The following is a 56,641-nucleotide window of genomic DNA, read 5'->3' on the forward strand; positions in this document are numbered from 1 at the left end:
TTGGCGTCATCAATATATGTGATAATTTCGGTCTCTTCACCAGTGTCTAATGAGAATGCAAACATTTTATTTGTGTAAGTTTTTAATAATTTCTGTAATCAATTTCAAAACCTTCGTCGATTTCTTCCGGTTTGTGAAATTGAGTTCCTTTTACCCATATCCCATCGATGCCGCGATAAGTGGGAATTCCGCTGTCTGATGAAATTCCAGCACCGGTAAGAAAAGTGAAAAGATTTCGTTTTTCTTTATGATAAATCTGATGGATGATTTCTTCTAATTGCTCTTTCATAGCTTTATAAAGTTTAAAACTAATAAATTTCTCCACAACAAAAAAGCCCCGAAACAATTCCGGAGCTTTTTTTAATCAACTAAATAATATATTCTACTTTACAATTACTCTTTTTAAGTGTCCTTCCGAAGTTTTTACCAGATAAACTCCTGTAGAAAGCTTCGAAGTTTCGATTGTTAAAGCGTTTTTCTCTTTTCCGATTAATTTTCCGGACATATCATACAATTCATAATCCTGAGCTCTGTTGAAGTACAGCGTATTTCCTTTTGTAACCGGATTCGGGAATACATTGAAGGTCGCTTTTTCAGCTTTTACTTCACCGGTTGCCAGCGTTGTAGAAGCGATTTCGTACATCGATAATGTTCCGCTGATTTCGTTGGCGATTACTACATATCCTTTTCCTGTCGTCGTATTTTCAGGAGCGATGTAGATGATACCTTCCGGGCCGTTATCACCACCATAAGCCGAGGTCATTCGGGAATTTTTGTAATCCGTGAAAGTCGGGTTATTCGGATCTGTCACGTTGTAGACCATCACACCTCCGGTTCTTTCCAATGTTACGAAGGCGTACGTTTGCCCATTGATAGTTCCTAAAGCTATACCTTCCGGTTCAGGACCTTTGGCGCGGCTTCTGTTTTTGGCTCCGTTGGATTCATTATCAGCATTAAAAATCAATGGATGATTGGCGGCAAGATATCTTTCAAACCTGTCACCACTGTCGTAAACGATCTGTTTGGTATCGGCATTGAAAATGGAGAACGAACGAGCTCCCAATGCTGCAATTTCCTCAAATTCCGCATCTCCGTCTGTATTTCCTGTCGCATTAGAAACCCTGAATCTTCCTAAGTTATAGGATGCTTTTAAAATAGATGATTGTGGGAAAAGTGTGGCATCCAAAGTATAATTATTTGCCCCTACCGTTGTTCTTTCGCTGAAGCCTGAAAGATCTTTTTCGTCACCTTCGTTAGCAGTTATCACATAATTTGTGCCTCCTGTTTTAAAATTCTGAACGGCATCAGGCATATAATAAGCTTTCACGGGCCAGTTGGCGATTAAAACTTCACCATTGTTATCAGAAGCATCAAAACCGTTTCCTGGAAGGCTCATATCTTTTTTGCCCAGCCCCCAAATGCTTGTAATTGTTTTAGTGGCTAAATTAATTTCCGCAACGGCATTATTTTCCTGAAGTGTAACCCAGGCTTTCTGGCTGTCTGCGCTGATGGTAACATATTCTGGCTCCAAATCCTGAGACAAGGTATTATTGGTTCTTACTTTTCTTAAACCTGTCGCCGCCAATGTTGCAACCTGAGAATCAAAAGCATTGAAATTAAGCGTTGTTACGTTGCTTTGAGAAAGGTTGTTAATTCCTCCCGAAATATCAATAATACTAATGGTTCCTTCCGGATCTACCGTATAAGCGTCGTTGGGTTCGCCTTCGTTGGCTGTGATCACTTTTGTTCCGTCCGGAGAGAATGTCACCATATCCGGTAACGCACCTACCGTAACTTGCTTCAGGAAATTTCCGTTAATATCAAAGAAAACCACAGAACCGTTTTGTTGCGGATTGGCATTCGGAGAAGCAGCTGCAATGATTCCGTTTTTCACGGCGATGCTAGTAATTCCGCCGTAAGGAGCCATATTAATGGTATTTACAACCGTTGGCGTATTTGGATTACTGAAATTAATAATGTCAAAAACATCGGTAATTGAACTGATCGTAAATAGTCTTTGGGTTGAAGGATCATGAACTACAATTTCCGTAGAACTGTTATTGTTTCCAGAAGGATCGAAGCTTCCGATATAATTTAATGAAATTTGATTGGATGGAACAGGCGCTGGTTTGTCATTGTCAACAATATACACTGTTGCATTGTTGTCACCCGAAATCGTTGCACCAACCGGATTTTCAAGGCTTACTACAAAATATTCCGCTTGTTGCTCTTCTAAAGCATCATCGTTGATTGGAATATTGACCGTATAATCTGTCGTTGAAGGAGTAAGGGTAATGGTTTGATTGGCCAAAGTAAAATCATTACTGTCCGCAGTACCGAACGGAGCCGGTTTTACCACCAAATTTACCGATGAAGCAGATGGATTATTAACATTGATTTTAAATGCTAAAGTCCCCGCATTCTCATTGACTTTAATGAAATTTTTATCTAAAGAAATAGAAGTTCCCGCTGTTGTAAACGTTGCAGACGTTGAAGTTGTCACGGCATTATCACTCGTATCTTCCACCATATTCGGTTTTAATGCTAAATAATAAGCCTGATTCGGAACTAGCCCTGAAGTCGGGATAACCGTGATTTTATTGTTAGCGAAAGTCGTCATGAAGGGAACCTGAGCTCCTGAAGAATTTCCAAGACGGAAATCTACAAGATTTTGTGCATTAGAATCGTTGATCGCAGAATTGTCGGCTAATCTTATATTTTCATTGAAAGAAATCGTAGGATTTGCGGTAGTTGAGGCATTATTTGTGTTGTTGGCAGGAAGATAAGTTACGGTGGGTGGAGTAGTGTCGGCTCCTCCAGCTGCTGTTGCATCGACTGTAAAATTGTCGAAACGGTTGTTCCCGACAGTTCCTCCCGAACCTGCTGAGAACTCAACTTTTAGTTTAAAATTCGGATTGTTGGCCACGCCCGCAATGGCAGAAAAATCAAAAGTTACCAGTTGCGGATTGGCGTCTAGCGGAGAAACCGTCTGGTAAGTCTGGAAAGTTGTTCCATCCGTAGAATAAGACCAGGTCTGGGTTCCTGCTCCTGAACCTGATCTTCTGGTCGTAAATTTTACAACAACATTGTTATAGCCTGTTGTCGGCAAATTAAACTGTAAATTCCCGTTAATAGGGAAGTTATATCTCAAATGCGTTCCTGAAGCGTCGCCGTTTCTGGCATTTAAATTTTCTACATTGAAGTTTTGTCCCGTTCCTCCCGCGAAATCGATCTCGGTGGTTCCGCTTGTCACGACAGCCATGGAACCTCCAACCAAAGTGGATGTAGGCGTTATGATGGTAGCTGCGGAAGCATTGTTATTAAAATTCCAGTAATGGATAAGGTTTGTCTGTCCGAAAACTGCACCCTGAAGAAAGAATGCGGCTACTACAGAGCCTTTTAATAAGTAGTTGTTAATCATTTTTTACTTACATTAAATTTATGCAAAAATGAACCTTCTACTTTGTAACTATTTTAATGGAATCTTAAGAAATGTTTAATATTATGTAATGATTTGTAAAAAAGGCTGAAAATGAAGCAGGGTGAAAGGGCAAAATGGCTAAAGCAATTCTGCGAACCTTTGGTCTTTACGATCTTACTTATTTAGTAACCTTTCCGGAAAAATTCAGGTTTTTTCCTGTTGATTTTTTTCCGTCCAATGGGTGTTTTTGCATATAGAAAAACCCCGAAATTGCAACTAAAACGAGTAATATAAAGGCAACCAGAAAAATTCTTTTTAACATTTCTTTCATATCGCCAGATTTTTAATGTCCTTAATTTCTAATGTAGAGGTTGGGTACCCTTTTTTCACTGCATTGATCATTGCCTTGCCAACGTCGTGCAAAGTTAGTGATTTTGAAGGTAATAGCACAGGAAAAAACCAGATAAAAGGTTTAAAAAACCATTTTACATTCACCTGACCTTCAACGGGTTTCATAAAACCGGGACGGAAATTGTACTCCGAACGGAAGCCCAATTTTCTTAAGGCATTTTCTGTTCTGCCTTTTACTCTTGCCCACATCAGTTTTCCGCTTTCGGTTTTGTCGGTATGTGCCCCGGAAACATAGTTGAAAACCATATCCGGATTTTGGTTTAAAACAGCTTTTGCAAAATGTAGGGTTGTGCCGTAAGTAATTTTGGTATAATCTTCTTCATTCATTCCTACACTGCTGATTCCGGCGCAGAAGAAACATGCGTCGTAGCCTTTAAGATTTTCGTCATTCAGGCCGATGTTCAGGAAATCCGGGATGATGTATTCTTTTAGTTTGGCGTGCTTTTTTCCGCAAGGCTTTCTGCTTACGCTTAAAACTTCGGAAACATTCGGATTTTCAAGACATTCCATTAAAACGCCTTCTCCTACCATTCCTGTTGCACCTGTGAGAATTATTTTAATTGAGTTCATTTTTTTAATGTTGTTATTTTGATGACGTTTTAGAAATTCACTTTACTTTAAAAAATAGCAAAAATTATACAGATTTTTTTTAGGTCATTGCGTAGAATGAAGCAAACCTATAAATGAAAAGAATATTTTGCACATCGTTTGTTATGTCATTCAGGAAGGATCTCAACGGTAGAAAGAGAAAGGAAAGTTTTTAATCAGATTAGAGTTATTTTAAAATAGTGCAGAGATCCTTCCAGGATGAGAAAGGTGTGCTGAAATCGTGAGCCTTGTCAAGGTTTAGACTATTGAAATAACGACAAATACCCTAGCCCCGATTGAAACGACATCCTTTTGGGTTGCGGCTGAAGCGAAGCGGAAGCCGTAACCCAAAAGATATAGAGGAAAGCGGGAAACAGCTCCTAAAAAAATAAAAACCGATCTTATCGACCGGTTTTTATTTTGTGAATTATCTTTTATGCTGCAGTTTACTGTAAATATTGTGGATGAGCCCGTCTGCAACAGAAATCTTCGGAACAAAAATCCGGTTGATCTCCGACCAGGTCATCACATTGTTGAAAATTTTTAAGGCATGAACCAAAACATCCGCTCTATCTTCACGCATATTGTATTTTGTCATTCTTTCTTCCACAGAAAGTCCGTCGAATTCTTTGTAGACTTTTCTCAGGTGGGAAAGCGACATCGGTTTGCCGTCTTTGGTTTTGCTCATCGAGAAAACTTTGTTGATGTTTCCTCCCGAACCGATGGCTACGATAGGTCTTTTGCTGTTGATATTTTTCCTGATTTCTTCTTTCATATCTTTCCAGTTATCGGGCGTTACCAAATTATTCAGCAAACGGATGGTTCCGATGTTGAAAGATTTTTCGTAGATCATTTTCCCGTTTTCGTAGAAAGTAAGCTCGGTAGAACCGCCGCCTACGTCGATATATAAATAAGCAAAGTCTTTATCCAAGCCTTCTGCAACGTGATTTTCAAAAACTAAAGTTGCTTCTTCATCTCCGGAAATAATTTCGATATCGATTCCCGAAGTTTCCTTTACTTCGCGGATGATGTCTTGTCCGTTCGTAGCATCACGCATCGCGCTGGTAGCACAGGCTCTGTAATGTTCCACTTTGTAGATTTTCATCAGGTCGCTGAAAATTTTCATCGAATCGATCACCATTTTTTCTCTTTCTGGGCCGATTTTTCCCAATGTGAAAACATCCATCCCTAATCGTAAAGGGATTCTTAAAAGATTAAGCTTAATGAATTCCGGCTCTTTGTTGTTGAATTTTACTTCATTAATTAAGAGTCTGGCCGCATTACTACCGATGTCTATGGCTGCAATCTTCATTTTTTGTCTGTTTTTGCTTTTAAATATTTATACGTTTCTATCTGAGAACGACATTCTTCTTTGTTGTTGCTGATGTATTCGTTGCCCAATTTTTTGTCTAAAATACGAGCTTTTACATTATCTTTCAACTGAATATCCAGAATATCTTTCAGTTCTTTCTTCAGATTCTTGTCTGTGATCTTTGCCGCAGCTTCGATTCTGTAATCGAGATTTCGCGTCATCCAGTCTGCGGAAGAAATATAAATGTCTTCTGAGCCTTTGTTGTAAAAATACATGACTCTCGCGTGTTCCAGATACTCGTCTACGATGCTTATCGCTTTTATTTTTTCTTTAAAATCTTTTTGATTGATCGCGCAATAGATTCCTCTTACAATCATTCTGATAACCACTCCGGCCTGCGCTGCTTCGTATAATTTTTCAATTAAAGCTCTGTCGCTTACCGAATTGGCTTTGATGATCATTTCGGCTCTTCTCCCTGCTTTTGCTTCCTCGATTTCCTTATCTATATGATGCACAATTTTTTCCCGCATAAATTGTGGACAAACCAACAGATTTTTACAGGTTTTAAGGACAGGTAAAAAGTCGTCTTTAGGCTTTTTCAGGATATTAAATACTTTATTAATATCTGCCATTACGCCTCGGTCTGCGGTCATTACCAGATGATCTCCGTAAATTCTTGCCGTTTTCTCATTGAAATTACCGGTACTAATGAAACCGTACTGAATGGTTTTGTTGTGCGCTCTTTTTTTGATGACACATAATTTGGCGTGTACTTTTTTATTCGGAAGCCCTACCAGAACGGTAATTCCTTCCGGTTCCAGCATTTCTTTCCATTCCAGGTTGGATTCTTCATCGAATCTTGCCTGAAGTTCCAGCATCACCGTTACTTCTTTTCCATTTCTGGCTGCATAGATCAAAGCATTAATGATTTTTGAGCTGCTCGCCAAACGATACGCCGTAATCTGAATCGATTTTACATCCGGATCCATTGCGGCTTCACGAAGAAGGTCGATCACCGGATTGTATTTATGGTAAGGGAAGGTAAGGAGCACATCATGTTTTAGAATAACATCGGTCACTCTTTCGCCATGTTCAAAAGCGGGATGGGTGAAGGAAGTTCTCTCGACAGGTCTTGCATAGGTTTCAAAAACATCAGGGAAATCCATAAAATGTTTGAAATTATGAATCTTTCCACCTGGGATGATGCTGTCTTTTTTGGTTAGGTTCAATTTTCGGATCAGCATTTCAAGAAGTGCCTTATCCATATCTTTATCAAAGACAAAACGGGTCGGTTTTCCTTTTCTCCTGTTTTTTAATCCTTTTTCGATTTTCTCAGCAAAGTTGGTGCGGATGTCATTATCCAGATCCAGCTCGGCATCTTTTGTTACTTTAAAGGCATTTGCCGCAAATTCGTCATATCCGAAATAGGAGAAAATATGGGGTAAGTTGAAGGTAATAACATCTTCCAGCAACATCACATCTTTTTCCTCCGGATCTTCTGTCGGAAGCAAAACGAATCTTCCCACAAAACGAGAAGGAATTTCAATAATGGCATAATTACTCGAATACTGCCAGTCTTTTTTTCTCATTGCAACGCCCAGATAAAGACTTTTGTCTCTCATGTAAGGCATCGGCGTATTTTCGTGAAGAAGGATGGGAATTACGTTTGATTCCACCACTTCATCAAAATAGGTTCTGACAAATTCTTTTTGCTTGGCCGTTAAATTCTTTGAAGTTTTAATGAAAACTTTATGCTCAGCCATTTCTCCCAGAATTTTTTTCCAGGTTTTGTCGAAATTCTGCTGCTGTCTCATCACAATGTCATTGATCTTCTGAAGGATCTTTGAAGGTGGCTGATAAAAAGATTCTGCAATTACTTTTTCCTTAAAATCCATTGCACGTTTTAATCCTGCGACCCGCACTCTGAAAAATTCATCAAGATTGTTGGAGAAAATCCCCAAAAAACGGATTCTCAGGTGTAAAGGTACTTTTTCGTCCATCGCTTCCTGCAAAACTCTTTCGTTGAAGGCAAGCCATGTGATATCTCTCGGATTGAAGTGTAATGACATTCTCTAGTTTATATTCATCAAAAATAATAATTCGGCGGGTTATTATAGATATGAAGTAGGTTAAACTTTGATTAATTTTTTCAGGTTTTGTCAATATTCAGACTGTTTAAAAGACATTTTTAACCTTGATTTTCCACTGAAATAAGACTTTTCTGTCATTTTGTCATAAAACCTTGTCTGGTACAGATATTGAGAATTTGAGAGTGTAAATTAAAATTAAAAATTTAGAAAAAATATAAAATATTATGAGTAAAATAATTGGAATTGACTTAGGAACAACCAACTCTTGCGTTGCTGTAATGGAGGGTAAAGACCCTGTTGTTATCCCTAATGCAGAAGGTAAAAGAACGACTCCTTCTATTGTAGCGTTTACAGAAGATGGAGAAAGAAAAGTGGGAGATCCTGCAAAAAGACAGGCTGTAACGAATCCAAAGAAAACCGTATACTCTATCAAAAGATTTATTGGTACTCATTTTAAAGATGACGGAAGCGAAATTTCAAGAGTTCCATATGAAGTAGTAAAAGGACCAAACGATACAGTAAAAGTAAAAATCGACGATAGAGAATATACGCCACAGGAGATCTCTGCAATGATTCTTCAGAAAATGAAGAAAACTGCTGAAGATTATCTTGGGCAAGAGGTTACAAGAGCGGTAATCACTGTTCCTGCATACTTCAACGATGCACAAAGACAGGCTACTAAAGAAGCTGGTGAAATTGCCGGTCTTAAAGTAGAAAGAATCATCAACGAGCCTACAGCTGCAGCATTAGCTTATGGATTAGATAAGAATCACAAAGACCAGAAAATCGCTGTGTATGACCTTGGTGGTGGTACTTTCGATATCTCTATCCTTGATCTTGGAGACGGTGTATTCGAAGTATTGTCTACAAACGGTGATACGCACTTAGGTGGTGATGACTTTGATGATGTGATCATCAACTGGATGGCTGATGAATTCAAAGCTGAAGAAGGTGTTGACTTAAAATCTGATGCAATCGCATTACAAAGATTGAAAGAAGCTGCTGAAAAAGCAAAAATAGAATTGTCTTCTTCTCCGCAAACTGAAATCAACCTTCCTTATATCACGGCTACAGCTACAGGTCCTAAACACTTAGTAAAGTCTTTAACTAAAGCTAAATTCGAGCAATTAGCTTCTGACTTGGTAAGAAGATCTATGGAGCCGGTTGCTAAAGCATTGAAAGATGCAGGTTTATCAACTTCAGATATCGACGAAGTAATCTTGGTAGGTGGTTCTACAAGAATCCCGATCATCCAGGAAGAAGTGGAAAAATTCTTCGGTAAAAAACCTTCTAAAGGAGTAAACCCGGATGAGGTGGTAGCTATCGGTGCTGCTATTCAGGGAGGTGTACTGACAGGTGATGTGAAAGATGTATTGCTTCTTGACGTTACACCACTTTCTTTAGGTATCGAAACAATGGGTTCTGTATTTACTAAATTAATTGAAGCAAATACAACCATTCCAACCAAAAAATCTGAAGTATTCTCTACAGCTTCCGACAACCAGCCGGCTGTAAGCATCAGAGTAGGACAGGGTGAAAGACCAATGTTCAACGACAACAAAGAAATCGGTAGATTCGACCTTACGGATATTCCACCGGCGCCAAGAGGGGTTCCTCAGATCGAAGTGACTTTCGATATCGACGCAAACGGTATTCTAAGTGTTTCTGCTAAAGATAAAGGTACTGGTAAAGAACAGACGATTAAAATCCAGGCATCTTCAGGTCTTTCTGACGAAGAAATCGAAAGAATGAAGAAAGAAGCTCAGGAAAATTCTGCAGCAGATGCCAAGAGAAAAGAAGAAGTTGAAATCTTCAACAAAGCTGACGGATTGATCTTCCAGACTGAAAAGCAATTGAAAGAGTTTGGTGATAAATTATCTGCTGACAAAAAAGCAGCAATCGAAGCCGCTCACGGAGAATTGAAAACAGCTTTCGAAGCTAAAAATGCAGACGACGTAAAAGCTAAAACAGAAGCTTTAGACGCAGCATGGATGGCAGCTTCAGAAGAGATGTATGCAGCAGGACAAGGTGCTCAAGGTGCAGACGCAGGAGCTCAGAATCCTGGTGGAAATGCAGGAAACGAAGATGTACAGGATGCAGATTTCGAAGAAGTCAAGTAAGCAGTTAAACACTGATAAAAATAGAAATCCCCGAGCGTAAGCGAGGGGATTTTTTTATTATAAAACTGAATAATTTCAGAATAATTATTCGTAATGAAGGTTACCAAATAACGATTTCCAGAAGTTTCAAAGAAAATATACCAGGTTGTATTTTGGTTCGCTTTATAAAAAATATATTTTGAACCTAATTCTATAAGGTTAATTGGAGTTTGTTTTGGTTCTTTTTTTTAAACTCATCTCCTGAAATTCCTCTTTGCCACTCTTTTTCAAAATCAAAAGATTTTCTGAGACTAATTTTATTAATTTCTTCAATTATTTCAGGATTTTCCAAAGAATTTATCCACTTTATAATTTCATTTTTTTCAGCAGAAATATTCATTGTGTAACAAATTTTATAAACAAATATAAGAATTTCTTTATTGAGCTAAGATTATTTACAACAAAGAAATTTTACTTAATTAAAACAAAAAATCTCTACATTAGTATAATTTTTAACCTCAAAAATAACATTTAAATGAAGTTTTCTAAAATTATTGTAATCTTAACAATATTCCTATTTCAATTCAACTTTGCTCAGGAAAAAGCTGATGTAGTATTAAATAAAGCCCTTACCGAAGCAAAATCAAAGAATAAAAACGTACTTCTGGTCTTCCATGCGTCATGGTGCAAATGGTGCCATGTGATGGAGAAGAATATGAATCTGCCGGAAACAAAACCGATTTTTGACAAAAAATTTGTTACGACATACGTTGATGTGCAGGAGATGGGTGAAAAGAAAAAACTTGAAAATCCGGGAGGCCAGGAGCTGATGAATAAATATAAAGGAGAAAATGCAGGACTTCCATTCTGGCTGGTTCTGAATCCTAAAGGTGAGGTGCTCGCAGATTCTTTTAATGAAAAAAATGAAAATCTTGGCTGCCCTTCAACTGCTGAAGAAGTTGCTGTTTTCATAGCAAAACTGAAGGAATCTTCAAAAATGAATGATAAAGAACTTCAAACCATACAAACGGTTTTCGCAAAAAAGAATTAATAAAAAACTCCCCGAATATTTTGTTTGGGGAGTTTATTTTTTTAATTAAATTTTATTTACCAAAGAATATTTTATCCTGCTTTCGCTGGTCATTATAAATAACCTGGAAACTCACAGGCATGTATTGATAAAGAAGCTTCCAGTGTTCTATTTTGGCGTGCTTTTTAAAGCTTTCGAACGATCTTACGAAAAGATTTTCAATCATCGATTTTACGTACGAATTCCCGTTTCTGTACAGCCAGTCCATCAGTTTGATGTGGTGGGCTATAATGTTGATCTTCGATTCCTGCAGAAGGTCTTTCAGATAATTGACTGTCGCCTGGATCGCTCCTGCAAAGTTCTCTTGTACAGATAATTGCGAGATTTCAGGTCGAAGTGTTGGATAGAAAAATTTTAAATATTCAATAGCTATTTTTTGGTTAATAGTTTGCATTTGTACATTCATCATAATTAATATTTTTCAGAACACATCTATTGCCACGAAAAGTATACCAAAGTTTACAAACAGGCAGCAAAAATAAATACACCCACAATCACTGCAATGTGAGTTGCTAAAATCTCCAGATTGTGTCTGTTGGTGGTTGTTTTCAGTGTTTTCCAGTCTGATATTCTTCTGATTTTTGATTTCATAAATTGTTGATTTTTAATACGTTTATAATATCTTATTTTTTTCGTTTTTGTAATGAAATAGGTGAATATTGTAATGAATTATATGCCATGGTTATAAATCTGCTTGGCATAAATTCTCTGCAAATCCTGGGAAATGTGACTAAAAATCATTTTCCGGTATTCTTCAGTGCAAAAAGCGGTAGAATTGTCCAGTGAAAAGATGAATGTATTTTCAATAGCATTTTTTAATACAACATCGCCATTTCTGTAAATTTCATCCATCTTTTTTAAGCTTTTAAATAAAAGATTTCTGTCGTTCTGGCGGATCATGTTTTTAATCTGGTCTGTGAAAGTCTGCATGACACTGTAAGAATTTTGTGTTCTGTTTCCTTTCCATTCGCTTTGGATATCGGGAATCACGTCTGTAATTTCCTGAGCAGCTTCTAAATAATTCATATTAATTTTGATTTAATTCTAACACTTTAATAATACCACCGAAAATAAAGACGACCAGAAATGCCATCAATAAAAGGTGATAAGGCTTCATCCATTTTGGGGTTGCCGGTCCTTTGCTTTTTAATCTTCTTAGCTTATCAATTCTGTTTAAAGTCTTTAAGTCCATTTTGCTTATGTTTTGGGAATCATGATGCCAATTGCATTCCTTTGAAAATTATTTTAATTTAATTAATTGTAAATGAGTGTTTTATTGGTTTTAATTTAAATTTTTAAGGAAAAAAATCATGTCAAAATGATAAGGTTTTTATCAGAATGAAAAGGCATAAAAAAATCCTCAGGGTTTTCCTGAGGATGTGTATTTGATTGATTTTTTTAATTCTTTTTAGGCTTTGCGTTAAAAAGTATTTATTGAATTAATATTTCGAGGATTGAAGCTTTACTGTGTTTTTATCAATTATAATCTGGAACAGGTTAGAATAATCGTCCTCAGAAATCGTTTCAAAAGGTTTTTTGGCTCCAAAGGCTTCCAAAATACTGAGAATTGTATTAGAATGCCCCACGATAATTACATTTTTACCGGAATAATTGTTGAGAATTTCGTCAACAAGTTTTTTATTATCGGAAGGGTTGTAGCTGGTAATTTCAATTTTGTTGAATGCTGCAATAGGTTGCAAAGTCTGCTGAGTCCTATAAAAAGGGGTAGAATAGGCAGCTGAAAATTTTACGTTCTTTAGTTTTTTCAAGAGTTCTTCTGCTCTCTGTTTTCCAACTTCACTAAGGTTGGGATTTTTATTATTTGCATCAGAAATATCCTTTTCCGCGTGTCTTACGATGTAAATGCTGGTATTCTGAGAATGCAGAAATGTAAAGGAAAAAAGCACTAAAAGTATTGTTACTAAATTTTTCATCCGAGTTATTTATTATGGACTTTGATTACAAAACTAAAGTACAGATTATATTCAAATCTCAAAATAGATTTATTTGTTTCTTGTTGTCTTTGAAGTTTAAAACTATATTTGTGGCTTCAAAAAAGATCAAAAAAATGTTTTCAAAAATAGTAGTACACAGAGTCGGAAATAAAATCAATGGAGAGTCTTTAATACTTTCTCAGGAAGAGCTGGAGCTGGATGAAGGAATGGCAGAATTGCTTGAAAATTACTTTCTGGGTTCGTTCAAATCGGAGGAAACTTTTCATTTTTACAGCGATTCTTATTTGGTGAATAACCCGGTCTACAGTTCTGTGTCCGAGATTTTTGATGATAAGGCAAAATTCCTCTGGGAATCCGAAAACATTGCAAAACATCTTTTCGAAGCTGCCGAAAACCCAAGAGTTCAGGGTGGAGAATTATTTATCGTTTATTTTGAGGATGAAAGAGAAGGCACGGAAAGAGTAGATAAAATAGGTATTTTTAAAACTGAAAAAAGAGAATCTTTCTTAAAAATTTCTCCTAATGGAGAGACTTTTGACATCGAAAAAGATCAGGGAATCGGTTTGTCGAAAATTGACAAAGCTGCTTTAATTTATAATAATGATAAAGAAACCGGATATGTGCTTTCTGTGGTTGACAACAACAAAAACGGAGATATGTATTACTGGTACGAGGATTTTTTAAAGGTAAAACAGCGTGATGACGAATATTTTCATACGCAGGAAGCTTTAATGGTGTACAAAGATTATATCACCAAACAATTACCTCAGGAATTTGAAGTTTCTAAGGCAGACCAGGCGGATTTTTTAAATAAGTCGATCAATTTCTTTAAAGAAAAAGAAGAATTCAAACTGGATGAGTTTGCTAATGAAGTCTTGGGAGATGAGCATGTAATCGAGAGTTTTAACAATTTTAAAACCGATTACGAGCAGGATATGCAGATCAATATTGCAGAAGAATTCCCCATCAGTGAAGCTGCGGTGAAGAAAACCCAGAGACATTTTAAAAGCATCATTAAGCTTGATAAAAATTTCCACATCTACATCCACGGAGACCGTCAGAAAATTGCTACGGGAGAAGATGAAAAAGGAAAATACTATATGCTGTATTTCGATAAAGAAGTTTAATTCTTTTAAACTTGTTTATTTAACCACAAAAGCTACAAAATATTTAATAAAAATTTTTGCGCCTTTTGTGGTTAAATTAAAATCAATTAAACAAACTATTAATTAAAAACCAGAACCATTTTATGGAGCCTAAAATCATTGATTTATCAAAGCCAATCCAATACAACGCCGGAGATCCGTGGTTTATGAAAGTGAAAATCAAACATAAATCTCATAAAAAATCACATTGGCTGATCCGTCTGGCATTGGGACTTCCTGCGAAATTATTTCCGAAAAACTGGACAGGCTGGGCAGATGATAAGATCAAAAGTATGGGACTTCATTCCACTACCCACATCGATGCGCCTTGGCATTATGGCCCTGTTGTAGAGGGAAAACCGGCAAAAACCATTGACCAGATTCCCCTGGAATGGTGCTACGGCGAAGGAATCGTTATCGATTGTACTCACAAAGAGGATTTTGTTGCCATTACAGGTGATGATTTAAAACAAGATTTAGATAAAAACGGAATCACCATAAAACCTGGAAATATCGTCCTGATAAGAACAGATCGTGATAAATTAATGGGAACTCCCGATTTTCCCAACAAAGGAACGGGAATGAGCCGTGAAGCTACAGAATGGCTGATCGATCAGGGAGTGAAAGTAATGGGAATCGACCAGTGGGGATGGGATCTCCCGTTGAAATTTATGGCTCAAAAAGCAAAAGAACTCAATGACCCGGAATACTTTTGGGAAGGTCACCGAGTGGGCATCGACAAAGAATATCTGCACATGGAGCAGTTGACCAATCTGTCAGCTTTGCCACCTTCAGGATTTAAAATTTGCGTTTTTCCACTGAAGATTGTTGGTGGTTCTGCAGCTCCGGCTCGGGTTGTGGCTATTATGGAATAGAATTCAATTTAATATAATTTAACTTTTTTAACACTATCAATATCACCAAAATAAGAATTGGCGCAAAGGCTTGCTATGATTAATAAACAACTGTTATTTTATGCGTTTTTGTGGTATTTGTTTCTATAGAAAAAGTACTATAGCTGTAAAAATTTCGTTATCTTTGATAGATCAAAGTATTATATGAATTTTGTAGAGTGTCATGAAGAGCCCATTCATATTCCGGGCTACATACAAAGTTTTGGTTATCTGATTGGCATCGACGCAGAATCTCACTCCATCACTTTTTTTAGCAAGAATATAGAGGACATTTTTAATATCGGAAATAAAGAAATTCTTTTCGATAAGAAAATTACAGACTTCCCGGAAAGTTTTAATAGCATTATAGAATCTGATATCTACAATTCGCTAAACCGATTTACCCAAAGAGAAAACGAAACGTATTTCGATAAAATTTTTATCAGGGACAAAGAATATCATTTCTCCGTTTTCAGAAGTAAAGCTCATATTTTTCTAGAATTTGAAGAAGTTTTAGAAAACCCTCATAAAAGAATTTCCAATAAGTATGACAGTTTTTATATTGTAGATAATGCTCAGGAAATTTGGGAACAGCTGCTCAATACCCTTTCAAGAATTGTGAATTATGACCGGATGATGGTCTACAAATTCATGATGGACGGTTCAGGAAAAGTAATCGCAGAAAGAAGGGGTGAAGATATGGAAAGCTATCTGGGGCTGCATTATCCGGAAAGTGATATTCCGAGACAGGCAAGGGAACTTTACTTTAAAAAAAGAAAGAGAATTTTCAGCAATGTATACGCAGAAACCGTTCCGCTTCTGAGCAAAAGACAGGAAGATATCGACCTTACATATGCCACCTCACGCGGAATGTCGCCTATTCACGGGCAATACGTAAAAAATTCCGGAGCTTCATCTAGTTTCAGTGTTTCGATTATTATTGATGATCACCTGTGGGGATTGGTAACCTGCCAAAATTCTGAGCCGAAGCATATTGATCTGGAAGACAGAGTGCAGGCCGGGATTTTCACGGCGTTGGCTTCCAATGCATACTCTTCATTTAAATCTAAAAATGAACTGAATTACCGTTTAGAGCTGAACGAAAAATCTTCAGAATTAAAAAAAGAATTCTTAAAATACAACAGTTTATTAGATTCTTTAATTGAAAATAAAACCGAGATTAAAGATCTTCCGGAAGCCGATGGTTTAGCCATTGTTTCGGATGAAACGCTGGTAACGGAAGGAAATACTCCGAGCCGTAAAGCTATTGGAAGAATTATTCAGTGGGCACACGAAAATACCGAAGATAATATTTACATGAGCCGGAATTTCCTCAGAAATTATGGGGAAGAACTAGAACTGGATACAAATTCGGCAGGAATTGTCATTTATTTCATCGAAAGAAGTAAAAACAATATGCTGATCTGGTTCCGGAAAGAATTCGACGAACACATCAACTGGGCAGGAAAGCCTGAGAAAAAAATCGAAGTGTTTTCGCAAAACGGAGAAGAAAGACAAATCGTTTCTCCACGAACTTCTTTCCAGATTTTCACCGAAAATATTAAAGGAAATTCCAAACGATGGAACTCCAGAAACATTGCAGCACTGCAGTCTATACGGGATCTGATCCTGGAGACTTCACATAAAAATTACAACACGATCAAAAGGCTTAATGATGAGCTTAAAAAAGTGAATGAAGAGCTCGACAGTTTTTCATACACCATTTCCCATGACTTGGGAACGCCTTTGACGGTGATGAAACTGAATGCTCAGATGCTTCTGAACAGTCTTACAGATGGTTCGGAGAAAAGCAAAAATAAGATCAATTCCATTATTGAAGAGATCGACAATATGGCAGAGATGATGCATGATGTTTTACAATTAAGCCGTGCAAAACACAGCGAGATTCAGCTTGAAAATCTTCCGACGGTCAACACGATTCAAAAAATTTCGGAGAATGCGAAGATAACGTACAACAGCCCGAAAAGCGAGATCATTATCAAAGAATGTCCTGATGTTTTGGCAGATAAAACAATGATGCATCAGGTATTTTTAAATATCATCAATAATGCTGTAAAATATTCTTCCCACAAAGAGCAGCCAAAAATCGAAATTGAAGGTTTTGAAGCAGGTGATAAGATCATTTACAGAATAAAAGACAACGGAATCGGAATTCCTGAGGAGGAAAAACATAAGATGTTTAAAATTTTCAACAGGATGGATAATGCGAAAAAATTTAAAGGAAACGGAGTGGGATTGTCTATTGTACATCGCATTATGAACAGAATTGGTGGAAATGTAGAGTATGAAAGCAGTGAAGAAGGAACTTCTTTTATTTTAACATTTAAAAAGCCTTAAATCTGAAGATCAAATCTTATGATGGTATCTGAATATCTAAAACAAAATACGGCAGAATATCACGATGCTGCGGAAAAGCTTTTTAACTCAGAAAAAATTTTTAATAAAACTTTTACGCTTGAAGATTACAAAAAAATCATCAGTACCAATTATCTGATGCTTCTTCATTCTGAAAATAGAATCTTCGACAGTCTTTCTGATAAATTCTCTGAAAAGCTTCAGTTAAGCAACCGAAAAAAACTTCATTTAATTGAAAAAGATCTGGAAAGTCTTGCCTTAAAAAATCAAAGTGCTTCCCACGAACTTGAATTTTCCAACGAAAATGAAGCATTAGGAGCGATGTATGTGATCGAAGGTTCTACATTGGGTGGAAATGTGATCGCCAAACAGCTGTCTAAAACGGAAGGTTTTGATAACGTGACATTCAATTTCTTCGGATGTTATCAGGAAAATACCGGATCTATGTGGAAAAATTTCAAAGAAGTTCTGGATACGGAAGTGGCGGAAGAAAGCTATGATGAGGTATTGTCGGGAGCTAAAAAGCTGTACACTTTCCTGCTAAATGTGAACTGATTTTTTTCATATACCATAAATATCACTTTTAAAGATAATTAAATTCCTGAAAGATTGCTCAATTTTTCAGGAATTGTTAAATTTGGGAGTTTTCAATTTTAAACTAAAATTAATTTAAAAATAAATCAAATGAAAGTAACTGTAGTAGGTGCAGGCGCTGTAGGAGCGAGTTGTGCAGAATACATCGCAATGAAAAACTTCTGTTCAGAAGTAGTTTTAGTAGACATTAAAGAAGGATTTGCTGAAGGTAAGGCAATGGATTTGATGCAGACAGCATCTCTTAACGGATTCGATACAAAAATTACCGGAACAACAGGAGATTACAGCAAAACTGCAGGTTCTCATGTAGCGGTGATCACTTCAGGGATTCCAAGAAAACCTGGGATGACAAGAGAAGAATTAATCGGTATCAACGCTGGTATCGTAAAAGAAGTTACTGAAAACTTGGTAAAACACTCTCCGGAGGTAATCATCATCGTAGTTTCTAACCCAATGGATACAATGGCTTACCTTGTACACAAAACTTCCGGTCTTCCTAAACACAAGATCATCGGAATGGGTGGTGCATTGGATTCTGCGAGATTCAAATACAGATTGGCTGAAGCGCTAGAAGCTCCGATTTCTGACGTAGACGGTATGGTAATCGCTGCTCACAGCGACACAGGTATGCTTCCTCTATTGAGCAAAGCGACAAGAAACGGTGTTCCTGTAACTGAGTTCCTGAACGACGAAAAACAAAAATATGTAATCGAAGAAACGAAAGTAGGAGGGGCAACTCTTACTAAATTATTGGGAACTTCTGCTTGGTATGCGCCAGGTGCGGCTGTTTCTGTAATGGTTCAGGCAATTGCATGCGACCAAAAGAAAATGATCCCTTGTTCTTTAATGCTTGAAGGTGAATACGGACAAAACGATATCTGCCTTGGTGTTCCTGCTATTATCGGGAAAAACGGTGTTGAAAGCATCGTAAACGTTACCCTGACTGCGGATGAGCAATTGAAATTCGCTGAAGCTGCTAATGCAGTAAGAGAGGTGAATGGAGATTTGAAGTTTTAATTATTGAACTTGATATATTGAAGAGGCTGTCTCATTTTTGGGACAGCCTCTTTATATTTTATAGATGGTATTTTTACAAATTCCTATCCGCTTTTTCTTTCTTTAATTTATTCCAGTTGTTGATATTAATAATTAGAATAGGAAGCAAAGCAATCGGAATTACTGTTAAAGCACTGAATCCTTTTTTGAAGGTTAAAAACATTGTGCTTAAGAATAAAAGAACGATGGCAGTCATCAACATAATAGTAAGAATTTTTATTTTCTTTTCGTTATTGATAAGTTCTTCATCGGTGTATTCGGAAATTGATTTAGTGTCTTTCATTGTTCTATTTTTTCTTAATGAGTTCAAGGGTATTAATTTTTCCAACGGGTGCTATTTTGATATTTTTATCTCCTTTTGCAACATAAAAATAATAAGAGCTGTTGATATCGATCATGTAGATATCGGTCGGTATACCGGATTCGGAAATGATCTTATAATTGTATTTTAGATTTTGAGTATTAATTCTCTTTTTAATAATATTGCCTTCACCCCATCCTAATCCTACAAAAAGAGCGAGAAGTTCAAGGGGTATAAGTGTCGCAAATATCGGAATCATCATTTTTTGTAATGTTCTTTTATCAACGTCTTGATTTATTTTATAGCTTCCTAACAGTTTTTTGCTCCAGTTTTTATCACTGTTTTTCACAAGTATTACCTGAAATAGAAAGAAGAAAAGGACAACAGAGATTATGATGATGATCAAAATAGGACTTGAAGCCATATCAGCAATCGGACTGATCAGAATGTCCGTTATGGACGAATATTTCAAAATATTTATTCCCAACTGATAAAAAAGAATACTTTCCTTTAAAAGTCCAAGAATAATAAGATATAAATAACCTAAAGGTAATAATTCTTGAATTTTTTCTAAATATTTCATTGGTCTAAGATATTATTTTTTATCTTAAATTGTTTATTTTTATTTAAAATCTAAATATTAAGAATCAATTAAATGATTGCCTGAATTCTAATGGAGAAACATGGGTCTTGCTTTTAAACAATTTACTGAAAGACTGAGGATGCTCAAATCCAAGTTCATAAGCAATCTCGCTCACAGAGAGTTGTGTAGTAGACAATTTTTCTTTGGCCTTATCAATAAGTTTTTCGTGAATATGCCGTTGAGTATATTTTAAGTTTCGGCGCGGCCGAAGGCCGCGCCGAAACTCAAAGGTTGTAAAACCTTATACTATATGATCACTTAATTTTATTCACAAAATCAACAACAGCATTCACAAACTCCCTGTTTTTCTCATAATACAAAAGATGCCCTCCGTCAATAGAAACCACTTTCTTGTCAGGGAACTGAAAGGTTTTATAATGCTGCGTTCCGACGGCTTTGTCACTTTTTCCGGTAATAATCAGTACGGGAGTCTTGATAGTTTTTGTCATTGGAGCATAATCTGCATAATATTCAGGGAAATCTTTGGGTTTTGAGATCACTGCCATTCCAAAATCAATAATTCTGGGATGGAGAGAATCTATTTTATCCATTTCTTTAATGGTTTCAATATCATCGGTGAGAAATTTATAACCCATCTTTTTTGAGCGTAAAGATTTGCTGATCTTCGAAAGTTCCATAGAAAGACTGTCACTGTGAACAGCTCTGTTTTTTTGTTGAAGAAGCTGATTTCCGTATTCGATTTGTTCTTTTACAGATTCATTGTTGAGGAAATGTAGAGTGACGTTGGCTAAAATCAATCCTTTAGTGTATTGGGGATATTTTTTGGCATAATTAACCGCGATGATTCCACCAAAAGAATGAGCCAGTAAAAAAACTTTATTGAGCTTCAGATGCTGTCTTAATTCTTCAATATCCTGAACCATTTTATCCAGATGATAGTTGTCGGATGTTTCGGATTCTCCCGATCCACGCTGATCCATATAGATCAGGGTAAGATTTTTTTCAAGATTATTACCTCCTAATAATTCAAATGAAGGATATCCTTGCCCGGGACCGCCGGGAATATAAATACAAGCTTCCCCTTTTCCCGAAACTTTAAATTTAATCTTGACATGATCCGAAGTTTCGAAAAAATTTTCATTTGCTGAAGTATGTTGAGCCGAAATATTAGCCGGAATGATAAAAAGTAATAAAATTAGCCAGATTGTTTTCATATAATGATAACAACCGGAGTGGAGGATTTATTACTAATAAGTCTGATTTAAAAGAAAAATTTAATACTTAATTTTAATTTCAATTAATTTTTTAAAATCATCCATCAAAGAACCATCCGTTACATCAATTCTGATTCCTCTGCCTTCAGCATATTTTTTTGTGTTTTTAAGCTCTGTTATGATATGTTCGGAAATATTGCTGTTACAGATTTCTTCAAAAGCTTTTTCACCGAAAACAAAGCCGATTTTAAAAAACTGATCTCGAGGCAAAAGATAAACCAGCACCCTTTTTTTATCACTTATCCTGAAACCCCAGCCGAATTTTTGACCAGAAAAGTGCCAGTCGAAGCTTGATTCCGGGTATTTCTGTAAGGTAAAAGAAAAAAGTTCGTGCCAGAATGTATAATTTTTACCCAATGCTTTTTTAAGGTCATCGTCAGAAGGTTTAACGGTCTTGTCCGTAAAAATACTTGTCATAAATTTTATTAATGAAAGATAAATTTAGAATAATTTTCAAAATTTCAAAAAGTTTTATTTCAATTAAATGATTGCCTGAATTCCAATGGAGAAACCTGGGTTTTACTTTTAAATAATTTGCTGAAAGACTGAGGATGCTCAAATCCCAGTTCATAAGCAATTTCGCTCACAGAGAGTTGTGTGGTAGACAATTTTTCTTTGGCCTTCTCAATAAGTTTTTCGTGAATATGTTGTTGGGTGCTTTGTCCCGTCAAAACTTTTAGTAATCCGGTTAGGTAACTTGGCGAAACATTGAGTTGGTCTGCCACGAACTGTACACTCGGTAATCCTTTTGTAATTAAATCTTCATTATTGAAATAATCGGTTAATAATTTTTCTAATGAATCAAGGATTTTATGATTGGAAATTTTTCGTGTAATAAACTGTCTTTGATAAAAACGTTCAGCATAATTAAGCAATGTTTCTATTTGTGAAATAATAATATTCTGGCTGAATTTATCAATATTCGAATGATATTCCTGTTGAATATTTTCTATGATCTGATGAAGGATTGTCTCTTCTTTTTCGGAAAGAAATAAGGCTTCATTCACAGAATAATCAAAAAAATCATAGTTTTTAATATTTTTGGCTAAAGAGGTGTTCCAGAGAAAATCGGGATGAATCAGTAAAATCCATCCCGTATGTTGTGCTCTCTTGTGGGTTTCAGGATCAATGGTGACCCCAAAAACCTGTCCCGGAGCCATAAAAAACATCACGCCTTCATCAAAATCATATTCCTGCTGACCATATTTTATTTTGGCATTGGAAGTTCTTTTGATGGAAATTGAATAAAAATCAAGAATCCAGCTCACTTCCTGAATATCCACATCATGTTTGATGGTGCTGTAATCCACAATACTGATCAACGGATGCTGAGGCTTCGGAAGCCCCCGAAACTGATGAAATTCCTGAATTGTTTTTATTCTAATCGGCTGTTTCATAATACGACTAAGTTAAATGTTTTTTCATGATCTCAACCTAGGAAATTGGAGCGTTAAGAAAATTAAAGCTTCATCCGTTAAGAAATTCCCACTGTCTGAAGCGCGACTAAAATATTGAACCGAAGAACAAATAATAAACTCGCGCAAGTTTTGAAAATTTTAGGATGAAGTTTTAATTTTTAGTGGAAATTTCCAAGTCTTGACTTTTTGTTTCTTTTGTGTCAGGACAAAAGAAATTAATTAAAATATACTTTAGCAAAATCCTTAGCAAAATCTTTCACCTTAATTTTTCCTAAAACCGGTCTGTTCTTAAAATAATCTTCATATAAAATATTACCTTTTCTTGCTGCATTCATTTCAACGAAACCTTTTGCCGTTTGCGGATTCATTCCTGCATTGATGAGGTTATTCAACAAATCCTCGTCAGAAATTTTCAGCCATTTCAGGTCGGGTTGACCAATGGCTTCTCCTAAAGTTTCAGCGATTTCGTTGGGTGAAATTTCTTCACTGGCAACGTATCGGATTTCCCTCCCGTTGAACGGTTTTTCCATTTCTTCTGCAATGGCAGATGCAATATCTTTCGGCGAAACCCAAGGTTCTTTTTCATCTCCACCATAGTTTTGGATGATCAGATTTTGCGATTTTATAGTTGGAATAAAGGCAAACATATTGTAATAAAATCCAACAGGACGCATGAATTTAATCGAAACATCCTCAGGAAGTTCATTAAAAACTTTCTCAATTTCATAATGAAAGGCCAGGATTCCGTTTCCTGTTTTCATGTGTGCGCCGATACTGCTTAAATGGATAATATTTTTCACTCCCGATTTCTCAATAGCTTCTTTATAATTTTTACCAATCTGGATATTTTCCTGAATAAAATTAATTTCATGATTAAAGAAAACTCCATGATTGATGGCTTCCATGGCGTAGATAATATCTGCTCCTTTGAAAGTTTGGGTTAGAAAATCCACATCTTCCATCGTTCCGATTGCTGTTTTGGCTCCTAATTTTTCAATTTCAGATTTTCTTTCCGGATTGCTGCTGATGACGGTTACGTCATGTCCTTTGCTTACTAATTCTTCTGTTAATGGTTTACTGATATTCCCCAATGAACCCGTTACAATAATTTTCATTTTGTTTGATTTTTATTGAAACAAAGTTCAGGATTACAGCAAAGTTGTGCGTAGCCGAATCTACTTTTTGTGTAGCCGAAAAATATTAGGTAGATACCTTAAACAAATAACCTTAAACTTTAAACTTATTTACCTCCGACGGCGAGACCCCAAACTCTTTTTTAAAAACATAAGAAAAATGAGAAAGGTCTTCAAAACCAAGATCAACATAGATGTCGGTCGGTTTTTTATGTTCTTTATCTAATAGAAAATAGGCCTCCTGAAGTCTTCTGTTCATCAACCATTTTCCGGGTGAAGTGTTGAAAATTGCTTTAAATTCCCTTTTAAAAGTGGATAAACTTCTTCCCGTCATAAATGCAAAACGTTCGAGACTGATGTTGAATTTATAATTATGATTCATAAATAATTCCAGATCAATTTTATGAGGAACATTGAAATTGAAGAAAATATTTTTCAGATCAGGATTGTTCTTTAGCAAAATCATCAGCAATTCTTCCCGCTTGATATCGACAAAAACATCATCCAGCTGCTCTGTCCCATTATAATAAGGCTCCAAAGACTGAATGAAATTTTTAATCAGTTTATCTTCATTAATGAATAAAAAAGAATCGGTATTATCTGTCGGTTCAGTCTGATAAGGATGGCGTTCGAGAAATTTCTTTAAAAATTTTTCATCAAAAGCAATGATTACCTTTTCAAAAGCCCCGTCTTCTTTGTATTTTGTATAACGAACCAAATGATTTTTCCGCGCAATGCAGTAATCGCCGGGTTTCATCGAGTAATGCCTGTAACCATCATACGAGACCATCGATCCTTTAAGTAAAAACAAAAAGAAATGTTCCGGGATAAATTGCTCCGGTGAAATTTCGGGACCTAAATGACAGGAGTGGAGATTGTTGAATTTCATATTATTTATTTTTCTTTTGTCTTGACACAAAAGAAACAAAAGGTCAAGACTTGGAAACTTTCACTAAAAATTAAAATTTAATCTTAAAATTCCCAAAACTAGCGCGAGTTTATTGTTTGTTCTTCGGTTCAATATTCTAGTCGCGCTTCGGACAGTGGAAATTTTTTAACGGATTAATTTTTTTCTTAACGCTTCAGTTTCCTAGGTCGTTTTTACTGTTTGTTGAAGTTTAACTATTGGTTTCTAATGAGTTTCTTCCTCAAATTTAATAAAATTTTGAACTTCGTCATTTCGAGTAGATTTTGTAAAAATCGTAGCGAGAAACTTTTAAATATAATCTTGACAAAAATTCTCGATACAAAATTATTCTTCATTTGATTACAAATAATTTCTACTCGAATTGACGGAATGTTATAGTTCTTTTACTTAATCATCAAACTGTCGGCGCTTGCCAATAAAGCTTCTTCACGCGTTCTTGGGTTCCAGTGGAGGATGGTTTTTGCTTTTTTATTGGACATTTCTTTGTAGAATTCCTGTCCGATAGGCTCTAATTTCTGAATCTTTGCCGTGTATTGTGGTCTTTCTTTTTTGAACAATTCGGCAACGTCGTAGAAACTCATTACTCCGTCTGAAGTGGCGATAAAACGTTCTCCGGCAGCTTCAGGACTCAACATTGCTTTGATGTGAATATCTGCGACATCTCTCACATCTACAACGCCCATCGTGAAAGTTGGAGTGTATTCCAGGTTTCCGTTCAGGATGCCGGAAACGGCAACATCAAGCGAAGCAGAAGTAATTCCGCCAATTGAAGGACCAAAAATCCCGACTGGATTGATGACCGTAAGTTCCAAACCATTCCCTTCTTTTTCGATAAATTCCCAGGCGGATTTTTCAGCAACGGTTTTTGATTTGATGTAAGCTGGAAGTTCGGCATTCGCATCCGTCCAATCTTCTTCCGTGAAAACATGATCTTTGATATCAATACTGTAGCCGACTGCTGCGAAAGAAGAGGTGAGAACCACTCTTTTTACCCCCGCATCACGCGACGCCTTCAAAACACGCAATGCACCGTCTCTTGCGGGAATGATGAGTTCGTTTTCATCTTTCGGATCTTGAGCAGGGAAGGGCGATGCGACGTGAAGGACATAATCGCAATCTTTTACGGCTTCATCCCAGTTGTTATCGCTTGTAAGATCAGCTTCAATGAATGAAAGGTGCGAGAAATCTGTAATTCCTCCTTCTTCCAATGCTTTTACAATATTTTCTTTTTTTGAAAGTGAGCGAAGTGTTGTTTTCACTTCATAACCTTGTTGAAGCATTTGCAGCACAGTATGAACTCCCAAAAATCCTGTTCCTCCCGTTACCAAAACTGTTTTCTTTGTATTTTCCATTTTTATTTAAATTTTACAGTACAAAGTTGGGGAATATTTGGAGTGGGGATTTTGTTGTGGGGTTCAATTTTTGTTTGTTGTGGAGGTCAATAATTTTTAAGTTAATAACAAAAAAATCCCTCACGAAAAACCGCGAGAGATCAAATAAAATATATGGAATATTCCTTTTCAGGAAAGACTTTTAATTATTGAAAGTAGCGAAAGCGCCTTCCGAAGCGGCAAAGAAATTATCATACAACAAACCTGTATTTCCTACACGAATTTCGTAGATGTTTTCCTGAAGTGCTTTTACAAAGTCATTGGCAACATCTGAAGCAGGAATTCCGTTTTCTCTGCCTCCGATTTCTACAGAAAAATCTGTGTTTACCAAAGGTGGCATTAATTCAAACACTTTTACATTGGTATCTTTTGCCAGCTGATATCTTAAAATTCTTGTGTGAGAGTGAAGTGCTGCTTTTGAATCTGAATAGGTCGGAACATGTGAACCCGGAACGAAGCCTACAATTGAAGAAACGTTGACAATCGCTGCTTCAGTTTGTTCTTTTAATAAAGGAAGAAATTTTTCTGTCAGTCTGATCGGGGCAAAATAATTTGTTGTAAATTCAGCCAATGCTTTGCTGTACGTGTCAGAATTTTCTGAAATGGTGTAATAATGGGCATGACCTGCATTGTTGATCAGGATATTCAAACCTCCGAAAGTTGTTTTTACTTCGTCGTACAGTCTGTTGATGTCACTTTCATTCGTAATATCAGCCTGAATGGTGAAAACATTTTCTAAATCTTTTGCCGCAGCGTCTAATTTTTCTTTGTTTCGTCCAACAATGATAATTTTATTTGCCGGACTTAATGCTTTTGCAATTTCTAAACCGATTCCTGAACCTCCGCCAGTGATCAAAATGGTGTTGTTTGTAATGTTCATAATAATTTGTTTTTGTTTAAGTTATATTTAAATTTATAAATTGTACTATTTGGTACAAAATTGAGTAAAAAATTTTTGCTTGTCTAAGCTGGAAGCTGATGAGGAGTGTTGGAAGTTATCTTCAGACTGCTTATTTAATATAGTTAGTAACCTCCAGCCTCAAACTTCCAGCTTCCATCCTCTATTCCAACATCTTCAAATTCATTTCTATCAAGGAGCGCAGGATTTTTGGTGAGTTTTCCATGCGTCTTGTGACGTGAACTCCGTTCCAGAGATTGGTGAGATGCCAAGCCAGAATCTCAGGATCTTCTGCATTTTTAATTTGGCCTGTTTCCTGTGCTTTCCGGATTTCTTCGGCAAAAAGCTGCTGCAATTTTCTTAATATTTTTGCAGAAATTCTTTTTATATCTTCATCTTTTTCCGACAGCTGAACCAATGAATTTCCTAAATAACAGCCTCTTTCTTTCTCGCAATCTGAGGAATCGGCCTGCATTAAAAAAAACTTTTTGATGAATTCAATTCCGTTTCCAGATTTTGCCATTCCTTCTGCCAGTTTTTTGTAAAAATTTTCAGAAAACTGTTCGATTGATTTGATGTACAATTCCTGTTTTCCTCCTTTGAAAGCCAAATAAAAACTTCCTTTTCCTATTCCCATGGCATTTAGCAATTCGTCTGCGGAAGCGGTGTCGTAGCCTTTATTTCTAAAGACTTCGGTTGCTTTTTGGATCGCTTCCTGTTCGTCGAATATTTTTGGTCTTCCTGCCATTTCTTTATTTTGATGAGACAAAGGTATATAATTGTACCGATTAGTACAAAATAAAATTTCAAATATCTTTTATAGTTTTTGTCAATAACGATTTATTTGTTGGTTGTTTTTTGTTGGAAAACGCAAAGACGCAAGGATTTTTAAAATACTATATTTTTTAAGGCGCAAAGATTTTATCTACGATAAAATTTCGTTGAATATTGGAATCTTTGATTTCTTGTGCCTTAAAAACAGTCTTTAATTAATAAAACTTGCGTCTTTACGTTAATGAAAAATTTACTCTTAAGTTAAGATATCAAAACTCATGAACAAAGCTGTTTCCGTGGAGTCTTTGTACAGTTTTGTATTGATTCCTGTAAAACGGAAACCTGCATTCTGATAAAATTTGATGGCGGGATAATTGGTGTTCTGAGTTTCCAGTTCGACCAGTCTGCATTGGAGTTCTCGCGCTTTTCGGTTGATATTTTTAATGAATAATTTCCCGATACTTTGTCCACGATATTTCTCATCAATTAAAATATTCTCAATAAAGAGACTGTTGTTCCATTCTCTGAAATCACAGATTGCCCAACCGATTAATTCGTCATTTTCAAAAGCTCCGAATGAGTTTCCTTGCAAAATAATTTCATGAAGTTCGTGGATATCGTCGGAATTTGTTTCCCAGATTTTTTTATAGTATTGATTTTTTTCTCTTAAGCTGAATTCAAAAGAACTCCCGATTTCAATGGCAGAAACGGCGAAAATTTTATCGGTTTCATAGCCGTTGAATCCCCAGTTGAGGGTGGGGTTGGTGGTGAGAGGTTCAAGTTTTTTAATCTCGATCATTATGCAGAGGGATATTTATAAATTTAGTACAAAAAGATACAAAAGCTAGTATTGAACAATTTACAGTTTAGTTCTTTGAAAACAAAAGTATTCAAAAGAATAAAAATCATAACTTATGTGTTTATCTTTTATATCTTTTGTGGTTAAATAAAAAATTTGAAAAGAACAGATTATATTTTACAAGTTCTATTGTTAGTTTTTACTCGCTTGTTGTTTTAATAATACTCTAAATAAAATATAACAATCAAAATTAATTATAATTTCACATACCCAAATCATCAAAACCCGTACATTTGTTCCCAATAAAAATTTACCAGATGCTTAGGAAAATTTCGATTGCGGCGGCTACTTTCCTGTCCGTAGTTACAATCAATGCGCAGAAGAACAAAAACAGTCAGTTAGAAAGGCCAAAATTAGTTGTAGGTTTGGTGGTAGACCAGATGAGGTGGGATTATTTGTACCGTTATTACAGCAAATATGGCAATGACGGCTTCAAAAGGCTTTTAAATACAGGATATTCTCTGAATAATGTTCATATTCCTTATGTTCCTACGGTGACAGCTTTGGGACATGCTTGTATTTATACGGGTTCGGTTCCGGCGATTCACGGGATTGCAGGAAACGACTGGAATGATAAGGAAACAGGCCAAAACGTATATTGTACAACTGATGAAAATGTAAAACCTGTCGGAACTACCAATGCAAAGGTGGGAAGCCACTCTCCGAAAAACCTTTGGTCTACAACCGTTTCAGACGAATTGAGACTGGCGACAAATTTCCAGGGGAAAGTAATCGGTGTTTCTCTGAAAGACAGGGCTTCGATTCTTCCTGCAGGTCATACGCCCAACGGAGCGTTCTGGTTTGACGATTCTTCGGGAGATTTCATTACGAGTACCTGGTATATGAATGATTTGCCACAATGGGTAAAAGCGTTCAATTCTCAGAATTTACCGGATAAATTGGTTGCCAATGGCTGGAATACTTTATTGCCGATCAATCAGTATACCGAAAGTTCACCGGATAATTCTTCGTGGGAAGGATTGCTGGGAAGTGCCAAAACCCCAACTTTCCCTTACAGTAATTTAGCAGCTGATTACCAAGCGAAAAAAGACAATATCCGCTATACACCTTTTGGAAATACATTGACTTTAAAGTTGGCTGAAGCGGCTGTAGATGGAGAGAAATTGGGAAATGATGATGTTGTGGATATGTTGGCGGTCAACCTCGCTTCAACGGATTATGCAGGACATAAGTTTGGTCCGAATTCTATTGAGGTAGAAGACGTTTATTTAAGACTGGATCAGGATTTGGCTCAGTTTTTCAGTTATCTCGATTCTAAAGTAGGAAAGGGGCAATACACGGTTTTCCTTTCTGCTGACCACGGTGGAGCGCATTCTGTAGGATTTTTGGAAGAACATAAAATTTCAACAGGTTTCTTCGGAGAAGGAATGGAAAAAGGAATTAATCAAAAATTAAAAGATAAATTCGGGGTTGATAAGCTGATCAATGCTGTTGACAATTATCAGATCTATTTCGATAGAAAGTTGTTGAAAGACAATAAGATCGAGCTGAATGACGTAAGAGATTTCACCATCAAAGAATTGGAAAAAGATCCGACGGTTTTATACGCAGTTTCGGTGGATGAAGTACAGGAGGCGACTATTCCGGAGCCTATCAAACAAAGGATTATTAATGGAATCAACAGACAGAGAAGCGGTGATATTCAATTGATTTCTCATGATTCTATGCTTCCTCCGTATTCAAAAACAGGAACGACGCACAGTGTCTGGAATTCGTATGATTCGCACATTCCGTTGATTTTTATGGGTTGGGGAATTCAGCATGGGGAAAGCAATAAACCTTACTTCATGACGGATATTGCGCCAACAGTTTCTTCATTGTTAAAAATTCAGTTCCCAAGTGGAAATGTTGGAAATCCGATCACGGAAGCTATTGGAAAATAAGTAATTAAGCTATTGAAATATAAATCCTTAACCGAAAAAGTTAAGGATTTTTTTAGGGTTAAATTTTAATTAAATATAAATCTTACTGTTATCAATTTTCACCAGATTCTGTTTTTCCATTTTCTTAATGGTTCTGATGACGGTTTCTATCCTTAGTCCTGTAAGCGAAGCCAATTGCTGTCTTGTATAAGGGATGAGAAAAGAAAATTTTTCTTTAAATCCGAAATGAGCCTTTACGTGATTCATGATAAGATGCAATTTAGTTAAAGGGTCTTTAAAAGAAAACGGGGCAGAAACGATATAGCGGTAATGCATACGATCTGCGGTATAAGAATACATATTGAGGATGAGTTCGGGATTTTTTAGGACAAGTTCGATTAATCTCTTCTTTTCAAGTTTTATAACGCTGCAGTCGGTAACTGCAATTGCATTGACGGCGTAGTTTTTATTGTTAAAAAGATACGTTTCGGCGACACAATGACCATCAAAAGGAATCCCGTGGATAAACTCTTTGCCGTCTTCCAGGAAACTGCTGAGCTTTACCGTACCAGATTTTATCTGAAAGTAATATTTCGGAATGCTTCCTTCTTCAAAAATAAACTCACCGGAGTTATAATTTTGAAGTTCTGCTCCGTGGGAAAACAACAGGTTTTCACTGATGATCATATTTTCTTAGTATTTATTTGATATAAAATTAACAAATAAACGGATTGCTTGGAAATTAATAAGTACCACATAGATGCCCCAGAAGCGCTTTAGCTGTGGGAATTTATGTGGGATAACTCTAAAATTACGAGCGGATCATTTGCTGGATTTCTTTATGATACTTTTTATTTTCTTTTCTGATCTTAAAAATAAGAATCAAAAGTATAGCAATAACTAAAGTTCCGAAGCCTATCACCGAAGCTATTAAATAATAATGACGTCTTTTGAGCTCTTCACTTTTCAAAAATGTTTCCTTATTGTGATTGTCGATGGACTGGTTGATGGAGTTTAGCTCATTCTGTGTTCTTTGAAAGTGCATTTCAAAATACTTTTTGTTGTACACCTGATATAGGTTCTGATTTCCCATCGCCAGGTAATTGTCGGCCATTTCTTTATAAATTCCTTCATTAAGGATAAGATCGCCGGTATTTTTACAAAGATTTTCTGCTTTTATCAAAAGATTTAAAGCCATTTGATGTTCTCGCTTTTGTTTATACAGTTCAGACATTCCCTTTAATGCAAAGGCTTCAAGGCTTTTTGCCTGGTTTTCCTGAGCATAATGAATGGATTGTAAGAAAGCCTGTTCCGCCTTATCGTTCTGATTTAGATTAAGATAGCAATAGCCGATATTGTAATAAACCACGCTCATATTGGCATATGTCGACTTTTTCTGACCTATTTTTTCGAAATGTTCTACGGATTTTAAAAATTTTTCAAGGGCAATTTCAGAATTCGATTGGCTTTTGTAGATCATCCCCCGAATCGCATTGATTCTGGCAGTTTCGAAATGTTTTTCACGGGTATCGTCCGGAAGTTTTGATAAATATTGATCTGCTTCATCCAGTGTTTCAAGACTTTTGCTGAACAATTCCATTTGCTGGTACTGTATCGCCACCGAAACCAGAACTGTGGTCTGGGTTTTCGGATCATTCGTTTTCTGGGCAAGTTCTTTCGCTTTTAAAATATATTTCAAAGAGATGTCAAAGTCTCTTTTTGCAATATTCGCCGTTGAAAGCAGCAGATAGATTGCGATTAATTTTTTGACGTCTTTTTCTTTTTTAAGTAAGCTTTTGCCAATATTGATGGCCTTTTCGGGATTATCGTAGATTTCCAGCTGTGCTTTTTTCATCAAAGAATCATCAGAAATTTTCTGCCCGGAAAATGAATTCTGGAAACCTAAAAATAAGAGTAATATTAATTTTATAATAAATTTCATGACGTTCTGCTTTTGCTGATTTCCTGAATATAAGCGTTGGGAGACATCCCTGTCACCGATTTAAAAATAGTCGTAAACGCGCTGTGAGAGGAGAATCCGGAGTATTCTGCGAGATAACTTACTTTATAATTAAGATAAGTCGGATCTGTTTTCAATAAATGCGCGATGTGATTAATTCTCAATTCATTAATATATCCGTTAAAATTCTTCCCTTTGTTATTATTAATAACTTCAGAGAGGTATTTTGTGTTCACGCCCATTTGTGTGGAAAGCATTGAAAGCGACATATTTTTGCTTAAAAATTGGTCAGTTTCTTCCCATTGTTCAAGTTTTTGAAGAATTTCGTCTTCTTTTTCCTTTGATATTTTGTTGGAATCTTTTTCTGTGCTTTTATCAATGCTTAGAATTTCTTCCTTTTTGGGAACATCAGTATGTAACGGAATTGTTTTCTTACGTGTTTTCTGTTTTTCAAAAAATTCGAACTGCTTTTTTAGATCTTTTCTTTTTGTTTTTAAAGCTAAAAAATAAATAATCAAACCAATGATAATCAATGAAAAAACTGAAGCAATAATCCAGAAACGTTTTAATTGATTTTGTTTTTGGAACTCAATGTTTTTGTTCTGGGAACTTTCAACAAGTTTTACGATATACCGGATACCTTCTTTGGTGCTGGAATCTATTTTTGCTGTGTTTTCGCTGTACAGTTTATAGTATTCATGATACTTTTCGTCGTTATGAAGAGCAAAATAATTTTTGGATAATGATTCGTAAATTTTCGTTTTTAATGTATTAAATGGCAGATTTTCAATGTTGGCAAGACCTTTTTCCAGTTGTTGGATAGAAGAATGATAATCACCTTTTATGAAATAATAACGCGAAAAATTTTCATAAGCCAGTGCCAATAAAAAAGGTTGGTTTTCTTCTTTTTCAAGCTTTAAAATGACATTTTCGATTATTTTTCTGGCTTCGGAAGTTTTATTTTTTTTTAATAAATAGGAAGAACGGAAGATATTATTTTCAATGGCGATGATTTTATTTTCTTCATTGTGATAATCTATGTATTGATCACTTTTATTAAGATTTTCCAGCATAGAAATATGGTTTCTGCTGATTCCAAAGTTCAGAGCCTGAAGCTGATATAGTTTGGCAACAGTGATCCGCATTTTTTTGTCTTCACTTTTTAACAGCTTCGGATCCGACAAAAGATTAGAGATAATTCTCTGAGACTGATTGTACAGATCCAGATTCTGATACTGATCTGCAAGATTGTAATCTCCAAACGTCTGCATAAAGTAGGAAAGCCTTTTGTCTTCATCGGGTTCTTCCTTTTGCGTGGAGATATTGACAGACTGTACATAATCGCCTTTCATGGCATAAGCCTGAGAAATGATATTCCGTAAAACGATTTTGTGCTCAATGTTTTTGTCGCTGTTCAGGATGCTTAAAGAATAATTGATACAGTCATCAGGATTTTGATATAATTTCTGAAAAGCCTTGTCTGCCAAAATGCTGAAGTCGGGGCTGGACTGTGCGCTCAGGAAAGCCGAACACAATAAAAAGAATATGATCTGAATGTTTTTTTTGGGCATTTCTTTTTTCAAAAAAATGTTTTTAGGTTGATTTTTTTTAGCCTTCTTACAATCTGTCCTCAAAGTAGAATTTTTATATAGTATTGGTTTTTAATTATTTAAATTTTTAATTCTTTTAAATTTCACGAATTCTGTAAGTCAAAAGCTTTTTAAAAGGTAAATATAATATTAATATTGTTTCCACCAATTCAAAATATTAATCCAAGGAATATGAAAAACATTTACAAAATTTCACTAAAAGTATTGGCCGCTTATTTCTTGTTTAATTGTTTTTATTCAAATGCACAATTAACGGTAATGGCAGTAGGAAATTATACGGTAGGAGGTGTATCTGACAATGGCGTGGTAAGTATGCATACCGGTGGTGGCGGAATTTTCAAATGGGATGCGGTGAACGGACTGGTTTCTATCGGTTCCTTAACCAATGGTTATCCACAAGCCGGAAGAACATTGGTCTCAAACGACGGAATGAAGATCGGTTCTACCATGACGAACGGAGCCACCAATTTTAATGAAATATCAACTTATGACGTAGCAACTTCCACCTGGACGAATCAGGGAGGTTTGGTTTCTACGGGCTGGGACGGAAGTGTAAGCTCAACCTGGGGAATGACACCTGCCGGAAATACATTGGTAGGACTGGGTTGGCTGACAGGAGCCACAGCTCACGCCGTAAAATGGACACCGCAAGGTGGAGTAGTAGATCTTGGAAGCATGGTGGCGGAAAGAAGTTCCAGAGCCAATGCAGTGAACACAGACGGAACAGTGATTGTAGGCTGGCAAGACGAGATTGACGGTACAAGAAGCGGCGCAAAATGGGTAAATGGCGTCGAAAGCTTCATTACGGATACCAGCGGAAATAATGTAGGCGAAGCAGGAGCTGTTTCTGCCGACGGAAATACAATAATAGGATCGGCAATGCCCAATCCATACGTCTGGAACAGTACTTCCGGACTTACATACATAATACATCCAAATTCCTCTGCCTTCTTCAGAGGAGGAGCAACGGGGATTTCTGCTGACGGCGGAACGGTTATTGGCTTTTTTAGACCATTCCCGGGACCTCCGATGGCTGGAGAAGGCTTTATATGGACGATGGCAGGAGGACGTGTTAATTTAAATGATTTCTCAGTTAGTTTAGGAATTGCTACAAACGGAGTGACTATGTCTCTTCCGTTGGCAATTTCCCAGGATGGAAAAAAAATCGCCGGTATTGGAACCAATTCTTCCGGTCAGGTGGTGGCTTTTTATCTTGATCTTACACAATATCTGTCTGCAAATGATATTGTTAAGGCTGAACACGACATATCAATATATCCAAACCCTGTAAAGGACATTCTTTACATTAAAAAAGGAAAAGAAAAAATAGAAAAAGCTGAAATTTATAATATGGTCGGTCAAAAGGTAAGGACGTTCTCATCTGTTGAGAGTCAGATCGATGTATCGTCTTTATCAAAGGGAAATTATGTGTTAAATTTATTATTTGTGAAAGGGGAAGTTTCACAGAGTTTTACATTCATTAGACAATAAAGAATAAAATTAGGCAATACACACTTAAATGAACCCAGACCAATAAACCCGCAGAATTTCTGCGGGTTTTCCAGTTAAAATGAATAGTGATGAAATATGGGTTTATTTTATTTTACGGGTGTTGCTCTTATTTGTATTTGGTCGGCCGTTCCTTCTCCAAATATGAGTGTATAGCCTTGATCGCTGGCGCCGCCGCCTTTTAGGGCTACCGTATAATTTCCGGCTGGCAAGGTCAGAATACTGCGTGGAGTCATGTAATAGTAGCCTCCAATCACATTTCCGTTGACGCTGGCTGTGTTGGTATAGGATTGTGAACAGCTTCCAAATTGCGAATCTGTGGGGATTCCTGCCGGTGCACTGGTGAAAACAAAAAAGGTTTTGGCCAGTTTTGCAGAACTATCAGTTAATGGCGACCCGTTTTGGGTAAAAGTTGCGGATATATTAGCATTAAATTCAACAATGGATTCTCTGTCGAGCGTAAATGTTGGCAGAGTAATTAAAGTTGTTTCTGCATAAGTACTGGCATCCGGTACAATAAGACTTCTCGCTGAAAGTTGATCTGTAATGGTTCCTCCCGTAAGCATTCTTACTTCCCGCGAGGTAGATTTTCTCATCCATTTGGTTCCGTCATTGTAATATTCTCCGGGATAGACTGCATTGGTAGCGGAAGAAGTATTGGTGGCGGTATTATACACCGTCATTCCTGCAATATGGGTGGAAATAGGGGCTGGGTTGTTGGTGGCTGTGAGTGCAACTCTTGGAAGTATTAAACCTTTATTGGTGCTGCTTAGCTCTAAAACGGCATTGGTATTAGGTGATGAAATACCTATCCCTATCTGTGCAAATAAAATTGAATGAAACAGCACAAATACTAAAAAAAGTAAAGTAATTTTTCTCATACACTTATTAATTATGTTTGGTGGCAAAATTATAAAATATTTCTCTAATTATTGATTTCAATATAGTTGGTTTGATTGATTTTTTAAATTGTAGTTATTTATTTGTGTATTTTATTGTTAATTTAATAATTTTTACTAATATTTTTTTCTTTAACATTAAATAATTAATAAAAATTTTATTAGAAAAAATATAAATCTCTATGTTTTGATTATTACATATTAAAAAGAGGATAATAATTTTTTTTAAAGATTAGGCATAAAAAAACTGCTTAAAAAAAGCAGTTTATATTTTAGTCGATTTCTTCTTCGTCATCATCATATTGTTCGAGAAAATAGGTGAACGTGAAATCTTCCAGCTCTTCTTCCGCATCTTCAAGAGTGGTCAGAAGATCTTCAAAAATCTCAAGCTGATCGACGGTCATGTTTACAAACTCTAGATGCAGCGGCATTTCCAGATCACCTGTAAGTACATCATAAAGTGCATCCAGATTTTCTCCGAAATGTTCAGGAAGCGGAAGCTTTTCTTTTAATTGGGCATAAAAGTCTTCATAATCTCCTATGTCCGTGAAATCTATATATATTGTTTTCATATTGTATTGAATTTCCAGTTTTTATTAATTAAAATTTCTTTACATTTTTCGCAAAAGTCAACTTCTTCATTTGTCGGGTTTTTACCTTCGGCATCTCTCATGAAGCATTTTTTTTCAGGGCAATGTTTTAATCCTTGAGTATGACCCAATTCATGAATGGCTATTTTGAAAAACTGCTCATTAGAATTTTCTTTATTTAATCTAAAGCTAGAGGCAACACATGCCTTACCAGGTCTGAAGCCTAAGCCCATCACCCCAAAATCTTTGACTTTTCCTTTGGTGACACTGATGTCTTTGGAGGTTAAAGCAAGGGTGACAAAACCATTTTTTGTTCTTTTATCTAAAAATTTAATGATAGAGTCTGCTCTGTATCGATTTCTGTCTTTGTAATAAGCATTTGTCGGAAAATCAATGGGTTGTAAGATTTTCACATTAGGGTAAACCTTTTTGATCTCGTTGGTTACAAACTGTACGTTTTCCGGCTTTATATCTTTAAAAGGTTGTACTAAAATGACAATTGTAGCTTTTTCCTTAATTTTTTCCTGTTGTTTTTCTGAACATGAAAAAAGGAAGGTTAAACAAACAAAAAACAGAATGAAATTATTTACTTTCATGTTTCTAGAGATTGCTTCTTCGCTCCGCTCATCGCAATGACCAGGCTACTGCTTTTCAAAGCTCTTGTAATGATTTTTAGTAAGATAAACATCACCGTTTTTCGTAAAAATAATCCGGTCGGCATTTCTGTTTCCACAGTTGTAATTGACATCGGCTTCAAAATAATTCTCTCCTTTCGGTAATGTTCCTTCTCTGTTGCTGAACTTGTCTCCACCGATCGCTTTGCCGGGCAAAACGTCACAAAGATTTCCTTTTGAAGGATTCCAGCCCAGCTCTCTGGCTTTATTTTTTGTAATATAATAATCAGGAAGCTTGTGGTTTTGTTTTACATAATTGATCACTGTTTTTTCTTCCGTTAATTGATCAATGCGTTGTTGATCCGAATATTTGGGATCGGGTGTTCCGTCAGGAAGTTCTCCCGGAGCATGGTATCTCGGGCGGCTGTCAATGGTACTATTTTCTTTTTTATCAGCGATAAAATTATTATAAATATACATTACCGACATCCCGAAAAGAAGCCCTAAACAAATGAAAAACAGAGATCTTTTTTTACTGTTCATGATTATCAATTTAAAAATGTATCAATGTAACAGTCTAGCAATTAAAACATCATTGATAAACTATTACATTGTTAAATTGTTATATTTATTAGTTTTCCCTCCATTCTTCCGGAACATCACAGATCGGAATAGGAACCATCTTATGTTTTGCTGCTTTGTGCATTCTGTCGAAAATCATGAAAACTTCTTTGTCGCGACCTTCATAGTCTTCCACTGCTTTTGTGCCGTATTCTTTCTGGATTTTTTCCAACTCAGGATAACTTGCCCCGATTTGGTCTTCGTCTGTTCTGTCGGCATCCCAAAGTCCGTCAGTAGGAATGGCATTCTGTATACTTTCAATTAGATTTAAAGCTTTTGCCAATTCATAAACTTCTGTTTTATAAAGGTCTGCAATAGGGGAAACGTCGACACCACCGTCGCCATATTTAGTATAGAAACCGATACCGAAATCCTCAACTTTATTTCCTGTTCCGCAAACTAAAAGCCCATGAAGTTGCCCAAAATAATACAACGTCAGCATTCTGAATCGTGATCTTGTATTGGCCAAAGACAGATTATTGCTCCATCTTCCTTCTACATGATCGTGTACGATGTTTTCGAAACTTTCAAAAACGGGAGTCAGATTGATGGTTTTCCCTTGTACGTTCGGGAATTTTTTCTTCAAATCTTCAATATGATCCTGTGCACGGTTTACCTGATCTTCTTTTTGGCGAATCGGCATTTCCAAAAGCAGAACTTCAAGTCCCGTCATGGCGCAAAGCGTAGAAACCACACCAGAATCCACACCTCCCGAAACTCCGATTACATATCCTTTTACATTCGCTTTTACAGCATAATCTTTCAGCCAGCTTACAATATGGTCGATTACTTTTTGTGTCTGCATTATTTATCTTTTTTTGTTATTAAATGAAAACTTCAAAATTAAAGGTTTTGTGGGTATTTTTAAAGAAATTTATCACGTTTCAGCTCATACCAGAAACAGATTCCGTCAGGTTCGGTGAATTCACCGGTTTGTTCGAAACCCAGTTTTCTTAAAATATGGTTGGAGCCCTCATTTTCGGAATGGGCATGAGCGTAAATTGTATCAATATTTAAATCATTAAATCCAAAATCAAGGGAAGCTTTTGCAGCCTCCAAAGCATAACCTTTTCCCCAGAATTCCGGTAAAAAACGGTAACCGAGATCGTAAACGTTTTTATACCCGTTGATTTCCTGGGTTAATAATTTTAATCCGCTCCAGCCGATCAGCAGACCGCTGTCTTTTTCTACCACAGCGAGTCTTCCAACGCCATTATCAATATATTGCTGACGGATCATCTCAATGATTTTCTTGGATTCGTTGATATCTGAAACGGGTGGCATTCCAATATATTTCATGACTTCCGGATTAGAATCCAGGAGAAACATCCGTTCATCATCCGTTTCTTCAAATTTTCTTAATATCAGTCGGTTAGTTTTTAGGTGCATTGCTTGGTCTTTGTGGAAGTGAAGAATTGGAAGGGGCAGGAGTAGTTTTGGCTGCTTTTCCTCTTTTAATATCTTCCTCTTTTAAAGGATTGTTATTGGTGATAAGGTTTTCTAAATTCGGATTTTCAGAAACATCCAGCTGTTTGATCTGGTTATTTTCCAAATTCAGGGTGATGAGCTTCTTCAATGGTTTTACATCAATAGAAGTCAGGCTATTGGATGATAAAAGAAGTTCATTGATTTCAGGTGTGTTTTTCAGTGAAATCTGAGTAAGTTTATTGCCATTAAGATATAAAGAGGTTAAACTTTTCAGATTTTCGGCTTTAAATGTTAATAAATTACAGGCTTCACATGAAAACAGCGTTAGGTTGTTTAGGTCTTTAATATCAAGACTTATGATGATTGCTCCATCGAGAACAATGGTCTGAACGTTTTTAAAAAGGTTGATGTCTTCCGCAGATCGAAGCTGTATCTTGTTTGAAACGAATAAGTTGGTGACTTTATCTGCTTCAGACTGATCGATGGCTCCGTCTTTATTCAGGTCATAATTTGCCAGGACGGTTTTCTCAAATGTCTTGTCACTGAAAGTGAGCTTTTGTGCATTGAAACAGGAAACAGCGAGTAAAAAACCAAGGAAGGTAAATATTTTCTTTTTCATCTTTGAATTATGTTTAAATCATTATTTTTGTAAACTTTAATTTCATGTAAAAATATGAAGATTTTCAGAACTATTGCGCTTTCTTTACTATTAGTTTTAGGTTTAAGTTCTTGTAAAAAAGAATCTAAAAATCAATGGAATGTCGAAGTCAAAAATCCTGCCGAAAAGGTAGAAATCACAGATATTTCGAAAGAATTTTATGACCAGAATATTTCTTTGGATCAGTTTAAAGCAAAATTCCCATGGTTTCAGGGAACAGTGCCTGATGCAGATTTTGGGAAACGAAGAGCAGATCAGGGAGAAATTAAAATTTACAAAGAAGCAATCGGGAAAATAGATCAGAAAAAGCTTCAGGAGGATCTTCAGGATTTGTTTTCTCATATTAAATACTATTTCCCACAGTTCAAAAGTCCGAAAGTATTTTTGTTTTCTTCGGCTTTACAGATGGTTCAGGATCCTATTTTTTATGATGCTAAAGGAAACCTTCTTTTCATCGATATAACAGGTTTTATGGGTGATGGAAACCCGAATTACAAAGGCTTGGAATTGTATTTCCAGAAATCTATGAATCCTAATAATATTGTACCGAAAGTATCGCAGATTTTTGCGGAAGGATTTGTAAAAGAATCTCCGGATCATCAGAAATTTATCGATCAGATCATTCTTAATGGTAAAATAATGATGCTTCAGGATGCTTTTTTACCGACTTATCCTGAGTATCTGAAAATGAACTATACCCAAAAACAATATGAATGGGCAGTAGCCAATGAAGCAAATGTCTGGAACTATTTTGTGGAAAATAACCTGATTTTTGGTGATGATCACAGATTGGCAGACCGCTTCATCGCTCCCGGACCATTTTCAAAATTTTATACGGAAATCGACAACGAATCTTCTCCTCAAATAGGAATTTTCACCGGATGGCAGATTTGCAAATCTTATTTTAAACAAAAGCCGGAAACAAAACTACAGGATTTCCTGAATATGGATGCAACGGTGATCTTTAATCAATCGGGCTATAAGCCGAAACTGGATTAATAGATAATTTTAAATAAATAAGGTCTTCAAATTTTTTTTGAAGACTTTTTTATTTTACTACTTTGTATTGCATATTACTTTTTAATTATATATTTGCAATATAAAAAACACTTATGAACGAAATAATCAATATCCAGAATCTGACTTTTGGATTTTCAAAGAATAAGGCTATTCTTAAAGATATCAGCCTTTCTGTACCCAAAGGAAGTATCTACGGTTTTCTGGGAGCCAACGGAGCCGGAAAATCTACTACAATGAAAATGCTTATCGGCAATATTCCCGATGAAAAAAAAGCCATAAAAATTTTTGATAAAAACCTGTCTGAATTTTATCCTGATGGTTTCAACAGGGTAGGAAGTCTGATCGATACTGCAACGTTTTACGATCACTTATCAGGATGGGATAATCTTCTGGTGGTTTCAGAATTAAGAAATCTTCCGAAAACCGAGTGCGAAAGAGTACTCCATCTGGTAGACCTTTGGGAGAGCCGAAACATGAAAATGAAGAAGTATTCTTTGGGAATGAAACAAAGACTGGCCATTGCCATGACACTTCTCGGAAAACCAGAACTTCTGATTTTGGATGAGCCGGTGAATGGCCTCGACCCCAACGGAATGGTAGAAATTCGTGAACTTCTTATAAAATTGAACAAAGAAGAAGGCGTTACTATTTTTATTTCGAGCCATTTGTTACAGGAAGTAGAAAAAATGATTACACATCTTGCCATTATTTCTCATGGTGAAATAAGATTTTCGGGAAGCATAAAAGACCTGAACGAGCTTTATCGGTACAATCATATCAGAATCGGAATTAATAATGCTTCAGGATTTATTTCAAAAATTCCGGAAAATTATTCACCTAAAATTTTTGATGAAAATACCCTGGAGATTACCGTAGAATCCCAAAAAGATATTACCAACCTGGTAAAACATCTGGTGAATATCGATGCAGAGATTTTCGAAATAAAAAGCACTGCCGGACTTGAAGACTGGTTCATGGAAATAACAAAAAATTAAACACACTCTAGATGAAAAAATTACTTACAACAACCAAAGTAGAATGGTTGAAAATAAAAGGACTGGGATTGACCTATCTGGCTATAATTCTGGGAGCATTTATCCCATTATTATTTTTTGTAATAAATCCTTTTGGGAGAAACACGGTTTTGGAAGATAGACCTCCATATTCTATGTTTCAAGTTTTTATTTTAGAGAATGTTCAGGCTTTTATACTTTGCATGCTATTGATCTTTATGATTATTGCGGCAAGTAAAATAGCACAGCTCGATCATAAAAATAATTGTTGGCAGCTTATTGAAACGCAGCCCATTACAAAAGCTCACATTTATTTTTCAAAGTATATTGTTCTTTTGATATTATGTTTTTTGTGTATAGCTTCATATTTCATATCCAATTTCCTATTATCACTGGCTGATTTTTATGTACATCCTGATCCTGCCAAAATATTAACTTTTGATATACTCTGGGCGTTAAAGACCTTTCTTCGAATGTGTATCGCAGTCTTAGGAATTGCAGCATTACAGTTGTGTATTTCGGTTGTTTTCCCCGGATTTATCTGGTCTTTTCTGATAGGTATTTTGGGATTATGCCTTAATCTTACCTCTGTAGCAAGAAGTGAAAATTTTACATTTTCTCCCTATAATTCATTATATATTTTTGGAAATTCTTTTGAAGTAAGAAATTTAAACAGATTTATCTCTTTTTCCGAATATTTAAGCATCTTTTGGGTAATAGTATTTTTGATTATAGGATATTTTTGGTATTCAGGAAAGAGCTTTAAAACTGCATTTTTTAAGGATAAAAAAAAGATTGTTTTTTCTGTTTTATTTCTAATGATAGGATCAGGAATATTTTATTTTTTACAAAAGCCGATAGCTTATAAAGCTGATAAAGAAGGGGTAACTATTGATGGGGAACTAAAAACAATCCTTAAAATAGATACAATAAAAATCTATTCTAATGATTTTCATAAAAAGATTGCTTCCATACCTGTGAAAAATAATAAATTCAGCTGGACAACGACTGAAAAAATTCCTTTTGACGAATATCTTGTAGAATATGGAGGAAAGAAAATACCTTTAATCTTTGGTAGCGGGGATTGGTTTCATTTAAATATTGAATGTAATACGTCGTACAATAAAATATTCTTAAAATCCAACAGAAAAGCAGATCAGGTTTATCAGGAAGATGAACAGCTTGGAAGTGCTTTTGAGAAGGTTTTAAACGATGAAAATGCATCAGACCCTCAGGAATTTTATAAAGCTGCAGAAACAGACTGGAAACGTAATGTAAAAAAGCTTGAAAATTTTGCAGATGCCGAAAATCATGCACTTTCCGGTGAATATAAGGCTTATAAAAAACAGTTATTAGCCATCAAATACCTGAATGAAATCAATAATTACAGAAAAATAACTTCATCTACGGACTCTAAATTTGCTCCGCCTAAAGAATTTTTAGATGAATTAAATGAAAATATTCAGAGACCGACTTATCTTCTCAGCAAAGATGATGAATATCTTCAATACAAGCTGGATCAGATGCTCGACGGTAAGAAAGTGGTTTCCAATCCGGATAGTATACTTTTTGTAAAACTTGATGAGCTTCCTCAAAGTTTGGAAAAAGACCGCCTTCTCGCAAAGCATCTGAATGAAAATATTGAACTGCAAACAGACAGTGCGGCGAGATATAAGATATTTAATTCCCAGATTAATAAAATTCAAAATAAAGATTATAGAGACAGGCTCTATGCTTCATTTGAGCAAATTAATATATCTAAAAAAGGAGTGCCATTTCCCAATCTTGTTTTATTGGATGATAAAGGTAAAACTTCAGAATTATCACAATATCGCGGAAAGTATGTAGTGATCGATTTATGGGCAAGCTGGTGCGCACCATGCAAGAAAATCCGTCCGGTGTTTGAAACAAGAAGCTATCAATACAGATATGCAGATAATATTCGCTTTATTTCTGTAAGCATCGATCAGGACAAAACAAAATGGGCAAATTATCTTAAAACAAAGCCGTCGGAAGTTCCTCAATACTGGATGCCAAATGCCGAACAGTTTATGGATAAGTATAACATACAAATGATACCAAGATTCGTCATTATCGATCCTCAAGGTAAAATATTTAATCTAAATGCGCCATTTCCTGATGAAGATAATTTCGTAGAAATTTTGGATAAACTGAAGAAATATTAACTTTGCACCAAATTAGAAATAAATAGAAACTTATGAGAAAAACTCAGATCACCATAGATGTAGAATTGGATGAAAACCACATCCCGGAAAACATCACCTGGAACGCTCAGGACGGAGGAATCGAAAAGGAAGAAACCAAGGCAACCATGATTTCTGTTTGGGACGATAAAGCGATGGAAGCTTTAAGAATCGACCTTTGGACAAAAGAAATGCCGGTTGACCAGATGAAAATGTTCATCCACCAGATTTTAGTTTCTCTGGGAAATACCTACCAGAGAGCGACTGGGGAAGAAGATGTAGCACAATGGATGGAGGAGATCGCTGAGGAATTTGCCATCAAGTCTGCAATAAAAATGTAAATAATAATAAAATGTAACAATTTACCAATGTAGCGATGTAACAATAATTGGTAAACTGGTAAATTGTTAGATTGGTAAATTATACAAATTATGAATTTCAATACAAAAGTTATCCACGGAGGGCAGCACCACGAATCTGCAACGGGTTCTGTGAACGTTCCTGTATTTTTAACATCTACATTCGCACAAAAAAGTCCGGGAGTACATTCCGGCTACGAATATTCAAGAGCGGCCAACCCTACAAGACAGGCTTTGGAAGACTCTTTGGCAAGCATAGAAAACGGAGCGAGAGGTTTGGCTTTCGGTTCGGGTCTGGCTGCGATCGATTGTGTTTTAAAGTTATTAAATCCTGGCGATGAGGTGGTTGCAGTAGATGATTTATATGGCGGAACGTATAGAATGTTTACCAGACTTTTCGAAAAATATCAGTTGAAATTTACGTTCGTGAATTTTGATGATGTTTCCAAAATCGCAAACGTGATCACCGATAAAACAAAATTGATCTGGATCGAAACTCCAACAAATCCGTTGATGAAACTGGTTGATATCAAGGCTGTTGTAGAAATTGCAAAAGGAAAAGATATTCTTGTTGCGGTAGACAACACTTTTGCGACGCCTTATCTTCAAAGACCGATCGATTTGGGAGCAGATATCGTAATGCACTCTGCAACAAAATATTTAGGAGGTCACTCCGATGTTATTGCGGGAGCTTTAGTGGCAAAAGATGCTGAATTGGGAGAAAAACTTCACTTCATTCAGTTTGCAAGTGGCGGAATTTTAGGGCCTCACGATTCTTATCTGGTATTGAGAGGGATTAAAACATTGGCATTAAGAGTTCAGAGACATTCGGAAAACGGAATGGCGGTAGCCAAATATCTTGAGTCTCATCCTGCAGTTGCTGAAGTTATTTATCCGGGATTAGAATCTCATCCGCAATACGAATTGGCAAAATCTCAGATGAAAGATTTCGGAGGAATGGTTTCTTTCACTTTCAAATCTGGGAAAAAAGACGATGCGATTAAATTTTTAGAAAAATTAAAAGTTTTCACTTTAGCAGAATCGCTTGGTGGAGTAGAATCGTTGGCGAATCATCCTGCATTGATGACTCACGCATCTATTCCTGCTGAAAAACGTGCAGAATTGGGCATTACCGATGATTTGGTTCGTTTGAGCGTGGGAATAGAAGATGCGGAAGACCTGATCGCAGATCTGGAAAGAGCTTTTTCTTAATTTAAAGAAATTTTATATCGCTTTGTCATTTTGAATACAGAGTGAAGGTCTGCGAACGTAGTTCAGAAGTGGAGTGAAGAATCTATTATAGAGTCTGCTTAAATTTTTTGAAGCTATTTCCCGCTTTCCACACTCGCTATTTTTTTGGTTTGGTTTCGGCCTCGTCGAAGACGAGGCCGAAACCAAACCAAAAAAATGAGCTCAAACAATTGCTCCAATCGGGGCTAAGGTTGAGGTCGTTATTTAAAAAGTTGAAATAACCACAAAATTTGTCATCCTGAAAGATCTAAACACGAATTTTTCCACTCTGTTTTCTAATGTGATGTCTAGACAAACTTTGAAAATAGATATTTAGCGGGAAATAAAAATTTTAAAAAAAACTATTCCTAACGTCAGAATGACAAAGCGTTGAACAATATTTAAAATAATTATAATGAGAAAAATTCAGATTTTAGTGTTATTAATTTTAAGTCAGATTGCATATTCTCAGGTAAAAAATACCGATGAATTGTACAAAACAGCTAAAAAATTAGACAGTTTGATATTCGATATCGGATTCAATAAGTGTGATCTTTCTCATTATGATTCCATTATCAGCGACGACCTGGAATTTTATCATGACAAAGGCGGAATTACCTCTGGAAAAGCAGCTTTCACAGCTTCCATTAAAAACAATATTTGTGGTGGACCCAATAAAGTAAAACGTGAATTGGTTCCAAATACAATGAAAGTTTATCCTCTGTACAATAAAAATGTTCTCTACGGATTTATTGAAGAAGGGGAACACGACTTTTTTGAATACTTTAATAACAAATGGAACAAAGGAGGTCATGCAAAATTTACCATTCTCTGGATTTTAGAGGGGAAAGACTGGAAAATGAAGCGTGTTTTAAGCTTTGACCATCAATAATAATTTGCTTTGTTAAAGTTTAAATCTTTGACAAAGTTTTATAATTTTAATAAAAATGACAAGAAAAGCCAATATTCAGGATGTACGACAATTGTCTGAATTGTTCGATCAATACAGAGTTTTTTACCATAAAGATTCTGATATTCCAGCCGCAGAAAATTTTTTAAAAGAAAGAATCGAAAAAGAAGATTCCGAAATTTTTGTAGCTGAAAATGATGGAAAATTGGTTGGCTTTGTTCAGTTATATCCGTTATTTTCCTCGACAAGAATGAAACGCTACTGGCTGTTGAATGATTTATATGTGAATGAAAACCACCGTGGAAAAGGCTATTCAAAACAATTGATTGAAGAAGCAAAAGAACTGGCAAAATCTACCGACGCCTGTGGAATTCTTCTCGAAACAGGAAAATCCAACGACATAGGAAACAAGTTATACCCAGCTTGCGGATTTGAAATTTACGATGAAGTGAATTTCTATGAATGGACAAATCAATAAATTAATGTAACAATGTATTAATTTAACAGTTTACCAATATTGTTACATTGCTAGACTGCTAAATTGTTAAATTTTAAAAACTATGACTGATTTTCAAAAATACGTTCAGAGATATTTAGACAATATTCCTTCCGAAAACTGGTTGGGAGAATTGAAAAACTCAGAAGAAAAAACAATCGCTCTCTATTCAAAACTCTCAGAAGAGCAATCACTATTTGCCTACGATGAAGGTAAATGGACGTTGAAAGAACTTCTTCTGCATCTCTCGGACACAGAAAGGGTTTTTCAATACAGGATTTTAGCTTTCGCAAGAGGCGACCAAAATGAATTGCCTGGTTTCGATGAAGAAATTTATGCTAAAAATTCTTTTGCAAACGAAAGAAGTCTGGAGTCATTATTGGAAGAGTACAAATTGGTCAGAAAATCATCCCAGATTTTACTGGAAACCATGAATTCTTCTGCCTTAAATAACATCGGAACCGCCAACGGAAACCAAATTTCCGCAGAAACAATCGGAAAACTGATTGTAGGACACAATTTCCACCATCTGAATATTATTGAAGAAAGATATTTGCCGAAGTTGTGATGCGCCAGTTAAAGAATAAATTAATTTTAATAAGCATAATAATTTTTATCGCTTCTCTTTTCTTTACTGCATTTAAAGTAATAGAACCAAAAGAAATTAAAGTTTTTAGCTCTGCAGAACTTTTATTATTAGGACCAATAAGCTTTGTAGGGGGAAGTGTTTTAGAATTTTTTATTTGGACGGCAAATTTTTGGCTTCTGATTTCAATTGTTTGTGTTTACAGTAAGAAATTTTTTATCTCAATTGTAACTGGAATAATTGCTCTCTCTATTTCAGGATCTTTTACATTTTGGAAAGAAGTTTTGGTTTCTGAAAGTGGAAGAATGGGAAAGATTTATAGTTTAGAGGCCGGCTACTTCTTATGGCTGGCTTCAATTTTATTTATAACTTTTTCTTCAATTTATTTGAAAATAAACAAAAAAATTAAAGCGAAAAATTTTACAAATATCAATAGGAACGGGCTTTAGCCCGTTTTTTTATTAACGTATTTCGATCGGCTTTAGCCAAAATTTAAAAACGAATTTTATACTTTTGACAAAACAACACAAATGTCTTTTATTAAAATTTATGTTCATATTGTATTTTCTACAATGAATAGAAACCCTTATTTGAATACAGTAGATTTAAGAATTAAAGTTTGGAAACATATCAAAGAAAATGCTACAGAAAAAGGCATTTTTTTAGATATGATAAATGGATATTCAGATCATTGCCATTGTTTAGTTTCTTTAGGCTCAAATCAAAATATTGAAAAAATTGTGCAGCTATTGAAAGGAGAATCTTCTCATTGGATTAATAAAAATCAATTGACTAAAGATACATTTTCCTGGCAGGACGAATATTTTGCAGTGTCAGTTTCGGAATCCATGTTGGAGTCTGTTAGAAATTATATTAAAAATCAGGAAAAACATCATAAAAGGAAGTCATTCACAGAAGAGTATCAGGAATTTATTGATAAATATAATTTTAAATAGGTTTTGGCTAAAGCCAAATTGATTTTACTATTTTCTTAAATGGGCTAAAGCCCATTCCTATTGATATAAGTTGTGTTTAATAATTCATTTTGATTTGTTCAAATGTTTGTAAATTTACGCTCAAATAAAATCCGGGTTAAAACCGTTGATTTTTATGATTAATTTTAAATTGGCTTTTGGCCAAAAGTTTACTAAATGGAAAAAATCATCAACATCCTAAAATCCGGCGGCACCATCCTATACCCAACAGACACGATTTGGGGAATCGGCTGTGACGCAACAAATATTGAGGCCGTCAACAAAATTTTTGACATCAAGAAGCGGGAAAAAAACAAATCCATGATCATTTTGGTGGAATCTGAAAAGAGACTGCAGGACTTGGTGGATGTTCCGGAAATGGCGTGGGAAATTATTGATCTGAGTGAAAAACCGGTAACCATCGTTTACGAAAACCCAAGAGGATTGCCGAAGGAATTGCTAGCCGAAGACGGAAGCATAGGAATTCGTTTGGTGAAAAATGATTTTTGTAAAAAATTAATCACAAAATTAAATAAACCTTTAGTGTCAACCTCCGCCAATTTCAGTGGAGATAAAAGTCCGTTGAAATTCTCGGATATTTCTCCGGAAATCATAGATCTGGTGGATTATGCCGTGGAAGAAGACAGGGAAAAAGTTTCAAAATATTCAGGATCTTCGGTGATAAAAATCTGGAGCGACAACAGAATAAAAGTTTTACGCGAATAAAAAACAAGATTTTAATTATCTTTGCAAAACCATTTAGCCATTAAGAAACCGGAAATTGAGTTTTTTTTAACTCAAAATCTGATTTCTTAATGGTTTTAAATTAGATATTGGTTAACGGTTAAAACAAGTATTTGTAAGTCTAATATCTAACATGTAATATCTAACATCTATTAAAAAATGTTCATCAATTTAAATCAAAATAAAAATCTTAAACTTTTCAAAATAATTTCTGAGGTCGCCGACAGGAACAACCAGTCTGTATATATCGTTGGAGGCTATGTTCGGGACTTATTGATGAAAAGAAAAGCATCCACGGATATTGATTTTGTGACTGAACAAAGTGGTATTGAACTTGCCCAAAGTGTTGCCAAAGAAATTGATCCAAAAATGAAAGTTTCCGTTTTCAAAACGTACGGAACAGCGATGATCAGATACAAAGATCTTGAACTGGAATTTGTAGGAGCCCGAAAAGAAAGCTACACGGAAAACAGCCGTAAACCGGAAGTGGAGGGTGGTACGATTGAAGATGATCAGAAAAGAAGGGATTTCACGATAAATGCGATGGCGATTTCTTTAAATAAAGATAATTTCGGAGAGCTTGTAGATCCTTTCAACGGAATTGGTGATCTTGAGAATGGAATTTTAAGAACACCTTTAGAACCGGCTCAAACCTATTCTGATGATCCGTTGAGAATGATGAGGGCGATTCGTTTTGCCTCAACATTGCAGTTTCAGATTGAGGAAAATTCACTGGAAGCGATCAAACAGGAAGCAGAGAGAATCAAAATTGTTTCCATGGAAAGAATTATGGTTGAATTTAATAAAATCATGCTTTCCCAAAAGCCTTCGTTAGGTTTAAAATTAATGGAACAGACAGGTTTAATGAAATTAATTATCCCTGAATTAATCGATCTAAAGGGTGTAGAAGAGGTGGAAGGGCAAACCCATAAAGACAATTTTTACCACACGCTTGAGGTGGTTGATAATATTTCTGAAAACACAGATAATCTTTGGCTGCGTTGGTCTGCATTGCTTCACGACATCGGAAAAGCTCCGACAAAAAAGTTTGTTGAAGGTACAGGCTGGACGTTTCACGGGCATGAATTTTTAGGGTCAAAAATGGTGAAAACATTGTTTCAGAGATTGAAATTACCGTTAGGGCCGGACATGAAATACGTGCAGAAAATGGTAAAACTTTCCTCACGTCCAATCGCTTTGATCACGGATGACGCTTCGGATTCTGCATTGAGAAGACTTTTATTTGACGCCGGAGAAAATCTTGAGGATTTGTTCACGCTTTGCAAAGCCGATATTACCACGAAAAATTCTAAGAAACAGGAAAAGTTTAAAAAGAATTTCGAATATGTGGCTGTTAAGATTAAAGAAGTGGAAGAAAAAGATCAGGTAAGAAATTTCCAGCCGCCAATTTCGGGAGAAGAGATCATGGAAATGTTCAACCTTAAACCCGGACGCGAAATCGGTATTTTAAAAGAAAAAGTAAAAGAAGCCATTTTGGAAGGCGAGATCGGAAATGACAGCGAGGAAGCAAGAAATTTTGTAATTGCAGAAGCCGGAAAATTGGGGTTAAGTTTAGCTTAAAAAACAGGTGACTTTTTCCATGTTTTTATAACAATTAGTATTAGCAATGTCATCCTGAGCGCGAAGCAGTCGAAGGATTTTTCAAATAATATAAAGCAATAGATTAAATTCTGTTGCTTTTTTTGTTTCAAGAATCTCAATTTCACTCAGTTAAGATTCTGCTATCATTTGCTGAACAGAGTGCCTTTGCGAACAAAAAATAAAAAAATAGATTCCATTATCATTGCGATCGTCGCGTTTAAACTTAATATTTCCTAATGGTAAAATAAAAACAGAAAACTTTGATTAAATAAAATCCGGGCGGTTTCAAAGAAACCGCCCGGAAAAAAACACAAATGATGAAAAAAAAATAAAAAATTTATTGTAATACCGAAGTATTAATTTCTTAGTTCCAGTAAAATGCGTTGGTACCTTTACCAGCCGTAAAAGACTTGATTAAAGATCCTGATGTAGAATATACACTGATTTTGCTGTCCTGCGTAAATCCATTCGCATCTGATGTGAAAATTTTGTCATTTACCACACTGAATCCGTATAGGTTTGAATAAGGATCAATGCTGTTAGCCACAGTGAATAATGGAGCAGAAGGAGCGGTTGTAGCCGTTACATCCATTGCATACACATTAAGTCCTGAAGTGAAATATATTTTATTTTTCTCAATTTCCAGATTGGTAGCATTGGCAATACCTGTCAGAGTATATGTTTTTGTAATGCTTCCCGTGTTGGAAATCTGATAGATATAAGAATCTGAAGTTCCTGCAGCAATTGCATAGATCATATCGTTGCTTTCAATCATCTTATTGATGTTTCCGCTCGGCAAAGTGATCGTAGATTGGATCTCGTTGTTGGAAGTCGTGATATAAGTAATTTTATTTCCGAAACCGTATGACGCATTTTGCACAAAAATATTGTTTCCGGCTTCTACAACTCTCTCAACATTATCTGTAAAAGTGATTTTTTTCACGAAAGACAGATCAGAAGATTTATAAATGCTTACAAATTTGTCACCCCCGTATTTATCGTTGGTTACGTAGATATTGTTGTTGGCAAAAGCCATATAACGTGGCGAATTAAGTTGAGAAGTGATTTCCCCTGTTCTCTTAAAGTTATAGCGGTTGACAACCTGTATTTTATTGGAGTTATTTAATAAAAGATAAGCATTTTCTCCGCTGTAAGTGATCGACTGCAAAACATCTCCAAGATTTGAGCCTCCATTATTGCTGGAGAAAATATTGTCTTGTTTAATGCTTAAATCCGAACTTACATACGTCACTTCAGCATTCGGCTTCCCGAAATTTCCTTCATTCGCAACCAGGAATCCGTTTCCGTAGTACATTTCTTCCGTTACATTATCATCATCACTACACGAAACATTGAAAAGTAATGCAGATGCAAATACAAGTGTCAAAAGTCTGTTTATTTTCATAATATTTTTTAGTTTAAAAATTAATTGTTGCATAAACACTGTAGTTTCTTTTCGGCATCGGATAATAGGAAACCGTTTGATAGACTGTGTTTGTAATATTATTTACTTTAAATCCTAAAGTATATTTTTTAAGAAGGGTAGCAGAAATGCCAGTATTCAAAACGAAATATGGATCTATCGCATCCGCTCTTTTTTCGTCTGTTGTCGTGTACGTAAGACCGTTGAAAAGCCCCTGAACATACACTCTCAGGAAATTATACTGATAATCGATATTCCCGAACGCTTTATGAATAGGAACATACACCATCTGCATTCCCGTGTCTTTATTGATCGATTTTGAATAGGTATACCCGGCGTTCAGCCTGAAACCGTGTTTTCCAAAGTTTTTATTAAAAGTAACCTGAGATTCCAGACCGTAAATTTCAGCTTTGTAAGTGTTGAATGCAGCCCAGTATCCGTAAGGTGTCGGAAGCCAGTTGATGTAGTTTTTGACATCCATGTAATACGGACTTAAAGTAATTTTAAAATCACCAAAACTGAATTCATGATCCATATCCAAATTGGTTGAAGTTTCCGGAAGCAGGTCAGGATTTCCTCCTTTTTCCCAATAAAGATCATTAAAGGAAGGGATTCTCAAGTTTCTGGAAACGCTCATTCCTATGTTATACCATTTCATGGCATTCCATTTTCCTGAAAAAGAGTATAGAAGGGGAGAGCTGATGTCTTCCACAAAATCTTTTTTCACTCCAGCTTCAAAACGAAGATCCTGAGTCGCAAAATATCTCACCAAACCGGCTACAGATCCCATGTTTCTGCTGATATCTCCTATTCCCGACTGATATCCTTCTCCTTTATTCACCTGAAATTCTCCGATCACATTGACATTGATTTTTGGGGTGATGAAATAATTAAAATCATTTTTAAAAATATAATTCTTTCCTTCCGCACCGCTTTCTTTAGGTTTGTCAATATCTCCGAAATACTGGAAATTATCTTCTGTATAAGCCGCTTTCAGACTGTTGGAAAGCTTGGATTTATGGATGTCCCAAGCCAATAAACTTCTTAAAGTCTGGGCTTTATATTTGGTTTTATTTCCGTTTTCTACAAAAATCGGGTAGTATTGTGAGCCGTCAAAAATTTGGTTTTGCCACGAAATTGTTTGATGGGGAGCAATTTTATAAGAAGCTCCTACATTCACCGAGGTATTGTAATATCTTCCGTTTCTGTTGATGTACTCCTTCTCCCGAACTTCATAATCGTTCTGGCTGATAAAATAATTTCCCGAAACTTTAAAACTGAATTTATCATTGCTAAATGAAGCCTTCGCAAAATTATTATAAGTGTCAAAAGAAGCGACTTCAGAATAGAGTGCAGCTCCAAAATCTTTGTTAAAATCAAGGTTATTATTCAGGTGAATGCTTCCTCCGATGGCCGAGCTTCCGTATTGCACGCTTCCTCCGCCGGCTTTTACCTCGAGCTGATCATATCCGAAAAGCGGAATATTATTCACATCTCCCTGTCCCAGAAAATTAGAATTGATATTAATTCCGTTCCACACAAAAGCAGTATGTCCCGCGCTTGTCCCTCTGAATGAAGGCGAAGAAACAGCTCCACGACCATTTTCTTTAATATAAACCTGGGATTGAAAACGTAAAAGTTCCGAAAGGTTGGTGGTATTTTTCTCGATGTCTTTTGGGGTAATGGTATTGACTTTATGAAAAAGTTTCACCTTATTCATTTGATTATCAAAGATGTAAACGGTATCTATCGTCTTCTCTTGTGCAAAAAGAAAACAACCGTAAGACGAAAAAAGCAGTACTAAAGATCTTTTTATATCCATTCTATTTTACTTTTCCTCCGAAAGCAATGTATTTAGTTATAATTTTGGCAGGTCTCCTGACTTTCGCTTTTCTACACCTTCCCGTTTTCACAGTGGTTTTTCGTAGAAATTTCAGTTGCGATTTACAGTTGCGGGGACAGTTTGGGATTTTCGCCCAATTCCCTTTTCATTCCAAATGATTGGAAACCAAAATTTTTGCAAAGATAAACTTATTCGTCAAAAATGCAAAAACGAGAAAAATATTAACAGAAAAGTTGAAATTCTTCGGTCATTTTGTACTCAGGATAATAAGAAGCTTTTTCCCGCTATCCACTATATCTTTTGGGTTACGGGCTCCTGAACTACGTTCGTAAACTTTCAGTTCATGCTCCGCCCGCAACCCAAAAGGATGCCGTTCCTATCGGGGCTAGGGTTGCAGTTATCCATTTCTTTATGTCATTGCAAGGAGGGAAATCAGCCTGTACTGAGCGAGCCTGTCGAAGTAAAGCAATCTCCAGAAAAATAGGAACTCCACACGAAGTTTGTCATCCTGAAAGGATCTCAACATAGTGTTAGAAAACATCTTAAAAAATTAGTGCTTAGATCCTTTCAGGATGACAAAGTTGATGTTACTGAAATAAAATTGTTTTATTTAAACTAAAAATTCCATCCTACAAAAACGTCGCATCAAAATAAAACGGCAGCAAATCCTTAATAGAATGCACTTTTACCACCTCTTCATTCATACTCGAAAAATAGAGATCGATATTTTCATTTTGCTTTGTTTCATACTCAATTAAGCTTTGTCTGCAGGCTCCACAAGGCGGAATCGGAGGGTTTTTCTCATGAAATTCTTTCGGGCCACCCACTACAAAAATCTTTTTAATTTTTACATTCGGAAAATTGGCGGCAACCCAGAATAATGTTGTTCTTTCTGCACAAAGCCCGGATGGAAAAGCTGCGTTTTCTTGGTTGTTTCCGGAGTAGATTTCTCCGTTTTCAAGCAAAATGGCACATCCTACCAAAAACTGTGAATAGGGAGCGTATGCATTTTCGCGGGCTTGTTTTGCTCTTTCGAACAATTTTCTTTCTATATCGTTCAGTTCACTGCTATTCTTAAAATATTCGTAACTGATTTGAGTTTCTTTTTTCATATATTGTGAATTAAAAAAAGGGGGATAAAATTACTCCTTTTTAATGAGGTGGACAATATTATCTTATTTTTCAAAAATTTAACTTAAAAATATTCTTCAAAAATGTTATACACGCCAGTCAAATTCAGAAATGTTGAGCTGAAAAACCGTTGGGTGATGTCTCCAATGTGTATGTATTCTTGTGAAAACGGTCTTGCCAATGACTTTCATTTTGTGCATTACGGAAGCAGGTCGCAGGGCGGAACGGGATTAATTATGGTAGAAGCAACAGGTATCGAACCTCGCGGAAGGATCACCAATCACTGCATGGGAATCTGGAACGACGAACAGGCGGAAAAGCTTCAGCGGATCGTAGAATTTGTCCATAAAAATTCAGAAAGCAAAATCGGAATTCAGTTGGCTCATTCCGGAAGAAAAGGCTCAACGTGGAATAATATCCAGATTCCTGTGGAAGAAGGATGGGAAACCGTTGCTCCAAGCCCGATACCTTATCATCCGACGGAAAGGATTCCTCATGTTTTAACGGTGGAGGAAATTAAAGAACAGGTTCAGAATTTTAAAAATGCAGCTAGAAGAGCTGTGAAAGCCGGATTTGAGGTGATTGAAATTCATGGTGCTCACGGATATCTGGTTCACCAGTTTTTATCACCGCTTTCCAACATCAGAACCGATGAATATGGCGGGAGTTTTGAAAACAGGATCCGTTTTTTACTGGAAATCGTTGATGCTGTGAATGAAGAATT

General features: G+C 35.9%; 60 protein-coding genes, 1 pseudogene and 1 riboswitch (2 of these 62 only partly in view). Of the genes and pseudogenes, 23 read left to right on the top strand and 38 right to left on the bottom strand.

Annotated features, from left to right (window positions below; genetic code table 11):
- From BMX24_RS01810 to ppk1, 7 genes are all read right to left on the bottom strand, one after another.
- Positions 1–65, bottom strand: partial view of a barstar family protein gene (locus tag BMX24_RS01810; RefSeq protein WP_089790376.1) — the beginning only. The gene continues 649 nt to the left of window position 1, outside the view; 65 of the gene's 714 nt are visible here — the first part of the coding sequence; the start codon lies at positions 63–65; its stop codon lies beyond the left edge, outside the window.
- Between the two features lie 17 nt (positions 66–82).
- Positions 83–289, bottom strand: coding sequence for a Sir2 family NAD-dependent protein deacetylase (locus BMX24_RS01815; protein ID WP_317040868.1), 207 nt, complete (start codon positions 287–289; stop codon positions 83–85).
- Between the two features lie 93 nt (positions 290–382).
- On the bottom strand, positions 383–3,421 hold the full coding sequence (locus BMX24_RS01820) for a choice-of-anchor I family protein (RefSeq protein WP_089790377.1): 3,039 nt from the start codon (positions 3,419–3,421) through the stop codon (positions 383–385).
- A 178-nt stretch (positions 3,422–3,599) separates the two neighbouring features.
- On the bottom strand, positions 3,600–3,752 hold the full coding sequence (locus BMX24_RS21100) for a hypothetical protein (RefSeq protein ID WP_170835636.1): 153 nt from the start codon (positions 3,750–3,752) through the stop codon (positions 3,600–3,602).
- On the bottom strand, positions 3,749–4,402 hold the full coding sequence (locus BMX24_RS01825; protein ID WP_089790378.1) for an NAD-dependent epimerase/dehydratase family protein: 654 nt from the start codon (positions 4,400–4,402) through the stop codon (positions 3,749–3,751). The genes BMX24_RS21100 and BMX24_RS01825 overlap by 4 nt, the downstream gene beginning before the upstream one ends.
- A 445-nt stretch (positions 4,403–4,847) precedes the next feature.
- Complete coding sequence (locus BMX24_RS01830; protein ID WP_089790379.1) at positions 4,848–5,732, bottom strand: Ppx/GppA phosphatase family protein; 885 nt, start codon at positions 5,730–5,732, stop codon at positions 4,848–4,850.
- The gene (gene ppk1 / locus BMX24_RS01835) at positions 5,729–7,801 is read right to left on the bottom strand and encodes a polyphosphate kinase 1 (protein WP_089790380.1); all 2,073 of its coding nucleotides are present in this window, start codon (positions 7,799–7,801) and stop codon (positions 5,729–5,731) included. Before ppk1 ends, BMX24_RS01830 begins: the two co-directional genes overlap by 4 nt.
- Positions 7,802–8,046: 245 nt before the next feature.
- On the opposite strand from ppk1, the gene dnaK reads away from it, so the two are divergent.
- Positions 8,047–9,942 carry a molecular chaperone DnaK gene (dnaK, locus tag BMX24_RS01840; RefSeq protein ID WP_089790381.1) on the top strand — a complete coding sequence of 632 codons (1,896 nt, stop codon included), beginning with the start codon at positions 8,047–8,049 and terminating at the stop codon, positions 9,940–9,942.
- A gap of 190 nt (positions 9,943–10,132) precedes the next feature.
- Here dnaK and BMX24_RS01845 read toward each other — a convergent pair whose 3' ends face one another.
- Complete coding sequence (locus BMX24_RS01845; protein WP_089790382.1) at positions 10,133–10,321, bottom strand: hypothetical protein; 189 nt, start codon at positions 10,319–10,321, stop codon at positions 10,133–10,135.
- 135 nt (positions 10,322–10,456) lie between these two features.
- Here BMX24_RS01845 and BMX24_RS01850 point away from each other — a divergent pair, with 135 nt between their 5' ends.
- On the top strand, positions 10,457–10,972 hold the full coding sequence (locus BMX24_RS01850) for a thioredoxin family protein (protein WP_089790383.1): 516 nt from the start codon (positions 10,457–10,459) through the stop codon (positions 10,970–10,972).
- 52 nt (positions 10,973–11,024) lie between these two features.
- Here BMX24_RS01850 and BMX24_RS01855 read toward each other — a convergent pair whose 3' ends face one another.
- The 5 genes from BMX24_RS01855 to BMX24_RS01865 all read right to left on the bottom strand — a co-directional run bounded on the left by BMX24_RS01855 (position 11,025) and on the right by BMX24_RS01865 (position 12,945).
- Positions 11,025–11,420: a DUF7674 family protein gene (locus BMX24_RS01855; RefSeq protein ID WP_089790384.1), complete on the bottom strand. Its 396-nt coding sequence runs from the start codon at positions 11,418–11,420 to the stop codon at positions 11,025–11,027.
- Positions 11,421–11,470: 50 nt separating this feature from the next.
- Positions 11,471–11,602 carry a hypothetical protein gene (locus BMX24_RS21415; protein ID WP_262485632.1) on the bottom strand — a complete coding sequence of 44 codons (132 nt, stop codon included), beginning with the start codon at positions 11,600–11,602 and terminating at the stop codon, positions 11,471–11,473.
- 78 nt (positions 11,603–11,680) lie between these two features.
- Complete coding sequence (locus BMX24_RS01860) at positions 11,681–12,037, bottom strand: DUF7674 family protein (RefSeq protein WP_089790385.1); 357 nt, start codon at positions 12,035–12,037, stop codon at positions 11,681–11,683.
- Between the two features lies 1 nt (position 12,038).
- Positions 12,039–12,203, bottom strand: coding sequence for a hypothetical protein (locus BMX24_RS21105; protein ID WP_170835637.1), 165 nt, complete (start codon positions 12,201–12,203; stop codon positions 12,039–12,041).
- Between the two features lie 247 nt (positions 12,204–12,450).
- A complete protein-coding gene (locus BMX24_RS01865; protein ID WP_089790386.1) occupies positions 12,451–12,945 on the bottom strand; it encodes a phosphoglycerate mutase family protein in 495 nt (164 codons plus the stop codon).
- A gap of 134 nt (positions 12,946–13,079) precedes the next feature.
- Between BMX24_RS01865 and BMX24_RS01870 the strand changes: the two genes are divergently transcribed.
- From BMX24_RS01870 to BMX24_RS01890, 5 genes are all read left to right on the top strand, one after another.
- Complete coding sequence (locus tag BMX24_RS01870) at positions 13,080–14,093, top strand: nucleoid-associated protein (RefSeq protein ID WP_089792684.1); 1,014 nt, start codon at positions 13,080–13,082, stop codon at positions 14,091–14,093.
- 122 nt (positions 14,094–14,215) lie between these two features.
- A complete protein-coding gene (locus BMX24_RS01875) occupies positions 14,216–14,986 on the top strand; it encodes a cyclase family protein (protein WP_089790387.1) in 771 nt (256 codons plus the stop codon).
- A 183-nt stretch (positions 14,987–15,169) separates the two neighbouring features.
- Positions 15,170–17,362 carry an ATP-binding protein gene (locus BMX24_RS01880; protein ID WP_089790388.1) on the top strand — a complete coding sequence of 731 codons (2,193 nt, stop codon included), beginning with the start codon at positions 15,170–15,172 and terminating at the stop codon, positions 17,360–17,362.
- Positions 17,363–17,380: 18 nt separating this feature from the next.
- Positions 17,381–17,935 carry a biliverdin-producing heme oxygenase gene (locus tag BMX24_RS01885; protein ID WP_228404635.1) on the top strand — a complete coding sequence of 185 codons (555 nt, stop codon included), beginning with the start codon at positions 17,381–17,383 and terminating at the stop codon, positions 17,933–17,935.
- Positions 17,936–18,064: 129 nt separating this feature from the next.
- Positions 18,065–18,991, top strand: a complete 927-nt coding sequence (locus tag BMX24_RS01890) for a malate dehydrogenase (RefSeq protein ID WP_089790390.1) — start codon at positions 18,065–18,067, stop codon at positions 18,989–18,991.
- Between the two features lie 73 nt (positions 18,992–19,064).
- Here BMX24_RS01890 and BMX24_RS01895 read toward each other — a convergent pair whose 3' ends face one another.
- The 12 genes and pseudogenes from BMX24_RS01895 to BMX24_RS01950 all read right to left on the bottom strand — a co-directional run bounded on the left by BMX24_RS01895 (position 19,065) and on the right by BMX24_RS01950 (position 28,550).
- Positions 19,065–19,313, bottom strand: a complete 249-nt coding sequence (locus tag BMX24_RS01895; RefSeq protein ID WP_089790391.1) for a hypothetical protein — start codon at positions 19,311–19,313, stop codon at positions 19,065–19,067.
- A gap of 4 nt (positions 19,314–19,317) precedes the next feature.
- Positions 19,318–19,914 (bottom strand): hypothetical protein, encoded by a 597-nt coding sequence (locus BMX24_RS01900; RefSeq protein ID WP_089790392.1) that lies wholly within the window; start codon positions 19,912–19,914, stop codon positions 19,318–19,320.
- A 64-nt stretch (positions 19,915–19,978) separates the two neighbouring features.
- Positions 19,979–20,158 (bottom strand): annotated as a pseudogene (locus tag BMX24_RS01905) (helix-turn-helix domain-containing protein); the annotation flags it as partial.
- Between the two features lie 70 nt (positions 20,159–20,228).
- The gene (locus BMX24_RS01910; RefSeq protein ID WP_089790393.1) at positions 20,229–21,149 is read right to left on the bottom strand and encodes an alpha/beta fold hydrolase; all 921 of its coding nucleotides are present in this window, start codon (positions 21,147–21,149) and stop codon (positions 20,229–20,231) included.
- Between the two features lie 60 nt (positions 21,150–21,209).
- Complete coding sequence (locus tag BMX24_RS01915; RefSeq protein WP_089790394.1) at positions 21,210–21,626, bottom strand: DUF3788 domain-containing protein; 417 nt, start codon at positions 21,624–21,626, stop codon at positions 21,210–21,212.
- A gap of 59 nt (positions 21,627–21,685) precedes the next feature.
- Positions 21,686–22,606, bottom strand: a complete 921-nt coding sequence (locus tag BMX24_RS01920; RefSeq protein ID WP_089790395.1) for a helix-turn-helix domain-containing protein — start codon at positions 22,604–22,606, stop codon at positions 21,686–21,688.
- A gap of 236 nt (positions 22,607–22,842) precedes the next feature.
- Complete coding sequence (locus BMX24_RS01925) at positions 22,843–23,742, bottom strand: NmrA family NAD(P)-binding protein (RefSeq protein ID WP_089790396.1); 900 nt, start codon at positions 23,740–23,742, stop codon at positions 22,843–22,845.
- Positions 23,743–23,854: 112 nt separating this feature from the next.
- Positions 23,855–24,649 carry a helix-turn-helix transcriptional regulator gene (locus tag BMX24_RS01930; RefSeq protein WP_089790397.1) on the bottom strand — a complete coding sequence of 265 codons (795 nt, stop codon included), beginning with the start codon at positions 24,647–24,649 and terminating at the stop codon, positions 23,855–23,857.
- Between the two features lie 422 nt (positions 24,650–25,071).
- A complete protein-coding gene (locus BMX24_RS01935) occupies positions 25,072–26,040 on the bottom strand; it encodes an SDR family oxidoreductase (protein ID WP_089790398.1) in 969 nt (322 codons plus the stop codon).
- A gap of 181 nt (positions 26,041–26,221) precedes the next feature.
- A complete protein-coding gene (locus BMX24_RS01940) occupies positions 26,222–26,959 on the bottom strand; it encodes an SDR family oxidoreductase (RefSeq protein WP_089790399.1) in 738 nt (245 codons plus the stop codon).
- A 181-nt stretch (positions 26,960–27,140) separates the two neighbouring features.
- Entirely contained in the window at positions 27,141–27,725 is a 585-nt protein-coding gene (locus BMX24_RS01945) for a TetR/AcrR family transcriptional regulator (RefSeq protein ID WP_089790400.1), read from the bottom strand.
- Between the two features lie 282 nt (positions 27,726–28,007).
- Positions 28,008–28,550: a GNAT family N-acetyltransferase gene (locus tag BMX24_RS01950; protein WP_089790401.1), complete on the bottom strand. Its 543-nt coding sequence runs from the start codon at positions 28,548–28,550 to the stop codon at positions 28,008–28,010.
- 317 nt (positions 28,551–28,867) lie between these two features.
- On the opposite strand from BMX24_RS01950, the gene pafA reads away from it, so the two are divergent.
- Positions 28,868–30,514: an alkaline phosphatase PafA gene (pafA, locus tag BMX24_RS01955; RefSeq protein ID WP_089790402.1), complete on the top strand. Its 1,647-nt coding sequence runs from the start codon at positions 28,868–28,870 to the stop codon at positions 30,512–30,514.
- A 69-nt stretch (positions 30,515–30,583) separates the two neighbouring features.
- Here the strand turns inward: pafA and BMX24_RS01960 are convergent, their stop codons facing one another.
- The 3 genes from BMX24_RS01960 to BMX24_RS01970 form a co-directional block, all read right to left on the bottom strand.
- A complete protein-coding gene (locus BMX24_RS01960; RefSeq protein ID WP_089790403.1) occupies positions 30,584–31,180 on the bottom strand; it encodes a Crp/Fnr family transcriptional regulator in 597 nt (198 codons plus the stop codon).
- Positions 31,181–31,304: 124 nt separating this feature from the next.
- Positions 31,305–32,435, bottom strand: coding sequence for a tetratricopeptide repeat protein (locus tag BMX24_RS01965; protein WP_089790404.1), 1,131 nt, complete (start codon positions 32,433–32,435; stop codon positions 31,305–31,307).
- Entirely contained in the window at positions 32,432–34,024 is a 1,593-nt protein-coding gene (locus BMX24_RS01970) for a helix-turn-helix domain-containing protein (RefSeq protein WP_089792686.1), read from the bottom strand. The genes BMX24_RS01965 and BMX24_RS01970 overlap by 4 nt, the downstream gene beginning before the upstream one ends.
- A gap of 210 nt (positions 34,025–34,234) precedes the next feature.
- Between BMX24_RS01970 and BMX24_RS01975 the strand changes: the two genes are divergently transcribed.
- Complete coding sequence (locus BMX24_RS01975) at positions 34,235–35,554, top strand: T9SS type A sorting domain-containing protein (protein WP_089790405.1); 1,320 nt, start codon at positions 34,235–34,237, stop codon at positions 35,552–35,554.
- Positions 35,555–35,661: 107 nt separating this feature from the next.
- On the opposite strand, the gene BMX24_RS01980 is transcribed toward BMX24_RS01975, so the two are convergent.
- The 7 genes from BMX24_RS01980 to BMX24_RS02010 all read right to left on the bottom strand — a co-directional run bounded on the left by BMX24_RS01980 (position 35,662) and on the right by BMX24_RS02010 (position 40,343).
- Positions 35,662–36,453 carry a hypothetical protein gene (locus BMX24_RS01980; protein WP_089790406.1) on the bottom strand — a complete coding sequence of 264 codons (792 nt, stop codon included), beginning with the start codon at positions 36,451–36,453 and terminating at the stop codon, positions 35,662–35,664.
- Between the two features lie 290 nt (positions 36,454–36,743).
- Positions 36,744–37,043 carry a barstar family protein gene (locus tag BMX24_RS01985; protein ID WP_089790407.1) on the bottom strand — a complete coding sequence of 100 codons (300 nt, stop codon included), beginning with the start codon at positions 37,041–37,043 and terminating at the stop codon, positions 36,744–36,746.
- Positions 37,040–37,657 carry a matrixin family metalloprotease gene (locus BMX24_RS01990; RefSeq protein ID WP_089790408.1) on the bottom strand — a complete coding sequence of 206 codons (618 nt, stop codon included), beginning with the start codon at positions 37,655–37,657 and terminating at the stop codon, positions 37,040–37,042. Before BMX24_RS01990 ends, BMX24_RS01985 begins: the two co-directional genes overlap by 4 nt.
- Positions 37,658–37,702: 45 nt before the next feature.
- The gene (locus tag BMX24_RS01995) at positions 37,703–38,218 is read right to left on the bottom strand and encodes a ribonuclease domain-containing protein (protein ID WP_089790409.1); all 516 of its coding nucleotides are present in this window, start codon (positions 38,216–38,218) and stop codon (positions 37,703–37,705) included.
- An 88-nt stretch (positions 38,219–38,306) separates the two neighbouring features.
- Positions 38,307–39,101 (bottom strand): NAD(+) synthase, encoded by a 795-nt coding sequence (gene nadE, locus BMX24_RS02000; protein ID WP_089790410.1) that lies wholly within the window; start codon positions 39,099–39,101, stop codon positions 38,307–38,309.
- 59 nt (positions 39,102–39,160) lie between these two features.
- On the bottom strand, positions 39,161–39,685 hold the full coding sequence (locus tag BMX24_RS02005; protein WP_089790411.1) for a GNAT family N-acetyltransferase: 525 nt from the start codon (positions 39,683–39,685) through the stop codon (positions 39,161–39,163).
- Complete coding sequence (locus BMX24_RS02010) at positions 39,669–40,343, bottom strand: hypothetical protein (RefSeq protein WP_089790412.1); 675 nt, start codon at positions 40,341–40,343, stop codon at positions 39,669–39,671. Before BMX24_RS02010 ends, BMX24_RS02005 begins: the two co-directional genes overlap by 17 nt.
- Before the next feature lie 54 nt (positions 40,344–40,397).
- Here BMX24_RS02010 and gldB point away from each other — a divergent pair, with 54 nt between their 5' ends.
- The 12 genes from gldB to BMX24_RS02070 all read left to right on the top strand — a co-directional run bounded on the left by gldB (position 40,398) and on the right by BMX24_RS02070 (position 51,499).
- Positions 40,398–41,381 (top strand): gliding motility lipoprotein GldB, encoded by a 984-nt coding sequence (gene gldB / locus BMX24_RS02015; protein WP_089790413.1) that lies wholly within the window; start codon positions 40,398–40,400, stop codon positions 41,379–41,381.
- A 113-nt stretch (positions 41,382–41,494) separates the two neighbouring features.
- On the top strand, positions 41,495–42,397 hold the full coding sequence (locus tag BMX24_RS02020; protein WP_089790414.1) for an ABC transporter ATP-binding protein: 903 nt from the start codon (positions 41,495–41,497) through the stop codon (positions 42,395–42,397).
- 11 nt (positions 42,398–42,408) lie between these two features.
- On the top strand, positions 42,409–44,601 hold the full coding sequence (locus BMX24_RS02025; RefSeq protein ID WP_089790415.1) for a thioredoxin-like domain-containing protein: 2,193 nt from the start codon (positions 42,409–42,411) through the stop codon (positions 44,599–44,601).
- Positions 44,602–44,633: 32 nt separating this feature from the next.
- A complete protein-coding gene (gene gldC / locus BMX24_RS02030; protein ID WP_089790416.1) occupies positions 44,634–44,960 on the top strand; it encodes a gliding motility protein GldC in 327 nt (108 codons plus the stop codon).
- A 90-nt stretch (positions 44,961–45,050) separates the two neighbouring features.
- Positions 45,051–46,190: a cystathionine gamma-synthase gene (locus tag BMX24_RS02035; RefSeq protein WP_089790417.1), complete on the top strand. Its 1,140-nt coding sequence runs from the start codon at positions 45,051–45,053 to the stop codon at positions 46,188–46,190.
- Between the two features lie 433 nt (positions 46,191–46,623).
- Entirely contained in the window at positions 46,624–47,100 is a 477-nt protein-coding gene (locus tag BMX24_RS02040) for a nuclear transport factor 2 family protein (RefSeq protein ID WP_089790418.1), read from the top strand.
- Positions 47,101–47,155: 55 nt separating this feature from the next.
- Positions 47,156–47,596, top strand: coding sequence for a GNAT family N-acetyltransferase (locus tag BMX24_RS02045; RefSeq protein WP_170835638.1), 441 nt, complete (start codon positions 47,156–47,158; stop codon positions 47,594–47,596).
- Between the two features lie 82 nt (positions 47,597–47,678).
- Positions 47,679–48,182 carry a DinB family protein gene (locus BMX24_RS02050; RefSeq protein ID WP_089790420.1) on the top strand — a complete coding sequence of 168 codons (504 nt, stop codon included), beginning with the start codon at positions 47,679–47,681 and terminating at the stop codon, positions 48,180–48,182.
- Positions 48,182–48,649, top strand: coding sequence for a hypothetical protein (locus BMX24_RS02055; RefSeq protein WP_089790421.1), 468 nt, complete (start codon positions 48,182–48,184; stop codon positions 48,647–48,649). Before BMX24_RS02050 ends, BMX24_RS02055 begins: the two co-directional genes overlap by 1 nt.
- An 81-nt stretch (positions 48,650–48,730) precedes the next feature.
- Positions 48,731–49,156: an IS200/IS605 family transposase gene (gene tnpA, locus BMX24_RS02060; RefSeq protein WP_089790422.1), complete on the top strand. Its 426-nt coding sequence runs from the start codon at positions 48,731–48,733 to the stop codon at positions 49,154–49,156.
- A gap of 195 nt (positions 49,157–49,351) precedes the next feature.
- Positions 49,352–49,900, top strand: a complete 549-nt coding sequence (locus tag BMX24_RS02065; protein ID WP_089790423.1) for an L-threonylcarbamoyladenylate synthase — start codon at positions 49,352–49,354, stop codon at positions 49,898–49,900.
- Positions 49,901–50,077: 177 nt separating this feature from the next.
- Positions 50,078–51,499: a CCA tRNA nucleotidyltransferase gene (locus BMX24_RS02070; RefSeq protein WP_089790424.1), complete on the top strand. Its 1,422-nt coding sequence runs from the start codon at positions 50,078–50,080 to the stop codon at positions 51,497–51,499.
- Between the two features lie 385 nt (positions 51,500–51,884).
- Here BMX24_RS02070 and BMX24_RS02075 read toward each other — a convergent pair whose 3' ends face one another.
- Both BMX24_RS02075 and BMX24_RS02080 read right to left on the bottom strand, forming a co-directional pair.
- Positions 51,885–52,925: a YncE family protein gene (locus tag BMX24_RS02075; RefSeq protein WP_089792688.1), complete on the bottom strand. Its 1,041-nt coding sequence runs from the start codon at positions 52,923–52,925 to the stop codon at positions 51,885–51,887.
- A gap of 13 nt (positions 52,926–52,938) precedes the next feature.
- Entirely contained in the window at positions 52,939–54,765 is a 1,827-nt protein-coding gene (locus BMX24_RS02080; protein ID WP_089790425.1) for a TonB-dependent receptor plug domain-containing protein, read from the bottom strand.
- A gap of 29 nt (positions 54,766–54,794) precedes the next feature.
- Positions 54,795–54,971: riboswitch (cobalamin riboswitch) on the bottom strand.
- Between the two features lie 115 nt (positions 54,972–55,086).
- Here BMX24_RS02080 and BMX24_RS20955 point away from each other — a divergent pair.
- Positions 55,087–55,314: a hypothetical protein gene (locus BMX24_RS20955; RefSeq protein ID WP_139176685.1), complete on the top strand. Its 228-nt coding sequence runs from the start codon at positions 55,087–55,089 to the stop codon at positions 55,312–55,314.
- 101 nt (positions 55,315–55,415) lie between these two features.
- On the opposite strand, the gene BMX24_RS02085 is transcribed toward BMX24_RS20955, so the two are convergent.
- A complete protein-coding gene (locus BMX24_RS02085) occupies positions 55,416–55,898 on the bottom strand; it encodes a cytidine deaminase (protein WP_089790426.1) in 483 nt (160 codons plus the stop codon).
- A 102-nt stretch (positions 55,899–56,000) separates the two neighbouring features.
- Between BMX24_RS02085 and BMX24_RS02090 the strand changes: the two genes are divergently transcribed.
- A protein-coding gene (locus BMX24_RS02090; RefSeq protein ID WP_089790427.1) for an NADH:flavin oxidoreductase/NADH oxidase crosses the window boundary here: on the top strand, positions 56,001–56,641 show its 5' portion. The gene runs 412 nt beyond the window's last position; only the first 641 of its 1,053 coding nucleotides appear in the window; the start codon lies at positions 56,001–56,003; its stop codon lies beyond the right edge, outside the window.

It is taken from the genome of Chryseobacterium wanjuense, from assembly GCF_900111495.1.
In the GTDB taxonomy this organism is placed as follows: domain Bacteria; phylum Bacteroidota; class Bacteroidia; order Flavobacteriales; family Weeksellaceae; genus Chryseobacterium; species Chryseobacterium wanjuense.

What these genes read in the sequence shown, in the direction of transcription:
- BMX24_RS01900 (WP_089790392.1), bottom strand. Translation starts at nt 19,914, where the DNA reads ATGAAATATTTAGAAAAAATTCAAGAATTATTACCTTTAGGTTATTTA.
- BMX24_RS02075 (WP_089792688.1), bottom strand. Translation starts at nt 52,925, where the DNA reads ATGAAAATAAACAGACTTTTGACACTTGTATTTGCATCTGCATTACTT.
- BMX24_RS01945 (WP_089790400.1), bottom strand. Translation starts at nt 27,725, where the DNA reads ATGGCAGGAAGACCAAAAATATTCGACGAACAGGAAGCGATCCAAAAA.
- BMX24_RS02065 (WP_089790423.1), top strand. Translation starts at nt 49,352, where the DNA reads ATGGAAAAAATCATCAACATCCTAAAATCCGGCGGCACCATCCTATAC.
- BMX24_RS01960 (WP_089790403.1), bottom strand. Translation starts at nt 31,180, where the DNA reads ATGATCATCAGTGAAAACCTGTTGTTTTCCCACGGAGCAGAACTTCAA.
- BMX24_RS02070 (WP_089790424.1), top strand. Translation starts at nt 50,078, where the DNA reads ATGTTCATCAATTTAAATCAAAATAAAAATCTTAAACTTTTCAAAATA.
- BMX24_RS02020 (WP_089790414.1), top strand. Translation starts at nt 41,495, where the DNA reads ATGAACGAAATAATCAATATCCAGAATCTGACTTTTGGATTTTCAAAG.
- BMX24_RS02025 (WP_089790415.1), top strand. Translation starts at nt 42,409, where the DNA reads ATGAAAAAATTACTTACAACAACCAAAGTAGAATGGTTGAAAATAAAA.
- nadE (WP_089790410.1), bottom strand. Translation starts at nt 39,101, where the DNA reads ATGCAGACACAAAAAGTAATCGACCATATTGTAAGCTGGCTGAAAGAT.
- BMX24_RS02050 (WP_089790420.1), top strand. Translation starts at nt 47,679, where the DNA reads ATGACTGATTTTCAAAAATACGTTCAGAGATATTTAGACAATATTCCT.
- BMX24_RS01995 (WP_089790409.1), bottom strand. Translation starts at nt 38,218, where the DNA reads ATGAACAGTAAAAAAAGATCTCTGTTTTTCATTTGTTTAGGGCTTCTT.
- BMX24_RS01820 (WP_089790377.1), bottom strand. Translation starts at nt 3,421, where the DNA reads ATGATTAACAACTACTTATTAAAAGGCTCTGTAGTAGCCGCATTCTTT.
- BMX24_RS01870 (WP_089792684.1), top strand. Translation starts at nt 13,080, where the DNA reads ATGTTTTCAAAAATAGTAGTACACAGAGTCGGAAATAAAATCAATGGA.
- BMX24_RS01910 (WP_089790393.1), bottom strand. Translation starts at nt 21,149, where the DNA reads ATGAAAACAATCTGGCTAATTTTATTACTTTTTATCATTCCGGCTAAT.
- BMX24_RS01940 (WP_089790399.1), bottom strand. Translation starts at nt 26,959, where the DNA reads ATGAACATTACAAACAACACCATTTTGATCACTGGCGGAGGTTCAGGA.
- BMX24_RS01815 (WP_317040868.1), bottom strand. Translation starts at nt 289, where the DNA reads ATGAAAGAGCAATTAGAAGAAATCATCCATCAGATTTATCATAAAGAA.
- BMX24_RS01990 (WP_089790408.1), bottom strand. Translation starts at nt 37,657, where the DNA reads ATGAAAGTAAATAATTTCATTCTGTTTTTTGTTTGTTTAACCTTCCTT.
- BMX24_RS21100 (WP_170835636.1), bottom strand. Translation starts at nt 3,752, where the DNA reads ATGAAAGAAATGTTAAAAAGAATTTTTCTGGTTGCCTTTATATTACTC.
- BMX24_RS01850 (WP_089790383.1), top strand. Translation starts at nt 10,457, where the DNA reads ATGAAGTTTTCTAAAATTATTGTAATCTTAACAATATTCCTATTTCAA.
- BMX24_RS01825 (WP_089790378.1), bottom strand. Translation starts at nt 4,402, where the DNA reads ATGAACTCAATTAAAATAATTCTCACAGGTGCAACAGGAATGGTAGGA.
- BMX24_RS01920 (WP_089790395.1), bottom strand. Translation starts at nt 22,606, where the DNA reads ATGAAACAGCCGATTAGAATAAAAACAATTCAGGAATTTCATCAGTTT.
- BMX24_RS01975 (WP_089790405.1), top strand. Translation starts at nt 34,235, where the DNA reads ATGAAAAACATTTACAAAATTTCACTAAAAGTATTGGCCGCTTATTTC.
- BMX24_RS01935 (WP_089790398.1), bottom strand. Translation starts at nt 26,040, where the DNA reads ATGGAAAATACAAAGAAAACAGTTTTGGTAACGGGAGGAACAGGATTT.
- BMX24_RS01880 (WP_089790388.1), top strand. Translation starts at nt 15,170, where the DNA reads ATGAATTTTGTAGAGTGTCATGAAGAGCCCATTCATATTCCGGGCTAC.
- dnaK (WP_089790381.1), top strand. Translation starts at nt 8,047, where the DNA reads ATGAGTAAAATAATTGGAATTGACTTAGGAACAACCAACTCTTGCGTT.
- BMX24_RS01830 (WP_089790379.1), bottom strand. Translation starts at nt 5,732, where the DNA reads ATGAAGATTGCAGCCATAGACATCGGTAGTAATGCGGCCAGACTCTTA.
- BMX24_RS02035 (WP_089790417.1), top strand. Translation starts at nt 45,051, where the DNA reads ATGAATTTCAATACAAAAGTTATCCACGGAGGGCAGCACCACGAATCT.
- ppk1 (WP_089790380.1), bottom strand. Translation starts at nt 7,801, where the DNA reads ATGTCATTACACTTCAATCCGAGAGATATCACATGGCTTGCCTTCAAC.
- BMX24_RS01855 (WP_089790384.1), bottom strand. Translation starts at nt 11,420, where the DNA reads ATGATGAATGTACAAATGCAAACTATTAACCAAAAAATAGCTATTGAA.
- BMX24_RS01860 (WP_089790385.1), bottom strand. Translation starts at nt 12,037, where the DNA reads ATGAATTATTTAGAAGCTGCTCAGGAAATTACAGACGTGATTCCCGAT.
- BMX24_RS02080 (WP_089790425.1), bottom strand. Translation starts at nt 54,765, where the DNA reads ATGGATATAAAAAGATCTTTAGTACTGCTTTTTTCGTCTTACGGTTGT.
- BMX24_RS01865 (WP_089790386.1), bottom strand. Translation starts at nt 12,945, where the DNA reads ATGAAAAATTTAGTAACAATACTTTTAGTGCTTTTTTCCTTTACATTT.
- BMX24_RS21105 (WP_170835637.1), bottom strand. Translation starts at nt 12,203, where the DNA reads ATGGACTTAAAGACTTTAAACAGAATTGATAAGCTAAGAAGATTAAAA.
- BMX24_RS02010 (WP_089790412.1), bottom strand. Translation starts at nt 40,343, where the DNA reads ATGAAAAAGAAAATATTTACCTTCCTTGGTTTTTTACTCGCTGTTTCC.
- BMX24_RS01875 (WP_089790387.1), top strand. Translation starts at nt 14,216, where the DNA reads ATGGAGCCTAAAATCATTGATTTATCAAAGCCAATCCAATACAACGCC.
- BMX24_RS01970 (WP_089792686.1), bottom strand. Translation starts at nt 34,024, where the DNA reads ATGCCCAAAAAAAACATTCAGATCATATTCTTTTTATTGTGTTCGGCT.
- BMX24_RS01925 (WP_089790396.1), bottom strand. Translation starts at nt 23,742, where the DNA reads ATGAAAATTATTGTAACGGGTTCATTGGGGAATATCAGTAAACCATTA.
- BMX24_RS02045 (WP_170835638.1), top strand. Translation starts at nt 47,156, where the DNA reads ATGACAAGAAAAGCCAATATTCAGGATGTACGACAATTGTCTGAATTG.
- BMX24_RS02040 (WP_089790418.1), top strand. Translation starts at nt 46,624, where the DNA reads ATGAGAAAAATTCAGATTTTAGTGTTATTAATTTTAAGTCAGATTGCA.
- BMX24_RS01930 (WP_089790397.1), bottom strand. Translation starts at nt 24,649, where the DNA reads ATGAAATTCAACAATCTCCACTCCTGTCATTTAGGTCCCGAAATTTCA.
- BMX24_RS01895 (WP_089790391.1), bottom strand. Translation starts at nt 19,313, where the DNA reads ATGAAAGACACTAAATCAATTTCCGAATACACCGATGAAGAACTTATC.
- BMX24_RS02055 (WP_089790421.1), top strand. Translation starts at nt 48,182, where the DNA reads ATGCGCCAGTTAAAGAATAAATTAATTTTAATAAGCATAATAATTTTT.
- BMX24_RS01885 (WP_228404635.1), top strand. Translation starts at nt 17,381, where the DNA reads ATGATGGTATCTGAATATCTAAAACAAAATACGGCAGAATATCACGAT.
- BMX24_RS01845 (WP_089790382.1), bottom strand. Translation starts at nt 10,321, where the DNA reads ATGAATATTTCTGCTGAAAAAAATGAAATTATAAAGTGGATAAATTCT.
- gldC (WP_089790416.1), top strand. Translation starts at nt 44,634, where the DNA reads ATGAGAAAAACTCAGATCACCATAGATGTAGAATTGGATGAAAACCAC.
- gldB (WP_089790413.1), top strand. Translation starts at nt 40,398, where the DNA reads ATGAAGATTTTCAGAACTATTGCGCTTTCTTTACTATTAGTTTTAGGT.
- BMX24_RS01980 (WP_089790406.1), bottom strand. Translation starts at nt 36,453, where the DNA reads ATGAGAAAAATTACTTTACTTTTTTTAGTATTTGTGCTGTTTCATTCA.
- BMX24_RS02085 (WP_089790426.1), bottom strand. Translation starts at nt 55,898, where the DNA reads ATGAAAAAAGAAACTCAAATCAGTTACGAATATTTTAAGAATAGCAGT.
- pafA (WP_089790402.1), top strand. Translation starts at nt 28,868, where the DNA reads ATGCTTAGGAAAATTTCGATTGCGGCGGCTACTTTCCTGTCCGTAGTT.
- BMX24_RS01985 (WP_089790407.1), bottom strand. Translation starts at nt 37,043, where the DNA reads ATGAAAACAATATATATAGATTTCACGGACATAGGAGATTATGAAGAC.
- BMX24_RS01890 (WP_089790390.1), top strand. Translation starts at nt 18,065, where the DNA reads ATGAAAGTAACTGTAGTAGGTGCAGGCGCTGTAGGAGCGAGTTGTGCA.
- BMX24_RS01950 (WP_089790401.1), bottom strand. Translation starts at nt 28,550, where the DNA reads ATGATCGAGATTAAAAAACTTGAACCTCTCACCACCAACCCCACCCTC.
- BMX24_RS01915 (WP_089790394.1), bottom strand. Translation starts at nt 21,626, where the DNA reads ATGACAAGTATTTTTACGGACAAGACCGTTAAACCTTCTGACGATGAC.
- BMX24_RS21415 (WP_262485632.1), bottom strand. Translation starts at nt 11,602, where the DNA reads ATGAAATCAAAAATCAGAAGAATATCAGACTGGAAAACACTGAAAACA.
- BMX24_RS01965 (WP_089790404.1), bottom strand. Translation starts at nt 32,435, where the DNA reads ATGAAATTTATTATAAAATTAATATTACTCTTATTTTTAGGTTTCCAG.
- tnpA (WP_089790422.1), top strand. Translation starts at nt 48,731, where the DNA reads ATGTCTTTTATTAAAATTTATGTTCATATTGTATTTTCTACAATGAAT.
- BMX24_RS02005 (WP_089790411.1), bottom strand. Translation starts at nt 39,685, where the DNA reads ATGCACCTAAAAACTAACCGACTGATATTAAGAAAATTTGAAGAAACG.